This is a genomic window from Providencia sp. PROV205, assembly GCF_028479505.1.
In the GTDB taxonomy this organism is placed as follows: domain Bacteria; phylum Pseudomonadota; class Gammaproteobacteria; order Enterobacterales; family Enterobacteriaceae; genus Providencia; species Providencia huaxiensis.
Genome location: NZ_JAMPNU010000011.1, coordinates 1 through 57,671 on the forward strand (window position 1 = coordinate 1; position 57,671 = coordinate 57,671).

Below are 57,671 nucleotides of genomic sequence, written 5' to 3' on the forward strand. Positions count from 1 at the left end.
ACACCACGGTCATCTTTTGCTTCGGGGGCATGCTCTACTGGTTTAGAGCTACTACTTCCGCCACCTGAACTTGAAGCAATAACACCAGCAATAGGAATAAGCGCAGCTAACCACCATGGGTTAAATGCCCACACTGGTGCTAATGCATCACCGCCAATGGCTTGCCCTGTCGCTTGACCATCCGCTAATTGACTAATTGCATCACTTTTTTCGGCACTTTCTGGAATGTATGGGAAATACTGGCCATTTTCATGTTGACCAATAATTAGATTAGAGCTTCCCTCGTGATAGCCAATTTCACCATTATCTGCAAAATAATTTTCGATAATAATATCTGGTTGCTCGATATCACTACCTTCAAAAGCAATAAATAAATTTTTATCAACTCGTTTAACTGCGATATTTTCTGGTGCAAAATTAGTTTCTTCATCAATTAAGAGATAATTAACATTTTTTTTTGCATTAATATGTAATGGCTGATTTTGTTGGCCTATACCCTGTTGCCCGGCAATAATAGAATGTTGCTCAATTGTTTTTTCGCTATTATTAATCTTAATTGATATTTTTTTTATAGACATAGTTATCCATTGCCTCATTGAAGACAATTATTCATTGTTTTAAATTTATTGGAGTATTTTCAGTTATTGACAATCTTTGAGCATGTCAACACGCGATAAGGTATGAGACTGAACACTTATATTTCCTTTAATATCATTCAGTTCCTTCTCATCCATCGCTCTTAGTTTAGTTTTCCCATCAACTTCAACAATCAAAAATAGATGCTTTTTTCCAGCGTCTAATTGGAAAAAATCGGAAGAATTTAATTTAGTATTATAGCGTTCTTTTACGTCTGTCTTATGAGCTGTTAAATTGTTTCTTCCAGCACACAGCTCAATGCCCTTAACGGAATTACTTTCTAGCGAAGTTAAATATTCATTATTCACAAATATATTAATTGTTTTCCCTTTGACTTGATTGTCTAGGCGATAAAATAAAACCAATGCTTTATTATCATTGACCACATTATATTCTTTAAGAGTGTTCTTATTGTTCCATGACTCTTTATTATAACCATGCAGTCCATTATTCTTCATGCAGCCAGAGAGTGCAATTACACACAGTATTATTGCAACCCCATATACTTTTCTCATAACAACCCTTTTTGATACAGTCAATTTTTATTTAAAACGGAAGCTATTCCCTTATTTAAATAAGGAAATTAATATTGAATTGGTGACATCTAGAAATTGGATTTAATTAGAACCCAATAGCAAAAATATATGATTTGTACTCTATTGTTCTAACCTTATAATTTCCCCTCGCAAGGTAAAATATTTAGTTACATGTTGAAACTTTTGGCATTATATAGTTTGCAATTGATATACGTCAAATAAATAACCAATAGCTATATCAATCGAATGAATAGATATCAATATTGGCCGTTATTTTTTCGATTGACTTTAACTTGCTGTTTTATAACACAAAAAAATTGTTTAAAGTTTAAAATATTTTTTTATAACTCTTAAGGAGTAAAGAGCAAAAGATTAAAAAACAATTAAAATAAATATATTAATTTGAAAATATCACCTTTGTAAGTGTTTTAAATATTTTCAATCCTCTCTTTAATATGTTGCCAATTTGTTTTTTATTTGTTTAATTTGCGTATAATTTAGCCATGAGTAAGCAGAAAAACAGATATTTTCATAGCGTAATATTCCTATTATATATAGGGTTATTAAAGCATGATGTGAATATTCACATATAAAAATTAAATACGTTCTTTATCGAAACAATTATAAATTAGGAAATCTAGACTTTATTCAGGAATTATTATTCTCTTTTTTAGCATGATTATTCCTAGTTGAACGTTATCAAAGTATTCTTATTTAGATGAATAGAACTATCACATAATACCCATATAAATAATTGGGTTAATACCCTCTTTCACGTAAAACATAATATTAGAATAACTTTTAAAGATATTTAATTATTAAGTCATTAAATATTTCTAATGACTTAATAATTCCTGATAGCTTAATAGTTAAATATACTTACCCTATGATTATTTCTCTTTCTTAATGTTTTACTAAAAAAGATTAGTTAATTTCCCGTACACACATCACATAATACTGGCCATCAATAATTTCAGTGCCTTCGGTTTCATGCTCAAAACCCGGAAACTCGCTGTCCCATGCTTGAAGACTATGCAAGTAGCCGATATGCGGGCTGTTTTTATCGCCAAAGCTTTCACCCGATAACAACATAGGGATACCCGGTGGATAAGGAATAATCGAGTTAGCCGCAATACGTCCGGCAAGTTTCTCTAAAGGAACCGCTTCAACGCGGTTAGCGACAATTTCTTGATAGGCATCGCGTGGGCTCATCATCACGGCAGGAAGTTGCTCATAAGCCTGATTTAACTGCCCTCCAGGGTTATTTTTTTGCAGATACACAAACATTTTATTGCCTAGATCACGGAGCCCCATCTCACCATAGATCTCAGGAGCCGCTTCAACGACTTCAGGTAATACCTTTTTCAGTGCCGTATTGTTGTCATAATGGCGCTTAAACGACAGCAGCGCATTGACCAGCGTTCCCCATTTCCCTTTTGTAATTCCCATCGAAAACAAGAACATAATTTGGAAATCAGTCGTACGGGTCGGCACAATACCATAGTGATTTAACCATGCCGTGACTAACGCAGCTGGGACGCCGCTACCCAGTAATTTACCGTCATCTCCCATTCCCGGTGACAAGATACTCACTTTAATCGGGTCCAGCATTGCCCAATTTTCAGGGATATCTTTAAAACCATGCCATTTATCTTTGGGGTTCATCACCCAACAGCTTTGTTCTTTCATCAACAGCTCAACAGGGGCGTCTTCAAAAGCATAGCGTTTACCTGTTGCTGGGTCTTTTACCATTTCTTGATTCCATGGTTTGAAGAACCACTCATCGTCATTGATAAATTCTTTGTATAGATAGCCCAGTGATTGACGGAAGTCTATGGCTTCACGGATCACTTCATCAGTAAGTGAGCGCCCACTGTTACCGTCCATCATGTCTGCGGCAATATCATTTGAGGCACAGATTGCATATAGCGGCGAAGTGGTCGCATGCATATGATAGGCTTGGTTAAAACGATTGAAATCAATCGAATTGCGGCCATTTCGAACGTGGATAAATGAAGCTTGCGAAAGCGCATTCAATAATTTGTGCGTAGAGTGAGTCGCAAAAATAGTTGGCTCATCGTCTTTTCTAGGATCATCACGCATCGCAAAGTGGTCATTGTAGATAGGGTTAAAACGTGCGTAGCCGTACCATGCCTCGTCGAAATGGATTCTATCTAATGATTTATCCAGCAAATCCTGTACTTTACGTGCGTGATAACATACGCCATCGTAAGTACAGTTGGTTACGACGCTATATGCAGGTCGTTTGCCTATTTTATCCGAAGTTAATGGGTTTTTAGCGATTTTCTCAACAATTGCTTCCGGTGTCATTTCTTGAGGGTAAATCGGGCCAATGATGCCATAACGATTGCGGCTTGGTGTCATATAAACCGGTTTTGCTCCGGTTAAAATCAAACCTTGCTCAATAGATTTGTGGCAGTTGCGGTCAATTACAACAACATCGTCATCCGTCATGCAAGCTTGCATGATCGTTCGATTCGAACCTGATGTTCCTACGACCACGGAATAAGATTGATCAGCCCCAAAAATGCGTGCGGCATTCCTTTCACATTCACCAAATGCGCCAGTGTGGTCTAACAGTGAACCCACAGCAACCCGCTCTATACCAATATCCGTACGAAATAAGTTCTCCCCAAAGAAATCATGATAGATGCGACCTGCGGGGGTTTTGGTGAACCCAACACCACCTTGATGCCCCGGTGCTGCCCATGAATATTCATGTACATCACTGTATTTAATCAAGCTTTTCATCAACGGGGGTAATAAATTAGCACGGTAACGGATAATCGCGGCAAGGACACGGCCTGCAATAAAATCTGCGGAATCTTCTAAAATCCACGCAAATTCATCGACTTGTTCCATCATCTTACGGTCAAATGCTGTCAAGGCTTCTTCACGATCACTTAATAAAAAGACAGGGACATCTTCTTGCCTGCGGTGAAGTTGGGTAATTAACTGATGTGCTTGCGTTTGTTCCTGCGTGTCTGACATATCACGACCATATAACAAACAGTCAATACTGGTATTTGACCGAATGTATGCCATCCCATCTTCAAAATTACGAATGATCACGGTTTCTACGTGCTCATCTTTAAGTTCACTGGCGAGTCTTGCTACGGCATGGCTAATAACGGAGTCGTCATCGGTTAATTCCGTATAAACTATGAGTGCTCTCATCAATAACTCCCTTTTAACGTTTTAAAATCAAAATACTTATGATATTAGTCTTAACGCAAATAAGGCTTGATTGCAAAGTTATCGATGAGGATCTAAGCCATCAATCATTCATCTAATTTATTAATCACTACTCTTGCATTCATAACCAATGACTTCGCTTTCGCTTCCCTTCGTTGCAATAACGCCATAAAGATCAAATCAGTCAGTGTGTTTTGTGCAGTTCTTGATGAAATTGACGAACTACGCCATTCATCTTCCTCTGCGATACTTTCAAGAACATAATCAGCAATTTGCCCCAATGGTGAATCACCATCACGAGTAATCGCGATAACGCATGCCCCTTGCTTACGTGCAATATTCGCTGCTGTTAGCATGTCTTTACGCCTTCCTGTAAAAGAAATGACGATTTGTACGTCATGGGTATTAAGCGTGAGCGCAGCCGCTATTTGCACATGATGGTCTGACTCCACGAGTGTTGTAATACCAATTTTTTGTAATTTGTAACTTAAATCTTTCGCTGTTAATCCTGACCCACCAATACCGACAATTTGAACTCTCTGTGATTGGTCTATTCGTTCAACAATTCTTTCAAATTGCTTGAAATCAATTAGTTTTGTTGTTTCTGTGATTGAATGATTTTTTTCCATTGCCAGTTTCTGAGCAACAACCATCAAGTTGTCATCAGGCGCAATACGATTATGTAGAGCAGAATGAGGCGCTCCTTCCTTAAGTTGCTGGCGCCCAATAATCTCACTAAGTGCGAGTTTCAAAGCGGGATACCCCTTTACCCCAACTTTCTGACTAAACTTAACGATAGCAGACTGGCTGACATCTAAAATTTCCGCTAATTGCTGAGATGACAGATTCAGTACATTTTCGGGATTTTCAAGGATAAATTGTGCAATTTTGCGTTGGTTTTCCGCTAATCGCGGTAATGAGCAAGTAATGATATCTAATAGTGTCATGACACCCTCTCGAGATTAGCGTTCTTTTTTCGTTTTACAGAATAAATTAATAATAAATTATTCCTATTTTATTTGACCGATGACTTGAAAATAATTGTTTAAATTCAATCAATAATAGACATTCAATCTAAACTAGGTAATAAAATATTCTTTTATATTCGCAAATTAGAATAGGTAACACCGTGATTTTAATCACACCAAAGGAATAAATAATTCCTTAATATTAGTTCAATAACTGATTTAGGAGCAATTTTTATGACTATCGACTTAAGCAAAATGGTAACTGAAAGCCGTAATGAGGCCAGTACCAATATCGACCAACTCTCAACGGCTAAAATGCTGAAGGTCATTAATGATGAGGACAAGCTCGTTCCGTTAGCGGTTGAAAAAGTGCTCCCTGAAATTGCCCAACTGGTTGATAAAGTTGCAGAAGCCTTTTTAAAAGGGGGTCGTTTGATTTACTCGGGTGCAGGAACCTCTGGCCGTTTAGGGATCCTTGATGCCAGTGAGTGCCCACCAACTTATGGAACGCCCCATGAACAAGTTGTCGGTTTAATTGCCGGTGGTCACCAAGCTATCTTCCGTGCCGTAGAAAATGCAGAGGATAAGCCTGAGCTGGGTGAACAAGACCTCAAAGATATTCAATTCAATAAAAATGATGTACTCGTCGGCATCGCGGCCAGTGGGCGTACTCCCTATGTGTTAGGCGCGCTCGCTTACGCACGCCAAATTGGTGCCACCACCGCGGCTATCAGCTGTAACCCTAATAGCCCTGTGGCTAATAGTGCTGATATCGCCATCACGCCCGTTGTTGGCCCAGAGGTCGTTACGGGTTCTTCCCGTATGAAAGCGGGAACAGCCCAAAAATTGGTACTAAATATGATAACCACAGGGGCAATGATCCGTATCGGAAAAGTGTTTGGTAATTTAATGGTCGATGTCGAAGCAACAAATGCCAAACTTATTGAAAGACAAACAAAAATTGTGATGGAAGCGACACAATGCGATAGAAACACCGCAGAGTCTGCGCTTCAACAATGTGATAGGCACTGTAAAACCGCCATTTTAATGGTGTTATCTGGCTTGAATGCCGATGAAGCACGCCAGTTACTCTCTAATAATAATGGCTTTATTCGCACAGCACTCAATATCGCTACCTCCGCCTAACCTGCGGATTTTATGAGATAAATAGCATGGCTAAAATAACAATAGAAATGATGCAGCAAGTTCTGCAACACGTTGGTGGTCGTCGCAACATTAAGTTAGCAGGCAACTGTATGACACGCCTACGCTTGACGCTCAATGACGATCAGTTGGTCGACAAAGCCGCACTTAAACAAATCGCAGGAGTCCTTGGTGTTATTGAAAGTGATGAACAACTGCAAATCATCGTGGGCCCCGGCAAAGCACAAACTGCTGCGGATTTAATGAATCAATTGCTAGAAAGTGAAGATGACGACCATCAGGAGCCATCTTCCCCTCAAGACCTGAAAGATATTGCATCCGCAAACAAGCAGCAACTGAAAAAGAAACAAACCAGTGCCGTTCACCGATTTTTATCAAAATTTGCCACGATATTTACACCATTAATTCCGGGTTTTATTGCTGCTGGCTTATTATTAGGTTTTGCAACACTGGCAAAACAGAGCTATTTCCCTGCGGGTCTCCCGACAAAGTCTGAAGAGCAAACCCTACTCGTACATACTATTTTATATATGTCAGTATTTAGCAAAGGGCTGTTTAGCTTTCTAAGTATTCTTATTGGTTATAACACTCAAAAAGCCTTTGGCGGTAGCGCAGTAAATGGCGCCATCATCGCTTCACTGTTTGTTCTTGGATACAACCCAGAAATAGCCAAAGGGTTCTATTCTGACATGAATAGCTTCTTCGGGTTAGCTATCGACCCAAGAGGTAACATTATTGGGGTCTTGATTGCATGTATTTTTGGCGCATGGGTCGAAAAACAGGTACGTAAAATCATCCCAGCTAACCTTGATATGATTTTAACTTCAACAATTACCCTGTTAATTGTTGGTGCTGCGGTGTTTATCTTCATCATGCCAATTGGCAGTTGGTTATTCTCTGGCATGTCATGGCTTTTTGTGCATTTAAGCAGCAACCCATTCGGAACGGCAATACTAGCAGGGCTGTTCTTGATTGCAGTAATGTTTGGCGTGCACCAAGGTTTTGTTCCGGTATATATGGCATTGGTTGAAACTCAAGGCTTTAACTCACTTTTCCCTATCCTAGCGATGGCAGGTGGTGGGCAAGTTGGTGCCGCAATGGCGTTGTATGTTAAAGCCGCAAAAGATTCGATATTACGTAACCAAATTCGTGGGGCCATCATTCCAGGTTTCTTAGGTGTCGGTGAGCCGCTGATCTACGGTGTCACTCTTCCGCGGATGAAGCCGTTTATCACAGCATGTTTAGGTGGTGCTGCGGGAGGTTTCTTTGTTGGATTAGTGGCTTGGATGGGGTTACCGGTTGGTTTAAATACCGTCTTTGGCCCATCCGGCTTAGTCGCTATCCCAATGATGACCTCTGCTGATGGCGTGTTCCCAGGAATGTTAGTTTATGTAGGCGGGTTATTCACATCCTACTTATTCGGTTTTATTTTTACTTACTTCTTTGGGACAAAAAATGTCGATTTAGATTAATAACTCGATCAAACAAAAAAGCAGCTAGTTGGCTGCTTTTTTGTTCTTGACATTATAAGCCACAGCTTATACTTTCTGTATACGTCATAGCTTATGCAAGGATGCATCGTGTGGATAGTCATATTAACACCTCGTTTTGAAACCTGGCTAAACAAACAAAATGGGCGCACTCAAGAAAAAATTTTAGCTGCACTTAGAAATTTAGAAGTTTTTGGCCCAAGATTGCCTCGCCCCTATGCCGATACAATAAAAGGCTCTAAGTACAGCAGCATGAAAGAACTCAGGGTTCAACATGCAGGCAAAGCCCTCCGCGCATTTTTTGTATTTGATATTCAGCGGCAAGCGATTGTTTTATGTGGTGGTGATAAAAGTAATGACAAACTTTTTTATCAAACTATGGTACGAATCGCGGATGATGAGTTTACTGCATATCTAAAATTGATGGAGAAAAAAAATGAAGAGCCTACATGATGTAATTGCTGAACGCTGCCCAGAAAGCCAAGCAAGAATTAACGAGTTAGCGGATGAAATGATACTTGCAACGGGGCTTCAGTTAATGCGAGAGGAACTTAATATTTCGCAAAAGATGCTAGCCAGCCGCCTTGGTATTTCTCAACCAGCTATTACTCAAATTGAACAACGAGGCAATGATCTTAAACTGGCAACATTAAAACGCTATGTTGAAGCAATTGGAGGTAAACTCAGCCTTACGATTGAATTACCGACAGGTAATAGCCAAGTCTTTCATATCTAGATTCACCAAGAAGCTCAATTATACTCGCTTCTTGGTAAAGCTGATCATTCCAACCAAATTAACGGCACACACAGTGCAGTTAATAAGCCCATTACCCAGTTAAAAATAAACCAAGCACGGCGGCTGCGTAAAAATAAGCTAATTAAAGAACCAAACCCCATCCAAATCAGGCCAGCCAGCAAATTCACGATCACAAAGGCAACACTCATCATTAAAATTGATTGGGTAAATAACTCACCGGGGAGGTTAAATCCCCCTACAGCACCTAAACCCATCATCCACGCTTTTGGGTTTAAAAATTGCAATAAGCCCCCTTGATACCAAGTCACGCTTTTCGCGACTTCGCTATTGGTCTTAAGTGGTGCATAATTAGCGGTGGCGGTTTTCCATGCGAGCCAAAGTAAATACAAGCTCCCAGCAATTTTTAATGCGATATGAATGGCGGGATAAAGCAGTAAAAGTGCAGCAATACCGAATGCAGAAAGATAAAGTATGGATTGCATGCCTAACATAATACCAAAGCATAATGTTATCGTATGGCGAAAACCGTAGTTTGCTGCACTTGACGTTAGCAACATATTGTTAGGGCCGGGAGTGACTGCAGCAATGAATAAAAACGTAAAAAGAGAAAAAACCAGCCCCAATGTCATTTATAATTTAGCCTCAAACTCAAATTTGTTTACTTGCATCACAAAAAAATAACAGTATGTTATGTGACTCACAAGAGTCTCCATTAAATAAAAATAAGGCTATGTCAGAAAACTTTCGTCCAATAAGTTGGGCTAAAAATCCACACCTCCAAACATTACTGCCAAGGATTTTCCGTAGAACACCGAAAATCAAACCGATATGGCAGCGCCTTGAATTGCCAGATGGCGATTTTATCGATCTCGCTTGGAGCGAAAAACCTGAGCTAGCGGCGCACAAGCCACGTTTAGTGATATTCCATGGCCTAGAAGGGAATTTTAAGAGCCCTTATGCCCACGGGATGCTAGAAGCGGCCCAAAATAACGGTTGGTTGGGTGTGGTGATGCACTTTAGAGGTTGTAGCGGTGAGCCAAATCGCCAGCAGCGAATTTACCATTCAGGCGAAACAAATGACGCCCGCTATTTCCTCCGTTGGCTAAAAAAGACCTTTGGGGATGCACCAACCGCAGCTGTTGGTTATTCTCTTGGGGGCAATATGTTAGCCTGCTATCTCGCTGAAAGTGGGCAAAATGCAGATATCGATGCAGGTGTTGTTGTTTCTGCCCCTTTGATGTTGGAAGCCTGTTCTTTGCGAATGGAAAAAGGGATATCTCAATTCTATCAACGCTATTTACTAAATGGCTTAAAACGTAATGCAACGCGTAAATTAGTGCGCTACCCGGGATCACTCCCTTTAAACCTACTGCAATTGAAGCAGCTTAAGCGGATCCGTGAGTTTGATGATGTGATTACTGCGCGTATTCATGGGTTTGATGATGCTACCGATTATTATCAAAAATGCAGTGCATTGCCCAAATTAGCTTATATCACTAAACCAACGTTAATTATTCACGCCAAAGATGATCCATTTATGGCACCTGAAGTTGTGCCTGATTTATCATTTTTACCCCACAATGTGGAATACCAAATGACGGAACATGGCGGACACGTAGGCTTTGTGAGCGGTACCTTGAGAAAACCGCAAATGTGGTTAGAAACCCGCATTCCCCAATGGTTAATGCCTTATTTAAATAAGGAAATAATGTGATTGTTCCATGGCAAGAACTTGCCCCTGAAACATTGGAAAATCTGATTGAAAGCTATGTTTTACGAGAAGGGACAGACTATGGCTCCCATGAAAAAAGCTTGCAAGATAAGGTTAACGATGTGAAACGGCAGTTAGTTTCTGGTGAAATTGTGCTAGTCTGGTCTGAATTGCATGAATCGGTTAATTTCATGCCTAAGGGAAGTTTTTCTTTATGATATTTTTATTCCGTGGTTCATTTTGACGTCATCATCTACCATAAATTAAGTTGGGTGTTTTCTAACGCAACCATGTTGTAAAACTATCAAATAAGGCTCATAACCCTAACACCCGTTAATCCGCTTCATGCACTGTTGATTAAAATAGTGCTTATTAGCGCAACACAGGGAGTCTGCGATGTCCAAAAAGCACCCAATCATAGCCATCACCGGTTCAAGCGGTGCTGGCACAACCTCAACTAGCCAAGCATTTCGTAAAGTTTTTCACCAATTAAATATCCAACCGGCAACACTGGAAGGGGATAGCTTTCACCGCTATACACGTCCTGAAATGGATATGGCTATCCGTAAAGCCAGAGAACAAGGGCGGCACATCAGTTATTTTGGCCCCGAAGCGAATGATTTTGCTTTGCTTGAACAAACCTTAGTCGACTACGCAAAAACCGGCTGTGGGCAGTCCCGTAAATATCTACATACTTATGATGAAGCGGTACCTTATGGCTTACAACCTGGGACATTCACCCCTTGGGAACCGCTGCCAGACAAAACAGATATTTTATTTTATGAGGGGCTGCATGGGGGTGTTGTTACTCCAGAACATAATGTTGCACAACATGTTGATTTGCTTGTCGGTGTTGTCCCTATTGTCAACTTAGAATGGATCCAAAAATTGATCCGCGATACCACAGAGCGAGGGCACTCTCGCGAAGCAGTCATGGACTCGGTTGTGCGTTCTATGGGGGACTATATTAATTACATCACGCCACAATTTTCTCGCACTCACATCAATTTCCAACGTGTTCCAACGGTAGACACATCTAACCCATTCTCAGCAAAAGCGATTCCGTCACAAGACGAAAGCTTTATTGTAATCCGTTTTCGTGGGCTAGAACAAATTGATTTCCCCTATTTGCTATCAATGATATCTGGCTCATTTATTTCCGCAATGAATACAATTGTCGTTCCAGGAGGGAAATTGGGGTTAGCAATGGAATTAATTATGGCACCAATAGTCGAAAAATTAATTAATCAAAAGAACAACAATTAAATTATTTTTTGATTAATAAACAAGATGCTTATCATTAATTAAGATAAGCATCTTTCAATTCAAATATATTAGTAAAAATTAAATTTATTTTTAGTTTTTTATTTCAAAGCTGTGTGTGACTTCAACGGTTTTCTCTAACATCAATGCCACTGAGCAATATTTTTCAGCAGAAAGTTGAACAGCACGTTCGACCGCTTTTTCCGTTAATTCATTCCCAGTTACAATAAAATGCAAATGGATTTTCACAAAATAACGCGGGGCTTCTTCACGGCGCTGTGAGGTTAATTTAACTTCACAATCAGTAACATCGTAACGGCCCTTTTGTAAAATCGAAACGACATCAATCGCGCTACAGCCGCCGGCCGCCATTAGCACCATTTCCATTGGACTTGGCGCTTTATCGCCCGCATTGCCATCCATCATCACTTGGTGCCCAGACGCTGACTCCCCTAAAAAAGAAAGTCCTTCAACCCACTTTACTCTTGCTTCCATTGTATTTCCCCTTGAAATGAAATCGATTTAAAGGCTACATTGTTCCATAGATACAATGAATGTTATATCAACTTTATTTGGCTGAAGCGATACAGGGGAGACTTTCTGTATTGGATATGCTACAAACAATACTTAGTTGATAGGATTAAGATCAAAACTCAACGGTTTAATTGATCATATTATAGTGTTGATATCAATTTGCGTTACCAAAAGCAATCAAAAGCGCTGAAGTAATCAGCCTCTTGATTATTTAAAGGTATATAAGGCAAATTAATATGCTAAGCTAGTGACTTTAAAGCCAGCCTTTCTAGACGTTTTTCCGAATGGCTGCAATAACATACAGAGGATAACGCTAATGGTTCTCGGCAAGCCACAAACAGACCCTACTCTTGAATGGTTTTTGTCACACTGCCATATTCATAAATATCCATCCAAGAGCACTCTTATCCATCAGGGTGAGAAAGCAGAAACCCTTTACTATATCGTTAAAGGTTCGGTGGCTGTTTTAATTAAAGATGAAGAAGGCAAAGAAATGATCCTCTCTTACCTGAATCAAGGGGATTTCATTGGTGAGCTTGGGTTATTTGAAGAAGGGCAAGAACGCACTGCGTGGGTTAGAGCAAAAGTCGCCTGCGAAGTTGCTGAAATTTCATATAAAAAATTCCGTCAATTGATTCAGGTAAACCCTGATATTTTAATGCGCCTTTCTGCGCAAATGGCTAGCCGCCTACAAACAACATCTGAGAAAGTCGGTAACCTTGCATTCTTGGACGTTACTGGCCGAATTGCTCAAACGCTATTAAATTTAGCCAAACAACCCGATGCAATGACACATCCAGACGGTATGCAAATCAAAATCACTCGTCAGGAAATAGGCCAAATCGTGGGTTGTTCCCGTGAAACAGTTGGTCGTATTTTAAAAATGTTAGAAGACCAAAACCTGATCTCTGCACATGGTAAAACCATTGTTGTTTACGGCACTCGTTAATTAACCTTTCAGCCTCGCTCTCTTGGCGAGGCGCCCACTTTAGAATAGCGTTATACCTCCGGTATAACGCTATTTTTGCTTATCCATAGCCTATTTATATACTTTCATTAATGAGTATCGTTTCTTTATATTCTTCTAGCTAATTATCGAACTAATATAATGGGAGTTAACCATTATTAGGAGATTATTAGTCGTGACGTTAGATACTAAAGTAAATAATCAAGCCAGTATATTTATTAACATTAACAACAAAGTAATTCCATACAAAAAAACCTCAGTCATTGATAATCTAAATATTATTAAGCCATTGAGCTCAGAGAGTTATAATAAAATAAACTTTGCAATTCAGAATAGTGAATTTCACGAAAGTGCACAGCCCGTACTAAATCAACTACCCTATTCACCACCTGTTGAAAAGCTCTTATTACCTTATACCTATCATGAGGATGATTTAGTTTCCTCATTAGATATCTTCAAAAATAGCATTGAAATAAAAAATGATTCACTTATCAGTGAAAAAAAGGATACCGAGCTAATGCCACTTAATAAAATAAGCACTACAGAAACCAAAGTTTTTAAAGATTTCCGTTTAAATCGCTCAGCTGGTCGATTTTCAAATTTAATATTAGAAATAAAATCAACACATGAAAAAGGCATTCGTTATTTAAAAAATATACTTAAAAAAAATAACAATGAAGAACTATGCGTTAAGTTTGAAAATGGGAAGGCTAAAATTACTGATGAGGCTACTATAGCCAGAAAAAACTTAATGAAACAACATGAAAAAACTAATCATGCCAAGGCTACGAGTGATATCATTTATACAATACAGCAAGAAAAATCAGATTTATATAATAACTATAAAATCCTACTCGATGAAATGATCCGAGTTGAATCGAAAATTAATAAACTGATAAGCCGAGAGTCAAAACCTGAAGAGGAAATCCACCCCCTGTATCAAAATCATAAGCAGTTCGAAAAATTAAATATCATCGATATTATAGATTTCCCAATATCACCAAATGGTAAAGTTCGTGATATTAATGTTATCTTCAATAAAATGAGAGCAACCATCGAAATGCTGGAAGATGAATACAATAATTTTAAACAAGTAATTGAAAAAGAAGAAAAAAATAAAGATGATAAAATCAAAAATACAGATAAAATATCTTCTTTTGAACTCACCCACTCATCAAGTAATGTAAGTTTAAGCTCATCTGGCTATCATTCTGATGATATAAGTAATTATAAAGAAAAGCAAAAAAGCCTAATACCTAAACGAATCAAAACGTACGATTTTTCACAGGTTAAAAAAATAGAGCATCCAATTAAATCAAAAAAAAGCCATATTCCTCAGTTAATTAAAGCTAATAGACCATCAACGACGAATAAAACAGAAATACCTACTGAAATAATGGACAGCTATTTACTAAATACAAGCTTAAAAAAAACACTTTATCGAATTCCAGAACCAGGAAAAATTAGAAAGGCCGACAAAATTACCTATGGACACAGTGATTCTACCAATCGACTCCACAAAGGAGAGAAAGCAATCGTTAATTTACCTGAACACCTAAAAGCAAATAATGCTAGCTCCTTAATAATTAAACAAACGCAATCATCTAAACTAAGACAACATCTGCCTATTTATAAAACTTCCCAAATTCATAAAGCAACCTCAATGACCCCAATGAAATTGAGTAAAATAGAAAAAGGAATAGAAAAAACGTCTAATGAATTAAAGCAACTTAGTAGCAAGATGTGGAAAGAAATACAGTTTCAAAAAAATACTATTTCAAAATTAAATTCAATAAAAAAAATTAAATAACATTAAAAAATAGATTGCAGAAAATATTTTCTGCAATCTTATCTCATGGTTAACTCAGCAATTTCCCGATCGCCGCATCTAATTTCGCCATCCCACTATTAATTTCTTCCTCAGAAATAATCAGTGAGGGCGTAAAACGCAATACGTTAGTGCCTGCATTTAACATCATTAAGCCTTCTACAGCACTGGCTTGCAAAATATCTTTCGAACGTTTTAATAATTTGCCATCTAACTCCGCGCCGATTAATAACCCCATTCCTCTGATCTCAGAAAAGATGTGGTATTTATCGTTAAGTTTATTTAAATGAGCAACAAATAATTCACGACGCTTTTCGACACCACTTAACACTTCTTCAGTATTAATAATATCAAATGCCGCATTCCCCACCGCACAAGCTAATGGATTGCCACCATAAGTCGTACCGTGCGCCCCCACTTCCATGGTTTTTGCCACTTCTTCAGTGGTGATCATTGCACTGATAGGAAAACCGCCACCCAATGCTTTTGCCGTGGTTAAAATATCAGGCACAACGTTGAAATGCATATAAGAAAATAGTTTGCCTGTACGCCCCATACCGCTTTGTACTTCATCAAAAATCAACAATGCGTTATTGTCGTCACACAGCTTACGAACTCCTTGCAGAAATTCTGATGTTGCTGCGGTTACACCACCTTCCCCTTGTACGGGCTCTAACACCACTGCACAGGTATTTTCATCAATCACCGCTTTGACTGCATCAAGGTCATTAAAAGGCACATGAATAATATCCGCGGGTTTTGGCCCAAAGCCATCTGCATATTTCGCTTGCCCACCAACCGAAACGGTAAATAATGTGCGCCCATGAAAAGCTTGTTTAAAAGCAATAATCTTAGTTTTATATGGGTTATATTTGGTGATAGCGTAGCGACGCGCTAATTTAAACGCGGCTTCGTTAGCTTCTGAGCCGGAATTCACAAAAAATGCACGGTCAGCAAATGTCGCATTCGTGAGCTTTTGTGCTAACTTCAGCGCCTGCTCGTTGGTGAAAATATTACTGACATGCCATAGCTTTTCGCTTTGTTCACGCACAGCCGACACCAAACTAGGGTGGCAATGCCCCAAAGCAAGAACAGCGATCCCACCAGCAAAATCAATATATTCTTTACCTTGCTGATCCCAAACGCGGCTCCCTTCGCCTTTAACTGGAATAAATTCCGCCGGCGAAAAAATAGGCAACATAACTTGATCAAAAGTCTGCCGATTTACTACTGGTTGCTCTGACATACCCCTCACCTGCTCTTATTTAATGCGAAAATGAAAACATAAGCATTAAATATGAATAAAAAATCAAAAAAGAGCAATAGCAAAGGGCATAATATGCATAATTAATTTATTCTGAACGATATTTCTAAATTAATATTTCAGAAAATTATTGAGTAATTCATGACCTTGTTCACTCAGAATGCTTTCAGGATGGAACTGAACGCCCTCTATAGGCAAGGTTTTGTGCCGTATTCCCATGATTTCATCAACATCACCATTATTCAGTGACCACGCTGATACATCAAAAGAAACAGGAAGCGTCTCTGCCGCAATCACCAGAGAATGGTAGCGTGTCACTGTCAAGGGGCGGTTCAAGCCCTTGAATACACCTTGATGGTTATGGTGGATAGCAGAGGTTTTACCGTGCATAACTTCTCGTGCTTTAACGACTGATGCACCAAAAGCTTGCCCAATCGCTTGATGCCCTAAGCAAATGCCTAAAATAGGTAGTTTACCTGCAAAGTATTTGATCGCCTCAAGGGAGATGCCAGCCTCATCCGGTGTACATGGCCCAGGTGAAATCACAAGATGTGTAGGCGAAAGCTGTTCAATTTCTTCGATGGTAATTTCATCATTACGTTTTACAACAACTTCAGTCCCTAACTCACAAAAGTATTGGTATAAGTTGTAAGTAAATGAATCGTAATTATCAATAAGTAGAAGCATATTAGCCTATCCGACTGATTTTTATCATTATGTATTAATTCTTATGCATATTTTTATCGTGTTGGCAATCAGAACGATGATTAAAACACCATAAAAATAATAAGGGCGGCTATCATAGCACAGCCAAAGCAGGAAAATAGCCTATTTAAGTCAATGATTGTTTTTTATCGGAGATAAGTTTCCATATAAAAATCATGGAATTATATTTACATCCCTATAACAAACCCGTATTTTGATTAAGATTTACTTTAAATACAACGAAATAAAAGGTTATTAAAAATGAGTAGAAGCTGACACATTTTAGTTAAGGCAGTCAATGAAGGGAAACTCAAAGGGGGGGTGAAAACGTTGTTTTTTATAAAAGTGGGCACGTTAAAGCAACCTACCCACTGTATTCGACACGATAGTTTTTAATCACTACCGTTTTTGATCGCTACCATTTTGATCACTATGGCTTTTTAATCACTTCAGCAGAAATGATTGTAATAGGGTCAACTGGGACATTCTGATATGGCCCCACGTTTTCCGTTTTTACTTTAGAGATTTTATCTGCAACATCCATCCCTTTCACCACTTTACCAAATACAGCGTAACCAAAATCACGTTGGCCGTGATCTAAGAAAGCATTATCTGCGACATTGATGAAAAATTGGCTCGTCGCACTGTCTTTATTCGCTGTACGCGCCATTGAGATAGTACCGCGCAAGTTACGTAAGCCGTTATCCGCTTCGTTTTTAATCGGTGCACGGGTTTGTTTTTGTTGTAAATCTTTATCAAACGCACCGCCTTGGATCATAAACCCAGGAATAACACGGTGGAAAGTGGTTCCGTTGTAATAACCTTCATTAACATACTGAACGAAGTTTTCTGTCGTAACAGGGGCTTTTTTGCTATTCAGTTCTAATTCGATATCACCCGCTGACGTGACTAATTTGATATAAGTCTCACCCGCAGATAATGCAAGAGAAGATGCGCTCATTGCGCAGACGGCCAAAAGTGGCACAAAAATTCGTTTTAACATGTAAGATCCCTTTCGTTATAGCTCATTACAACTGCAATCTAGCAATTCTAGAGTGAAGCCAACAAGAATGCTGAAGATTTACCTATATTTACGCCAAAAAATAGAAACACACTAAATACGCTAAATTCTAGACCAATTTCAGTAAAAGACGTCATGAATAATGGCTATTTCTCTATTATTGCCATTTCATCGCACACAACACATAAAAATAAGACCGTCCTCAAAAGGAAAAGTGGCTGAGAGGATATTTCGAGTTGTCGTGAAGCGCTAAGCAAAGCTATAATCCCCGAGCCTTTTGAGGCTAACTCAGGGAGAACGACAAATGGCAATTAAAAATCATAACTACCAGATGGCAAAATTTGTCATCAGTGCACCCGATATCCGTCATCTACCTAAAGATACCGGAATTGAGGTGGCTTTTGCTGGCCGCTCTAATGCGGGGAAATCCAGTGCATTGAATGCATTAACACAGCAAAAAAGCTTAGCACGTACCAGTAAAACACCAGGAAGAACTCAGCTAATCAACCTATTTGAAGTTGAGGAAGGCGTTCGCCTTGTTGACCTTCCGGGATATGGTTATGCCGAAGTTCCTGAAGAAATGAAACGTAAATGGCAACAAGCACTCGGGGAATATCTCCAAAAGAGAGAATGTATTAAGGGGCTTGTTGTATTAATGGATATCCGCCATCCATTAAAAGACCTCGATATGCAAATGATTGAATGGTCTGTTGCAATGAATGTACCCGTTTTAGTTTTGCTCACTAAAGCAGACAAACTTGCCTCTGGTGCAAGAAAGAAACAGTTAACGGAAGTTCGCCAAGCACTTGCTCCACTTGAAGGGGATATTGAAGTGGAATACTTTTCAGCGCTGAAAAAGATTGGTGTTGATAAACTCCGCATTAAGCTAGATAGCTGGTATAACACACCTGCTTGATTTCTCTTATTGTGAGCCAGAAATGGCTCATTACAGCCTTATATCTTCTAATTCTCTGAATTTTAGATAAAAAAATGCTCCAGTCAAAAAACTTTGACTGGAGCAGCTAATATTCAGCTAAATCCGATTACGTGAAGTAAAAGGTCTGAAAGATAGAACATCTTACCTCTGTACCCTACGCCTATTAATGTACTTTATTTTTCGCTCGAAAAAAAGCCTTTTTGTAATTTTTTTTCAAAGCTTTCTACGATTCAGCACGGAAATATGAATAGAATGAGCCAAAAAACGGATTTTAATTACATATTTATGAGATGTATGTCGCATAAAAATGTTAATCATTTTTTTGACTGTCATCACAAAAATAATTGATTTATTGCAGAGTTAGATTAAATTTCTAGTAAATAATTTCAAATGCATAATTATCTGTTATGCCTTTGCTGAACATAAAAAAACCTCCAATGACGTCTTGGAGGTTTGTATATTCAATATGGTTAAAAATTAATGAGCTTCATCCCAGTTATCACCAATTCCCACATCCACTTTTAATGGTACATCGAGTTTCATACTTTGTTCCATTAATGACTGAACTTGAGCTTGGACACGCTCTAATTCTGACTCTTTGACCTCAAAGACTAATTCATCGTGAACTTGCATTAGCATGTCTGCATGTGGTTTTTCCGTTTGCAACCAATTATCAACGGCAATCATGGCTTTTTTAATGATGTCCGCTGCGGTTCCTTGCATTGGTGCGTTGATTGCTTCGCGTTCTGCTGCTTTACGGCGCATTCCATTACTGGATTTAATGTCCGCTAAATATAAACGACGCCCCTCAAGTGTTTCAACATAGCCTTGTTCGGAAGCCTGTAAGCGTGTGTTTTCCATATAACGCAATACACCTGGGTAGCGTTCAAAGTAGAGATCCATATAGCGCTGAGCTTCACCACGAGGGATCCCCAATTGGCGTGCTAAACCAAATGCGCTCATGCCATAGATAAGCCCAAAGTTAATCGCCTTGGCACTTCGACGTTGATCGCTAGTAACTTGTTCCAGTGGCACACCAAAGACTTCAGCGGCCGTCGCCTTATGGATATCTTTCCCTTCAGCAAACGCGGTTAATAGGCCCTTATCTTGGGATAAATGCGCCATAATACGTAATTCAATTTGTGAATAGTCCGCTGCCATCACTTTGTAGCCTTCACGCGCAATAAAGGCTTGGCGGATACGACGCCCTTCTTCAGTTCTCACTGGGATGTTTTGTAGGTTAGGATCCCGAGAAGACAAACGCCCTGTTGCTGTGACAGCTTGGTGATAAGAAGTATGAACACGCTGAGTCCGCGGGCTAATCATTAGAGGGAGTTTATCCGTATACGTGGATTTTAATTTGGCTAAACTACGGTGCTCGAGTAACAATTTTGGCAATGCATGGTTCAGCGCCAATTCTTCAAGCACTTCTTCATTGGTCGACGCAGCCCCACTTGGCGTTTTCTTTATCACTGGCAGTTGTAATTTTTCGAATAAAATCGTTTGCAATTGCTTTGGTGAAGCGAGGTTAAACTCTTCCCCTGCAAGTTCAAAAGCCTCTTTTTCCAATTCAGCTAAACGGGCAGTAATCACTTTCGACTGCGCAGCAAGCACGTTTGCGTCAATTAAAACGCCTTTACGCTCCATTCGGACTAATACAGGCACAAGTGGCATTTCAATATTTTGGAAAATGTGATTAAGCTTAGGTTCAGCCTCTAGTTGTGGATATAACGCTTGATGCAGTAATAACGTGACATCTGCATCTTCCGCCGCATAATTAGCGGCTTGCTCTAAAGCAATTTGGTTAAATGTCAGCTGTTTTTTGCCCTTACCCGCGATTTCTTCAAAGCTCACGGTTTTATGGTTCAGATGGCGGTCGGCCAAGCTGTCCATATCATGGCGTCCCATCCCCGCAACACTGTTTAACACATATGACTCCAGCATTGTGTCATAACCAATGCCTTTTAATTCAATGCCATAATTTTCAAGAACTTCTGCGTCATATTTCAAATTTTGGCCAATTTTGAGGATTTTTTCACTCTCAAGTAAAGGCTTCATAACTTCCAAAACTTCTTCCAGAGGAAGTTGTACTGGCGCATCCAAATAGTCGTGACCTAATGGCAAATAAGCGGCATGCCCTGGCTCAATTACAAATGACATCCCCACTAAACGGGCTTCCTGAGTATCTAAGCTGTCCGTCTCAGTATCAAAAGCAAATAATGGTGCTTTGCTCAACTTTTCAACCCACTGCTCTAAATCGGCTTTTTCCAAAATCGTTTGGTAATTTTCAGCACTCAATGTTGGGACTGCTGGGCTCGATGACTTCACCGGTGACGCTGCTGGTGTTGGGCTTGCTTTTGTACTTGCGCCTTTCCCCTCCATCCAAGTCCCATTCTCAACATCAGTTAACCAACGTTTAAATTCATAACGGCTGAATAATTGATGCAGTTTATCCACATCAGGCTGAGCAACTTGCAGCTCTTCACAAGCTTTATCAAGTTCCACATCGGTTTTGATCGTCGCGAGTTGATAGGATAAAAAAGCCAATTCACGGTTTTCCGCCATTTTAGGGGCTAACGTTTTAGAACCTCTAAAGCCTAATGGGGCAATCGCGTCAAGATCACGATAAATTGCTTCTAAGCTACCAATGCCTTGGAGCAAGGCGAGTGCTGTTTTTTCACCAACACCAGGCACGCCTGGAATGTTGTCTGATGAATCTCCCATTAATGCTAAAAAGTCGATGATAAGTTCAGGGGGAACTCCGTATTTTTCTTTAACTTCATCAGGCCCTAGAATAGTGTTATTCATGGTATTGATTAGCGTAATATTAGGCTCAACTAATTGCGCCATATCTTTATCGCCCGTACTGATTAACACAGGCATACCTTTTCGGCTTGCTTCACAGGCTAATGTCCCGATAACGTCATCAGCCTCTACGCCTGAAACTACAAGTAAAGGCAACCCCATCGCTTCAACCATCTCATGTAATGGGGCGATTTGAGCGCGTAAATCATCAGGCATGGGTGGGCGATGAGACTTATAGCTTTCAAACAATTCATCACGAAATGTTTTTCCCTTCGCATCAAAGACAACCGCTACATGGCTAGGTTTATACTGCATAACTAAACTGCGTAGCATATTAAGCACGCCATACATTGCCCCAGTAGGCTCACCAGCACTATTGGTCAGTGGAGGGAATGCATGATAAGCACGGTATAGGTAAGAAGAACCATCAACCAAAATAAGGGGGTTTTCTGCAATCTGAGCCATAATCTGTCATCATCTTTTTAGTCAGGAACGAATACTAATAGGATGCCATAATGTGGCCTCAGATACATCCCAAGTTTTATATTCTGCTTAGTTAGATAATTAAAAACACACCAAATCATCCACTGTTATAAGTACCCCATTGATTACAGTTAATTAAAATTAATCACGCCGATTAACTAAGTATCTGACTAACATCCTGTGGATAAGCTTGTGTGTAAATTTGTGTTACTCAGTAAATTCAATAAGTAATATGACTATTAACAATATAAACAGAAAAGTAAAATCAAAGGGTTAGCACAAAATTGAATGGGTTTAATACAGGTGAGAGAAAGTCTTTGAATTGTGGATATTAATAGAAAAAAGAGACGATGGCGAGTATACCACCGTCTATTTACGATTATTTTTTATTTACTAAGAAGTTCACAACATTAGAGAACTCTTTACCGTAGTCAGCTGCGTTATCAACTGAGATACCGTTATTGCGAATTTGGTATTTACCATCAACAAATAGTGCAGGAACACCACGCAGTTTTAAGTCTTGCGCTGCATTTTGCTGTTTCGCAACGATAGATTTCACAACGAAGCTATTTAACGCTGCATCATACTCTTCACCAGAAATACCTGCTTTGATAAAGGCATTACGGATATCGGCTTTACTGTTAATAGTTTGCGTTTTTTGGATACCTTCAAACAGGATAGGTGTGACTTTGTCTTCTGCTTTCAGGACAATCGCAACGGCCCAAGCTTGAGTTAAATCAGCGCCTAAAGGACCAAGAAAGTCAACGTGATAGCGCTCCATCTTCACGCCTTCTGGCAAGTTTTTCTCTACTGTTTGAGGCACTTTATACACACTCTCAAATTGATAACAGTGTGGGCAATAAAATGAGAAGAACTCCAGAACTTGAGGTAAATTTGGTACAGCTTTAACATCAGTATACTCTTTACCTTCCGTGTAGTTTGCCGCTGCAGCACTAAAAGACATGGCAATACCAAGCAAAGCCAACATAATTTTTTTCATAGACTACATTCTCCAAAAACAAAAACTTAAAAGTTAAAACTGAGGGGTTAACTGCAAAGGGGCGTCTTGCAACCGTTCAATTTGTTGATTAAATTCGAGCGATTGTTTTTGCCAAAAATCATCAGCTTGTAGCCATGAAAATGCTCGAGGGAACGCAGGGTCTTGCCAACGGCGGATAACCCACCCGAGGTAATGTACCATGCGCATTGCTCTAAGAGGTTCAATAAGCTTCAGCTGTTTTACATCAAAATCACAAAACTCATTATACGTTTCTAATAACGTATCCAATTGAATGACTTGATCTTGACGAGAACCATTAAGCAGCATCCAGAGGTCTTGGATTGCAGGCCCGTTTCGGGCATCATCAAAATCCACCATCCAAGCTTCATCACGCCATAGAATATTGCCTGGATGGCAATCACCTTGTAGGCGAATAGATGAATGTGAATCAGGCCATTGTAATTTTACTTGTGCAATCAATGCATCTAAAGACGCCATAAATTGGGCTTTATACCGTTCTGCAATCAAAGGGCTTGATGCCATCACTTGGCGGGGTTGCGCCAAATATTCATCGAGACCTATTGTCGGACGAAATGCAAAGTTTTTACGCTGACCAATTTGGTGTATACGCCCTAGTAAGTGGCCTACACTTTCTAATTGAAACAAATTGTCGGTTTCATATTGCCGGCCACCGATACTCGGAAAAATTGCAAATATAAACCCACCAAATTCCAATACCGTTTGCCCTGCAAACTCAAGAGGTGCGGCTACAGATAACCCTTCGTCTCGCAGTTCTAAAGTAAAATCGTGCTCTTCTTGAATTTGTGAGCGGTTCCAACGTTCAGGACGGTAAAATTTAACCACATAACGTTGCCGATTTTCGTCTTGGAACTGATAAACACGATTTTCGTAGCTATTTAATTCAAGTAGCCCTGATTCGGGGTAAACCCCAACTTCCATTAAGGCATCTAAAATTAAGTCAGGGGAAATTCCACTAAAATGGAAATTCGAATGTTCTATTTCATCCATCGCGCTTTAGTCTTTAATGATGCCACGGGCACGCAAAATAGCGGTTTTAAAGTCATCTTCATAATCTTTTTTTAAACCCGGGATCGCTTCATTGCTGTCCGAGCCACGCATTTTTAAATGATAAATCAGCACATCGTCTGTTAACTCAGATAAACTACCTTTAAAGCCAGCTTCATCAGCCAATTTTTGCAATAATTCTACCAAGTTTAAATCTGAATTATCTTTCCAGACAGGATGCAGAAGCTCAATAACTTCATTTAAGCGATGGCATTTCATGTTTATTCCTTTATCACGAATATTTGATACAAGTTACCAATAATCATACAAGAGAAAAAGCGAACTGTTGTCAATCTACGTAAAGTTTAACGGCAATACGCACGAATATTCATTGATTTTATAGCAAAATAGAATAAATTTTAGTAATTACTATACTCGAAAGTGTTTTATAGGAATGTTGAAACATTTTCTTGAAGATATTCAGGGATATTGAACATGTCATTTCGTCAGTCTATAACCGGTGTGATACTCGCTGGTGGCCGAGGCACTCGAATGGGGGGGCAAGATAAAGGGTTGGTACTTTTATCGGGAAAACCGCTCTATCAACATATTTTAGCACGCTTACAACCCCAAGTTGGCGAAGTACTCATCAATGCAAACCGTAATCAGGCACGTTACAGCGAAAGCCTATTGACCGTTATTTCTGACTTAAATAACCATTTTTCTGGCCCATTAGCAGGAATGCAATCTGCTTTGCACCACGCGACAACTGACTGGTTACTGTTTGTGCCTTGCGATGTTCCCGCTTTTCCTCTCAATTTAGTGGAGAAAATGTTTAATGAGAAAGAAAAACATTTAGCCTGCTACGCTTGTGATGCAGAACGAGAACACCCTACATTTGCTTTATTACACCGTTCACTAAAAACTCAACTCGATGATTACCTTGCAAGAGGTGACCGTAAATTAATGCTATTTATGCATGAAGTTAATGCAAAAAGCGTTATTTTCTCACCCGAGTCTGGTTCATTTGCGAATCTTAATACACTGGAAGATAGCCGTAACTGGGAGCTACAACAAAAAGAATCATGAAGCAAAATACTCTACCCCTACTTGGAATTACCGCTTATAGCGGTACAGGAAAAACGACCCTATTAAAAAAAGTTATTCCTTTGCTCAAGCAGCGTAACGTACGCGTTGGTTTAATTAAACACACTCACCATGACATGGAAGTGGATAAACCAGGCAAAGACAGCTTTGAATTACGCAAAGCTGGCGCTGACCAAACGCTTGTTGCCAGTGAAAAACGCTGGGCACTGATGACTGAAACCCCCGACGCGAATGATATGGATCTACGCTATTTAGCCAGCCGTTTCGATCCCGCTTCATTAGATCTGATCCTCGTTGAAGGATTCAAACATGAGACGATCGACAAAATTGCCTTGTTCCGTTCTGAGGTGGGTAAACCGTTAAACGGCTTAATAGATGACTATGTGGTTGCTGTTGCCAGTAATGAAATCATTGATACTCACGTGCCGCAGTTAGATATCAATAGCCCAGAACAAATTGCTGATTACATTGTGTCTTGGTGGCAAAAAAGTGTCTTGGCAGCAAAAAACAATTAAATAAGCACGATACCGTCATTAGCCATGCAAAAAAGAGATTGGCTGAATTGAGCGTGTGAGTTCACATTTTCATACTTTGCTGTTTGAATAACCCAAAAAGTTTAATTACAGTATTTAAAAATTAAGTTATTGGATTGTTACTGCACTTATCACGCAGGCAAAACCTGATTAGTCAATGAATTGTCATTGTGCTATCAGGTTTTTTTCGTTTCAGGGGAAACAAAATGCAGATCGCAAAAATTTTAAACAACAATGTGGTCGTTGCCCTAAATGAACAACAGCAAGAAATTGTCATCATGGGGCGTGGACTCGCCTTTCAAATGAAGGTTAATGACTTTATCGATCCTAAAAAAATAGAAAAAATCTTTGAGTTACGTAGCCATGAATTAACAAACCGACTAAGTGAATTGTTGAGCCAAATACCGATTTCTGTCATGAAAGTCTGTGACAAGATAATTGAAAATGCGAAAAGTAAACTTGGCAGCCTACATGAAAGCTTATATATCGTTTTAACTGATCACTGTAATTATGCAATTGAAAGGCAACAAAAAGGCCTCGCTATCACTAATACCATGTTATGGGAAATTCAGCGACTTTATCCCAAAGAGTACCAGTTGGGATTAGCGTCACTGGCCTTAATTAAGCAAGATTTAGAGATTGAATTACCCATCGATGAAGCTGGGTTTATCGCGTTACATTTCGTTAATGCACAATTGACGGGTGAAATGCCAATTGTCATGGAAACGATGGAAATCATGAATGAAATCATGAATATCGTAAAATATCACCTACAAATTGAATATCACGAGGACACGCTAAGTTACCAGCGGTTTGTGACTCATTTGAAATTTTTCACCCATCGAATGATGAGCAATGAACCTGTTCCTAATGACGATATTGCAATGCATCTTGTCATCAAAGAAAATTATTCAATTTCTTGGAAATGTGCCGAAAAAGTCAGTACTTTTTTAGCCAAGAAATATCAACGCGACTTAACAGATGAAGAACGAATGTATCTCACCATTCATATAGAGCGTATTAGGAAAGAAAAATCGTCACATAAATGACAGGAAGTAAGCCTAAAACTATTTATTAATACAAACTAATAAAAACCAGATGGATTGTTACTGCCTTCCGGCAGGCAAAACCTGATTTATACCACTAATCTTATTCGTATTGGTGGTAAGTCAGGTTTTTTTTTGCTTATTTATCAATAGTAATGTGGCTTTCATTATTGAGGTAATAAAGGAATTAATTATGAAATACCAAGCCTTAGCGGAACAAATTATCGAAAACGTTGGAGGAAAAGACAACGTTGTTGATTTAATACATTGTGCAACACGCCTACGCTTTAAACTAAAAGAAAGCCAAAAATCCAATGCAGAGCAATTAAAGCAAAGCCCTGAGATTATTACCGTGGTCGAAAGTGGTGGTCAGTTTCAAGTTGTAATAGGCAATCACGTTAACGAAGTTTTCCAAGCCGTTAACCAATTACTCGATACAACGCCAAATTCAATCAATCAGCGCCCAAAAACAGATGAAAACGCAGTAAAAAAAGATAAAGAAAACCTATTTAGTTACTTTATCGATATCGTTTCTAGCATCTTTACCCCTATTTTAGGCATTATGGCCGCTTCGGGTATTTTAAAAGGGTTGCTATCATTATCAGAAGCATTAGGTTGGTTATCCTCAAGCAGTGGTACTTATCAAATCTGGTTTGCGGCAAGTGACGCTTTATTCTATTTTTTCCCTCTCGTGCTCGGCTATACCGCAGGAAAAAAATTTGGTGGAAGCCCATTTGTAACGATGACGATTGGTGGGGCACTCATTCACCCAATGATGATGAGTGCTTTTCAACAAAGCCTCATTGCTGGCACTCCACCTGAATATTTTTTAGGTATCCCAGTCACTTTTATTAATTATGCGGCTTCTGTTATTCCGATCATTTTCGCTGCTTGGTTAAGCTGCCTGCTTGAGAAGCGGCTAAACCAAGTTTTACCTTCAACAATGAAGAATTTCATTACGCCTTTCCTGTGCTTACTCATTATTGTCCCGCTTACTTTCCTTGTTGTTGGGCCTTTAGCAACATGGGTAAGCATGTTAATTGCGGAAAGCTTCCAAGCTATTTATAACTTTGCCCCTGTTATCGCTGGTGCCTTCATGGGTGCAGTTTGGCAAATATGCGTTATTTTCGGCTTACATTGGGGAATTGTCCCAATTGGTATTAATAACTTAAGCGCCCTAGGCCACGATGCGCTGTTCCCTCTACTACTTCCCGCTGTAGCAGGGCAAATTGGCGCCACTTTAGGTGTTTTGTTAGCCACAAAAAATGCAAAAATGAAAATCATGGCGGGCTCTTCAGTCACGGCTGGCTTATTTGGTATCACGGAACCTGCCGTTTATGGTGTTACCCTTCCTCTTCGCCGACCTTTTATTTTTGGCTGTATTGGCGGTGGTGTTGGCGGTGCAATTGTCGGCTATAGCCAAACACTGACATTCTCATTTGGCTTGGTTAATATTTTCACTTTTGCACAGATCATCCCTGAACACGGTATTGATAATACCGTTTGGGGAGCCATTATTGGTACAGCACTCTCTTTCTTATTTGCTGCTACCGCAACCCGTTTTTTTGGTATAAAAAAAGAAGCAATATCTCCTGAAACACCCATTAAAGCGGATATTGCCTCTACACCTCATGAAGCACCTAATGAAGTTCTTGCCCCCCTGAGCGGTGCAGCTATCCCATTAAAAGATACCCCAGATGAAACTTTTGCAAGTGGTTTACTTGGGCAAGGTGCCGCCATTATTCCAAGTACAGGGGAAGTCTATGCGCCATTCGATGGTGAAGTGAGCTCATTATTTAAAACTGGCCATGCATTAGGGCTGTTAAGTCAAAGCGGCATTGAACTGCTCATTCATGTGGGGATCGATACCGTAAAACTAGATGGGCTTCATTTTTCACCTCAAATTAAACAAGGTGATGTATTCAAAGCAGGTGATTTATTGCTGACATTTGACCGAGAAAAAATTCTCGAGGCAGGATATGACTTAACAACCCCTGTCATTGTTAGCAACAGTGATGATTATGCGTCAATCGAGTTTGTTGAACTCAATAAATCAATTCAACGCGGTCAAAAATTTATCACCGTCAACCACAAATAAGGAGCTAGGCATGGTTAAATTTCCAAATTCATTTTTATGGGGTGGCGCAATTGCAGCCAATCAAGCTGAAGGTGCTTATTTAACTGCGGGTAAAGGACTCAGCACATCTGATGTTCTGCCTCATGGCATATTTGGCTCATTAATTGAAAGAACGCCAAATGAGAGTTTTATTAAAGATATTGCCATCGATTTTTATCATCAATATAAAACCGACATCGCACTTTTCGCTGAAATGGGTTTTACCTGCTTACGCACCTCTATTGCATGGAGCCGTATATTTCCACTTGGTGACGAATTAACAGCTAATGAAGAAGGCCTCGCTTTTTATGATAGTTTATTTGATGAAATGGCGAAATATAACATTCAACCTGTTATTACTTTATCCCACTATGAAATGCCCTACCACCTAGTGACACAATATGGCGGTTGGGGAAACCGTAAAACAATTGAATTTTTCGAACGTTATGCGCGTACAGTCTTTGAGCGCTATAAAGATAAAGTCAAACTGTGGCTGACATTCAATGAAATCAATATGTCTTTACATGCACCAATGACTGGCGTAGGCCTGCCTGAAAATAGTTCTCCTTCAGCAGTTTACCAAGCAATTCACCACCAGCTCGTTGCCAGTGCAAGAGTCACGAAAGCCTGCCATGACATTATTCCTGATGCCAAAATCGGTAATATGTTATTAGGGGGGCTTGTTTATCCATTAACCTGTAAACCTGATGATGTGTGGGAAACCCTGACGGAAAATCGTAAATGGCTGTTTTTTGGTGATGTACAGTGTAGAGGGCAATACCCAGGCTATATGCTGCGTTATTTTAAAGACCAGCAAATTAATATTACGATAACAGAAGAAGATAAGCGTGATTTACAGCATACCGTGGATTTTATCTCATTCAGTTATTATATGACGGGCTGTGTGACTGCAGATAAAGATGAATATGAGAAAAAACGCGGAAATATTCTCAGCATGGTTCCAAATCCTCATTTAGAAAGTTCAGAGTGGGGATGGCAAATAGATCCCAAAGGGATTAGAACACTTTTAAATTTATTATGGGATAGATACCAAAAACCATTATTTATTGTTGAAAATGGATTAGGCGCTATTGATGAAATAACGCCTGAGGGAGAAATTATTGATGATTATCGTATTCAATATATAAACAACCATTTAGTTCAGATACACGAAGCCATCCAAGATGGTGTAGACATTATGGGCTATACCAGCTGGGGGCCAATCGATATTGTTAGCGCATCCAAAGCTGAAATGTCAAAACGCTATGGTTTTATTTATGTTGACCGTGACAACCAAGGCAATGGCTCTCTCGAAAGAAAACGTAAAAAAAGCTTTTATTGGTATCAAAGTATTATTAAGAGCCAAGGAGAGTTATTACGCTAATAAAATAAACACCTCAATATAATAAAAACCATCTCGGGATAATTTATTTATCTCGAGAGCCCTTAGATTAAAAAAACAACTGCATAAACCCATTATTTACTATTGGGTTAAGGCAAACTATTGCTAATAGGTTATTTCCGACATGAATAAAAAACTATTATTCTCTTTGTTATTTTTAACGTTACCTGCTACCGCGAATGAGCAACAATGGAATGGAACTGTTTTAGGCTTTGAACCCGCCCCTAAAGGAATATTTGGCGATATGTTAGGAATACGTCCTATATTATCCGACCACGGTTTTTCATTTCACAGCAATTATTTGAGCCAAGTCGCCTATAATGCAGGGGGTGGCTACAATAATGATAAACATACTGCTTATATCGACCAATTTGCTTTTACATTCACACAAGACCTTGAACGTTGGACAGGTATTCCTGATGCCCGTATTGAAGGAAATATTGTCAATCGAAACCATGAAGACAACCTGACCGTTAAACGCCTGCAAGACCCTCGGGTACCGAATAACGACCTTGCACAAGAAAGCTATGGGGGCGGTTCCATAACACGATTAGGATGGCTTACTTTCGCTCGTAGCTTTGATGACCGACGATTAACCTGGCGTATTGGTATGATGAACAAAGTACAAGAGTTCGACCAAATTATTCCTTGTGATTTCCAATTACTCAGCCAATGTGGTGGAAAATCAGCTAACGCCCTGACATGGAGTAACTGGAATATTCATACTTGGGGAACAACTGTTAGCTATAAAATCACCCCCGGAATCACCATCAAAACAGGGGTTATGGAGCAAAATCCTCAAGCGACAGATAGAAGCCATGCATGGAGTTGGTCAACCAAAGGCAGTAAAGGCATTTTATTACCTTTAGAAATTGAAAACCGTACTTTCGTCAATGGGTTGCCTGGTGCTTATAACCTGGGATTATTATATACCAATGCCAAACAGCATGATCTATATAAAGATAAAAGCTACAACAACACATGGTTTGCCTATGGCGGAATGAACCAACAATTAACTCGCCACCAAGACGATGAAAATCGAGGTTTAAGTTTATCTATTAGTGGCAGCTACCATGATGAGCGCAGTAATTTCATGAATTATGTTGTCTCAAGCTCCCTTCGCTACCGCGGGGCTTTTGATGCCAGACCTGAAGATTGGATTGGCCTCGGTGTTTCCTATATTGAGCTCAGTGACCACTTTGCAAAAAACCAAAAAATACAAAATGAGCAGCTAGGGATCACCGATTATAATGACCCGCTATATCATCCTATTACTTCAAACGCATTAAATGCAGAACTCTATTATCGCTTTAAGCCTGTTCATTGGTTGGAACTCCAACCAAGTATGCAATATTGGCATCAACCGGGCGGTGTCAAAAAAACATCAGATGCATGGGTCTTGGGGCTGAAAACTGTTTTAACGTTTTAAATGATATTACCGTTTATTTTATCTCTATTGATAAAGGGAGCTCCCCACTCCCTTTATCGCCAATAAATTAGCATTCTGCTTATTATTTTTTTACTATAGATAGACAAATTATCTTTGCTGTTTTTCTCACTCTATAATATTAAGCAGACAACTTCATGACCCGCACGCAGCGCCTACTCACATTATTGCAGATACTCAAAGAGAATCGCTATCCTATTACGGCAGAAGCACTTTCATCACAACTGCAGGTCAGCGTGCGTTCGATCTATCGGGATATAGAGTCATTACGTGACCAAGGTGCGGAAATTATTGGTGAAGCCGGTATTGGCTACCAATTAAAAACAGGTCTGTTATTACCGCCTTTAACTTTTGATGAAAATGAGCTCGAAGCCTTAATATTAGGTTTGCGTTGGGTAAAAAGTAACACAGATACAGAACTTAAAAACTCGGCAATACGAGCGATAAGTAAGATTAATGCGGTGGTGGCAGGTCATTCACAGAAAATCTTAAATCAAAATACCTTATTTGCCCCAACCACTCATTTCTATGACATTAATAACACAATAGCTAAAGATTTGCGTTTAAGCTTGCGCGAAGAATGCAAAGCTCAAATGACTTACCTAGATGGCCAAAACCAACCTAGCAAACGTATTATTTGGCCAATTGCGATTGGTTATATGAAAGATTCACAAGTGTTGGCCGCTTGGTGTGAATTACGTGAAAGTTACCGCCATTTTCGTTTAGATCGCATTCAGTCTTATCATGCTCTTTCAGATAAACTACCTTATCCCAAAAATTACCTACTAGAGCGCTGGCAAAAAGAAGTATTGTGCGTCTCTCCTGACAATTTCTGACACTCCGCTCCCTTATAGTAAGCACTCAACTTCATATAAGGAAATCACCATGAGCGAACTGGTTCTGTTTACTAATTCAATGTCACGTGGCAATACTGTCGACCTACTTTTAAAAATTTTAGACGTTCCTTACAAACGTATTGAATTAGACTATGGTGCAGATATGCACACAGCTGAATATCTTGCAATTAATCCCATGGCAAAAGTCCCTGCGCTTGTTGATGGTGATGCCGTCGTCACTGAAACCGCTGCAATTTGTTTGTATTTAGCAGATAAGTTTATTGAAAAAGGTTTAGCACCAGCTTTGAATGACCCTAAACGTGCAGATTACTACCGTTGGTTCTTATTTACTGCTGGCCCAATTGAATCTGCCTTTACCATCAATAATTTAGGCATTCAATTAGACGAAGAGCAACAAAAGTCTTCTGGTTTTGGTTCTGTCGAACGCACAATGGCTTGTTTAGAAGTGGGTTTAAACAGCGCGAAACCGTTTATTTGTGGTGAACAATTTACTGCTGTCGATGTGTATGTTGGCGCATTTGTGATGTTTTTAGTCAAATACCAAGTCATGGAAACCACCCCTGCGATGCAAAAATACCTTGATAGCTTAGCGACCATCCCCGCAATTACAGAACTGTTGGCGAAATAATGCAAAAAAAAGCTAAGTTCGAATGAACTTAGCTTTTAATTTAAATAACCAAGACTTAACGCATGGTCACAAATTCTTCTGCCGCTGTTGGGTGAATAGCAACAGTATTATCAAAGTCTTTTTTGGTTGCGCCCATTTTTAATGCAACTGCGAAACCTTGTAACATTTCATCCATACCAAAACCAATACCATGGATACCGACGATTTTTTCATCGTCGCCAACACAAACTAGCTTCATGCGGCAAGGCTGACGGTGCGAAGTAACCGCGGTGTACATTGCTGTGAAAGATGACTTATAACATTTAACTTTATCCGCGCCATATTTTTCAATCGCTTCTGGTTCAGTTAAACCAACAGTGCCAATTGGTGGGTGTGAAAACACCACAGTTGGAATATTACTGTAATCTAAGTGCTCATCCGGTTTATTATTAAATAAACGCTCAGATAAACGACGGCCAGCCGCAACCGCAACTGGGGTTAATTCAACCGCTCCAGTGTTATCACCCACCGCGTAGACACCCGGTACATTGGTGTTCTGGTATTTATCAACCTTGATATAGCCTTTTTCATTCAGTGCGACACCTGTGGCTTCAATATTCAGGTTATCAGTCATTGGTTCACGGCCAATTGCCCAAATTAATGCATCTACTGTTTGTTCTTGGCCATTTTCCAATTTTAATGTCAGTGAACCATCTGAATTTTTCACGACTTCTTTTGGAATTGATTCTGTGTGCAGTTTTGGACCTTCCGTATTCATGACTTCCACTAATGTTTCAACAATAAGTGGGTCAAATGAACGTAACGGGGCATGTTTACGCACGAATAAATGCGCCTCTGCACCTAAACCATTTAATACACCTGCGAGTTCAACGGCAATATAACCGGCTCCCACAACCGCAACACGTTTTGGCAAGGCTTCAAGTTCAAAGAAACCGTCAGAAGTCATCCCGTATTGCGCCCCTGGGATAGCAGGGATCACCGGGCGGCCACCTGTCGCAATCAAAATATGGTCGGCCGTATAGGTTTCACCATTCACTTCAACAGTATGCGCATCAATAAAACGCGCAAACCCATTGATAACATCAACTTTATTATTACCTAAGACACGGTCATAAGATTGGTGAATGCGGTCAATGTAAGCAGTACGGCTATCAATCAATGTTTTCCAGTCAAAACGATTAATTGTCGCATCAAAACCATAATCAGGGCCATAATTGCGAATAGCTTCAGAAATTTGTGCCGCATGCCACATTACCTTTTTAGGTACGCAACCCACGTTAACACAAGTCCCACCTAATGCTTTCGCCTCAATTAAGGCACATTTTTGCCCATACATTGCTGCACGGTTCATCGACGCAATACCACCGCTTCCGCCACCAATTGCGATATAGTCGTAATGTTTGCTCATAATTTGGTTATTCCCATTGATTGAATGATTTATGAATGCATTTTCTCGCATCATGCTATTGATTGTCATGGCATAAATAGCGCTTTACGATAGATAACACCTGTTAATTTAATTGGCGTTATCTATCAAAAATATAGGTTACTCTGGCACAATCCAGTCAACTAACGTATGTCCAGTGCCTTCTGGGACGAGTGTTTTATGTAACCACGGCAGCACATTCTTCATTTGCTGCTCAAGTTTCCAAGGTGGGTTGATCACTATCATACCAGACGCTGTCATTCCACGTTGGTCGCTATCAGGGCGTACCGCCAATTCAATTTGCAGTATTCTACGAATACCCGTTGCTTCTAATTGATTGACCATACGCTTAATTTGTTGACGTAATACAACAGGATACCAAATTGCATAAGTTCCTGTTGCGAAGCGTTTATAGCCTTCTACCACCCCTTTCACGACCGCTTCATAATCCGTCTTCATTTCATAAGGAGGATCCATCAGTGCAAAGCCACGTCGGCTCTGTGGGGGTAATTTCGATTTCAGTTGTTGATATCCATCTTCCTTGAAAACTTGTGCGCGGTTATCCCGTGAAAATTCGGTGCGCAATAATGGATAATCGCTCGAATGTAATTCAGTTAATACCAGTTTATCGTGTTCACGTAATAGATATTTTGCTAATAATGGTGAACCTGGGTAATAGCGTAAACGCCCATTATCATTCAATTGGCGCACAATATTCATGTACGGCAATAATTCCTCAGGCAAATCAGGTTGCTCCCAAATACGCGCAATCCCTTCAAGATATTCACCTGTTTTTTCTGCATGCTCCCCCGTTAATTGATAACGGCCAGCACCTGAGTGCGTATCTATATACAGAAACGGTTTTTCTTTCTCTTTCAGAGATTCAATGATCAAGCTCTGTACTGTGTGTTTTAACACATCAGCATGGTTGCCTGCGTGAAAGCTGTGACGATAACTTAACATGTAACGTTTATTTCCTGAGGAAATTCAATATTAGCCACTAGGATGACTATTATTAAATAGATTCTTTAAAGATAGCCTTTTTGAACAAAAAATAGACCGGATTTATTCTTCCGCCCCATTATAGCTAAATTTGGCTACAAATGTCATAACCATAGTCACGCTAAAATTCACATGACTGAAAAGAAACAAAACGCTATCCTAAACACAAATACCAAAACAAACAGAGGTAAATAATGAATAAACTACTCCTTACAACTAGTATTTGTATTGCTTTTTTTACTAGTGCATCAGTAATGGCAGCAAAAACACAAAATGGCTGCGAAATAAAAAAACAACGCATTGAAGAGCAAATTAATTACGCTAAACAACATGGAAATCAACATCGAGTTAGAGGATTAGAAGAAGCACTAGATAATGTGAATCGTTATTGCACACCAGAATCTTTATACCGTGATAGCCAAAAAGCGGTGGATGAAAAGACAGAAAAAGTGCAAGAGCGAGAGGCTGAGCTACAGGAAGAAAAATTAAAAGGTGATGACAGCGACAAAATTAAAAAACGAGAAAGAAAACTCGCAGAAGCTCAAGCTGAATTAAAAGAAGCCCAAGCTGAACTGCAAGTTTATAAAGATGCGCTTTAATTTCTAACGTCCCTTTTTCTCTGATTAATTAACCAGTTGCTTTGACTTTAAACAAACGTTCCAATGACTATTCATCTCTTAAAATAGTCATTGGGATGAAGTTACTGGCCAATTTAAGCTATAGTATTATGCATATCATTCATTTATAGGCATTAAATAGGTCGAAAAGTCAGACAATTTTTAGTTGCGGGAAAAGGGGATTAAATGTCGAATACGCAGGAAGAAGAACAAAAAGATACCAATAAACTGAAAGCGACACTGAATAGAAGCATTGATGGCAGTAAAAAAGCAGTGACCTTCTCAATGCGAGTTGTGGACTTTATTTGTGCAATTCCTTTTATTGCTCATATCATTCGTACCGTGCAACGCTTTAACGACCGAATGGGGAACCAGTTTGGGGCTGCAATTACCTATTTCTCCTTTCTCTCTTTAATTCCTGTTTTAATGTTTTCATTCGCCGCTGCCGGTTTTGTATTAGCCAGTAATCCTGAATTACTTGAAAAATTAGTTCGTGGAATTTCTGCAAATATTACTGACCCTACGCTCGCAAATACATTAGAAAGAACAATTGATACCGCAATACGTCAACGTACAACAGTGGGGCTGACAGGGTTAGCTTTAGCGGTATACTCAGGGGTTAATTGGGTTAATAACTTACGTTTAGCTATTTTGGCGCAATCACGCCCTGTGTGGGAGCGCAATGAAGATGAACATGAAAATATTATCTTCCGCTATATTCGCGACTTCTTTGCTTTAATTGGCCTACTTATTGCCTTAATTGTGACAATTACGCTTACCTCTGTTGCTGGCTCTGCACAAGCGACGATTGTCAGTACACTTGGGTTAGATGGTATAGAATGGCTTAAACCTGCTTGGACACTGATTGGCTTAACAATATCAATTACAGCTAATTTCCTGTTATTTTTATGGATTTTTTGGATCCTACCGCGCATGCAACATCGCCGTAAGTCACTCTTTAAAGGAACATTACTGGCTGCCATTGGGTTTGAAATCATTAAATCCATCATGACCTGGATTTTGCCTAACCTTGCTTCATCGCCTTCTGGAGCCGCATTTGGTTCAGTGCTTGGGCTAATGGCATTCTTCTACTTCTTTGCGCGTTTAACCTTATTTTGTGCAGCTTGGATAGCGACTGATGAACCAAAAGGTTCATTGGATAACGAAATGATTAAATAACAACTTGTTGGGGCGGTAAGACAAACCGCCCTACCACCGTTTAAAGCGAGCGTTTCATTTCTTCGGCCAACGTTCTAACCAATAAAGACGCTGACATCTCGCGAGCTTTCACCACATTCTGTCCCGCCCAATACGCCGCAAACTCATCACTACCTGACTTTATTGCCGCTGCATTGAGCTGCTTACCAATATCATAAACCAATGGATAATCAGGTAATTGACTTGTCTCATAGCCGTTACCTGCTCGAATAAATTGATTAATAATCCCTCTCGCTGGGCGCCCTGAAATTGCAGACGTTAGTTGAGTGTGATCCGCTGTTTGCTGCTTGACCTTAGCCCGATAGCCTGTATTCGCGGCAGATTCAGGGCAAAGCAAAAATGCAGTGCCCAATTGAGCGGCAGCAGCACCGCAGTCTAAAGCCATATTAATACCTTGCCCATCCATCATGCCACCAGCTGCAATCACTGGTAAATCAATATGTTGAGATATTAACGTCACTAATTCATAAGTGGTCAGTTCTTCATCTAAAGCCTGCAAATCAAATATGCCTCGATGCCCTCCCGCTTCAATACCTTGCGCGACAACAGCATCAATTCCAGCCAATTCAACTTGTTGTGCTTCTTGTAAATTCGTTGCCGTCGCCATGGTATAAATACCATGTTGTTTCAATTGCTGGACTACCTTGATGGATGGAATATTAAAATGAAAACTCACTACTGCAGGTTTTGTTTCAAGTAACATAGATAACATTTCTGAGTTATCTAAAAAAGTGTCATAAATTTCATTGAGATAGGAAGGTGGAGTCTCATTAAATTGAGCAAAATAAGGCGCCAAATACTGGCTCCATGCCAGTTCATTATCAGGATGACGTTTCGCAGGTAAATGGCAGAATAAATTGACATTGAATGCTTTACTTGTCAGTGCTTGCGTTTGAGTAATCAATTGGCGAGCTTGTTCCACTGAATTTGCACCTAGGCCTAGTGAGCCAAGCCCGCCCGCCTCTGAAACTGCAGCGGCTAGCGCTGGGGTGGAAACTCCTGCCATCGGAGCTTGTATAATGGGATAACGCAAGCCTAACCGTTGTAGAAATGTATTCGAGTTGTTCATGCTATTTCCTTTACATCAATATCTGGGTACATTTTATGTTCTTATATTGAGAACAAACATAGCACCAAATTTATATAAAAAGAAAAAACACTTACCATAGTATGGCTGCCATATTACTACTTTCAGCGCATGTAAAGCGTACATTGGTTCGTATGAATATGATTAAGATGGCATGTATCCTCATCTTAATCATTTAATAATGAGATTATTATGACCAGCTCTATTCAACAACTCGAAAATTTAACTTGTGGTGTCGTCCTTTACTACCATAATCAATCCCAAAATAGCGTGGGAACCTTCTGCGCTAGAGGAGCAGATCTTGAAGGTATGCCCCTCTCTGTTGATACACCGCTGCGAATTGCCAGTAATACAAAGACATTTACTGCGGCTACAATTTTACGTCTTGCTGAAATGGGGAAACTTAGTATTTATGATGCAATATCTGAATATATTGACCCACAATATAATGCGCTACTCAGTACCCAATATAACACTCACACTATCACCATTCGCCATTTACTGGAGCACAGCAGTGGCCTACTAGACCATGCTGATGGTGACTACCTCAAAGCCGTTCTTAAGCAGCCTAATTATGTTTGGAGCCGAACAGAGCAAGTCGAAATGTACATGCGTAAACAATTTCCAACGTTTTCGCCTTCTAAATCCTTTATTTATTCAGATACGGGTTATATTTTGCTCGGTAATATTATTGAACGAATTACGGGACAATCTCTTGGCCTAGCTGTTAGGGAGCTTTTGCATTTCGACTCTATTGGTCTTGAAAGCGCATATTGGGAGTCATTAGAACAACTACCGGAAATCGCGACACCACGGGCTCGTCAATATTTAGGTAAATGGGATGGCACACATATTCATGCCTCCATGGATGCCTATGGCGGTGGTGGTTTAGTTATGTCCTCGAAACAAATGGCGATATTTCTAGAAGCGCTGTTTGAGGGAAATATTTTTTCATCACCAAATACGCTAGAGACTATGCTAAGTATGGGTTCTCACGATGGCGCAGAAAATTATAGATTGGGCATCATGGTAAGTGTTGTCAATGGCATCACCCTGTATTCCCATTTAGGTTTTTGGGGCTCTGTAGCCTATTACGCACCAAAAGCAAAAATCAGTGCGGCGGGGTTTGTTGATGACAGAGAGTCACGAGAGACGCTGATCCACGTTATTGAATCGCTATTAAGCCAACAACATGAAATGAAAAGATAACCACTGGATATTCAATGGCTATCTTTTCATATAACTATTTTTTCATATTTATTGTGCAGTAGATTTTTCTTCTACAGGTGAAGCAGGTGCGGCTTCTGTTGATACTGGCGCTGCAATCTGAGGCCATAGCACTTTGGTAAATTTCTGGCGAATTTGTTCCGCATCCATCAATTGCTTATCTTTTGGCTGCGCTAATACAAAAGCAGCTTCTTGAGATAATAACCTGCGGGCTTCCATATTAACGTGTTCAAGGCTCTGTGACGCCAAGAAGGCTTGCCTTAACCGCTGATACTGTTCAGGAGCGATATCAACGACCCCATTTTGTTGGGAAATCAAACGTTGGCTAATCAGAACGTCGGTACTCGTACGCGCATAAGCGGCAAACAACTGTGATAACTGCACCTGTTTCTCTTTGAGCATGTCGTCAAATAACTCAGCCGCAATACCATTTTGGTTAATTGATGCAAGCTCACTCGCGACAATGTCTGTCACCGCTGCCATTTTTTCAGGCGCTGCCGTGACCGTTAATGTACAACTGGCTTTTTGATATTGCACACGACAATCTAACCCCGGAACGACTTCCCCTTGATTAAATTTTTGATTGAACGCTTTTTGCAAGGAGCGATAAACTGCTTCACGCGCTAAGTCACTGGACCAATAACGCAGTAAGACATTTGAGTCTTTAATGGGTAGCCAATCAATATCCCAAATTAATGAAAGCGTGTCCTGTGCAGGTTGTTCCTGCAAGATATCAATAGATTGTGGTTTTACTGACGATAACACGGCAACAGAAACCGGTTCAGAGCGCCGACCTTCTAATGAAGAAAAATTTTGTGAAATTGAATCAGATAACATTCGAGCATCCACATGGCCCGCGACATACAATGTCATGACATCCGGTGTATACCATTTTTGATAAAAAGAATTCACACTTTCAAGCGCCACAGCACCATTCGGTTTTTGGCCTGGGTCGTACCCCATCATTGTTGATCCCTTTAAACGCGCTCGCCAAACAGGATCGTTGGCATTTAAAGGTAGTGTTGCAACTGGGACATTTTGTGCCGTCAAACCATTATGCAATGTCGTTTCTGTATACTCAGCACCTGCAACAGAAGTTGCTAACCAACTTAGCGCTTGCTTGATTAGGTCTGGGCGATTATTGGGTAAACTTAAGCTATAAATAGTGTAGTCATAGGAAACAACAGCGGGTGGAATTGGCATGTCAGGGTCTGCTGCCTGACGCCAGAATTCTTGTAATGTTGCAGTTGGAAACGCTTCTGTTTGATGAAACAACGCCATTTTAGGAATGAGGTAACTGTATCCTTTCTCGCTCGCTTTTTCTGTTAATGAGCCTGTTTTAATTGCTAACCTGAGCTGGATACGGTCATTTGGACGTTGTGGTGTTTGTAATAATTGCCAGCTAAAGCCATTTTCTAGCTTCCCTTGCTGCCATGCTGGATCGGGTTGTAAGGACTCAGCCCCCGCTAAATGCGCGACGGAGAATAATACAACACCAATGATATACCGAACTTTCAAGCCCTGCATGTAAACCCCTATGTGTTTTATATCTTTATATTTAACCGCGAATAACGACAGATAAATTAACGAAAAACGCGAACTTATCGGGTTAAACGATATAGTTTGGCTTTATTCCATTTTTCATTGTCACCACTATAACGATATTAGACCATAAAGCTGAGTTCATGTTCATGGCTTAGTCTGATTTTTGCTGTTTTCTTTGACGATTATACCCTTTTGCAAGTAAACCGAGCTCATCGTCACGATGATATTCAGACACAGTAATTTGATTAACTTCAGAATTTGTCTGTAATTCAATTGCGATTTTACGCAGTGGCCTTATTATCATTCGGCTGACACACCACGTCATTCCAATAGCAATAATGAGCACCAACAGCAAATAAGTGGTTGTCATCAATGCGAGTGTGTTTAGCGCGAACCGATAAACACGGTTAGGGTCAACCTGTAATGTTAAATACCCTTGAGGCTTCGCTTGCAACACAACATTGCCGTATGCATACAGCGGCACGGTCATTTCGACAGGTATCCCCACAAAATGCGTTACCCAATCAGGTATCGGCTTAGGCGTTGCAAAGCTTAGATTCATTACCGTTGTGCCATCAACCGTAATAATCGCATTTCCCATAATGCCTGATGTTTTTAAGCTTATCAGTAGCCGTTTGACTTCGTTAAGGTCAGAACTTAACAATGAATCTGTTAATGGTTCTTGAATTTGCACTACAGCGTTACTAAGTTGGTCTAAATAATCTTGCTTACGTTGGTCAACTAAATAGCTGAATTGAATAGCTAAAAAAAGCGCAAGTGATAGCAACGTAATCATAAAGAATACGACCATACTTTTTAATGTTAGTGAGCGTTGGACTCGGGTATTCATTTGGCCACAACCTTTCTAATCAAGCAGCTTTTTTAAAGAAAACGGAAACGTCAGCCAGTATACTTGATTTTATCTGCAAAAGAGTAGCTTAAAAAGAAAGATTGGGTATTTAGGACAAACAACACGTTAAAATAGCTTAAAGGCACACTTGAATAAAAAACGGTAGAAAATCAGCCTTTTCTACCGTTTCACACATTAACTCATAACAATCGTCTGTTTTTCATCTTCATCAACCGCAAAGCACGCAACCAACTGTTGGTTATATTCCTTCAGTGTTGGCTGGAATTGCGTACACTGACCGAATGCTCTACGACAACGCGCTGCAAATGCGCACCCCGGCGGCGGGTTCAAAGGGCTTGGCAACTCTCCCGTTAACTTAATACGTTCGCGCCGAGCATCTGGGTTCAATCTCGGTGTAGCGGATAATAACGCTTGGGTATAAGGGTGAAGAGGGTTATTAAAAATCTGCTCTTTTGTCCCTTTCTCCACACAGCGGCCTAAATACATCACCATGACTTCATCAGCGATATGCTCTACCACCGATAAATCGTGTGAAATAAAGACATAAGACAAACCTAAATCTTGCTGTAAATCCATCATCAGATTTAATACTTGAGCACGAACAGACACATCCAGTGCGGAAACGGGTTCATCTGCAACCACGATATCAGGGTCAAGCATTAAACCACGAGCTATCGCGATACGTTGACGTTGGCCACCAGAAAACATATGGGGGTATCGGCTATAGTGCTCTGTTTTCAAACCCACTTTAGCCATCATGGATAATACTTTTTCTTTGCGTTGCTCTTTCGATAACGAAGTATTAATCAATAGCGGCTCTTCCAAAATTTGCCCCACCTTTTTACGTGGGTTCAGCGAGCCATAAGGATTTTGAAATACAATTTGGATTTTTTGGCGACGCAATTTCTCTGCAGACTTATCTTTTACTAACAAGTCTTGGTCTTGATAATACAACTCACCTTCAGAAGGTTGCTCAATCATGGTTAATAAACGACCCAATGTCGATTTACCACAACCGGACTCCCCAACCACTGCCAGTGTTTTACCTCTTTCTAGTTCAAAAGAGACTCCATCCAATGCTTTTAAGGTTTTCTCAGCAGCAAAAACCCCTCTTTTGACAGAATAATATTTTTTCAAATCCACCGCTTTGAGCAATGGAGTGTGTTGTTTGTCACTCATAGTGTTGGCCTCCCCATATCATCCAGCGGCATATGGCATTTGACTTGGCGATCACCAACGGTTTGTAACATTGGCTCTTCTTGACGGCATATCTCCGTTGCATACGGACAACGTGGGTTCAATAAACAGCCCACTGGCCTATCGTATTTTCCCGGTACCACACCAGGAAGCGAGGCTAAACGGGATTTATTCGTCGCAAATTCCGGCAAGGCACGTAATAGCGCTTGTGTATAAGGATGGCGTGGATGTTTAAAAATATCACTTGCTTTGGCGGACTCAACCACCTGCCCCGCATACATCACAATAATATGATGTGCAGCTTCTGCCACTAAAGCGAGGTCATGAGTGATAAGCACTAATGCCATATTTTCTTGTTGCTGCAATTCCAACAACAATTCAATGATTTGGGCCTGAATAGTGACATCTAGCGCTGTTGTCGGCTCATCTGCAATCAATAATTTAGGTCGACATGCGATCGCCATAGCAATCATCACACGCTGGCTCATTCCTCCTGACAACTGGTGAGGATACACATCTAAACGTGATTGTGGGTCAGGGATCCCCACCATATCTAACAGGTCGATAGCCCGCTGTTTGCGTGTACTTTTGCTCCCGCCTTGATGCACTTTCAATGCTTCAATGATCTGATACCCCACGGTAAAACAAGGGTTTAAACTGGTCATCGGATCTTGGAAAATCATCGCAACATCGGCACCAACAATCTGCCTGCGTTCTTTTTCAGGGATCGACAGCAAATCACGTCCATCAAATTTTAATGAATCTGCCATTACTTTCCCGGGGTAATCGATCAACCCCATAATCGCGAGTGAACTCACCGATTTACCTGAACCCGACTCACCAACAATACCAACGACCTGGCCTTTATCAACGCTATAGCTGATGCGGTCAACGGCGCGAAACGGTGCTTTTTCGTCTCCGAAATGTACCGAAAGTTGTTCTACATTTAACAATGCCATTTGGTTACCTCATCACTGCTTGAGTTTTGGATCAAATGCATCACGTAACCCATCACCCATCAGGTTGAACGCAAGCACCGTCAATAAAATTGCTAATCCAGGAAAAGTCACTACCCACCATGCGCTTTGTGCAAATTGCAACACATCAGACAGCATCGTTCCCCATTCAGGAGTCGGTGGCTGTGCGCCCATTCCGAGGAAACCCAAAGCAGCCATATCTAAAATGGCATTCGAAAAACCTAAAGAGGCCTGTACAATCAAAGGTGCCAAACAGTTAGGCAAAATATTGACAAACATTTGACGAGCCGCTCCTGCACCCGCAACTCGGGAGGCAGTGACATAATCACGGTTGACTTCCACCAGTACTGCCGCACGCGTCAGCCTGATATAATGTGGCAAGGCAACAAACGTCAAAGCAATAGAAGCGTTAACAATGGACGGGCCGAAAATGGCCACCAGCACCAATGCTAATAATAGGCTTGGTAATGCCAGCATGATGTCAACAACTCGCATAATTAATGCGTCAACGACACCGCCAAAATAACCTGCGATTACTCCGATGGTAACACCCGCAATTAGTGATAATACGACCACCAAGCAGCCAACTAACAGCGATAAACGAGCGCCATACATTAAGCGAGAGAGTAAATCACGCCCAATATCATCAGTACCTAAAATAAATTGCCAACTTCCCCCGTCCTGCCAAACAGGTGGAACAAGTAAAAAATCACGAAATTGTTCATCTGGGGCATGCGGAGCTAATACTCCCGCAAAAATCGCAATCAGCACCATCAGGATAATGTAGAACATCCCGACAACGGCCCCTTTGTTACGTTTAAAATAGTGCCAAAACTCTTGTAATGGTGTCATCGGCTGCGGGGCGCTGACAACAGTTGGCTCAGTAGATTGAGACATTTAGCGCTCCTTATTTCTTATGACGAATACGTGGGTTTACAATGCCATACAGCACGTCGACCACTAAGTTTACGAGGATGATCAGTGTAGCAACCAGCAGGACGCCCCCTTGTACTACAGGGTAGTCACGGCGCTGTAGTCCTTCGATTAACCAGCGTCCTAACCCAGGCCATGAGAAAATAGTTTCTGTTAAAATAGCCCCTGCTAGCATCACCCCAACCTGTAAGCCAATTACCGTGACCACTGGTAATAATGCGTTGCGTAATGCGTGAATTAAAATGACGCGCGCGCGGCCAAGACCTTTGGCACGAGCAGTCCGAATATAGTCTTCTCCCAACACTTCCAACATTGACGAGCGAGTCATGCGCACAATAACGGCTAATGGGATCGTACCTAAAACAATAGAAGGCAATATTAAGTGCTCTACTGCATCAATAAAGTCACCATCCTCCCCCCAAATTAGGGTATCAATTAGCATAAAACCGGTCAGAGGCTGGGAGTCATCAAGAAAAACGGTGTCACTGACTCGGCCGGCTACTGGAGTGAGGTCTAACTGCACCGACACTAGCATGATGAGCATGATCCCCCACCAGAAGATAGGCATTGAGTAACCCGTTAAAGAAAGGCCGATTGCAGTATGGTCAAAAATTGACCCACGTTTTACTGCCGCTAAAACTCCAACAGGGATCCCAACAGAAACCGCAAAAATCATGGCGCAAGTGGCCAGTTCAACTGTCGCTAAAAAACGAGGTAAAAACTCTTCCCACACACCAATACGGCTTTTTAGGGAAATCCCTAAATCACCATGAAATATCCCATTGATGTAATGGAGATATTGCTTCCAAAGTGGCTGATCAAGCCCTAGTTCAGCCATTAAATAAGCATGCCTTTCAGGGGATAATCCCCTTTCACCTGCCATGATCATCACCGGGTCACCCGGGATCATGTGGACAAAAGCAAAGGTTAATAATGTAATACCGATAAACGTGGGGATCACAAGCCCCAATCGTCGGAGGATAAATTGCAACATATCCTGAATCTCTTTAATAATGCCGTTGACGGCTCTTAGTCCGTTTGGCTACTCAGAAAATCGCTTTTCCGGGTGCTCACAAACAACTTAACTTTTCCGCTTCTTCTAGAGAAGAAAACGCCCTCCGCTCTAAACCAGCAACGAAGGGCATAGACAGATTAGATACGATTACTTCTCAATATCGACGTTTTCGAAGTGGTGTTTGCCTAGTGGGTCAACCACATAGCCTTTGACTTCTTTACGTACCGGCTCAAACACCGTGGAGTGTGCAATGATGAGGGCTGGTGCCTGTTCATTCATCACAACTTGCGCTTGCTTGTACAGTTCAACTCGTTTGTCGTGATCTGCTGTTTGGCGTGCTGGTTGGATCAAGTTCTCAAAGCTTTCATTACACCATTTTGAGTAGTTAGAACCTTGCTCTTTTGCGGCACAGCTAAATAAGGTTGCAAAGAAGTTATCAGGGTCCCCATTGTCACCCGTCCAACCCATCATTACCGTTTGTGGCTCGCCATCTTTCGCACGTTTGAGGTATTCGCCCCACTCATAGCTGACAACTTTTGATTTAACGCCAACTTTTGCCCAGTCTGCTTGGATCATTTCCGCCATACGGCGTGCATTTGGGTTATATGGTCGTTGAACAGGCATCGCCCACAGGTCTATCTCAAAACCATTCGGGAAACCCGCTTCTGCTAATAAGGCTTTGGCTTTTTCAGGATTATATTCGTAATCATTCACAGCGTCGTTATAGCCCCACATTGTCGGCGGGATCAGGTTTTTCGCTTTTTGGCCTGCACCTTGATAAACCGCTTCAATAATTGCATCTTTGTTCACCGCCATAGACAGCGCTTGGCGAACTTTTTGATTATCTAACGGTTTTTTCTCGACATTATAAGAGAGGTAACCGACGTTTAGGCCTGGTTGCTCCATTAACGTAATGTCTTTATCTTGCTTCATACGCTCTAAATCAGCCGGATTTGGATATGGCATGACTTGGCATTCATTTTTCTGCAGTTTTGCATAACGAACGGAAGCATCTGGCGTGATAGAGAAGACTAAACGGTCAAGTTTAGGTTTTGTGCCCCAATATTGGTCGTTGGCTTTATAAAGAATACGGGAGTCTTTCTGATACTGTTGCAGAACAAATGGGCCTGTTCCAATTGGGTTTAAGTCTACTTTTTCTGGCGTACCCGCTTTCAACATCTGGTCTGCATATTCAGCAGAAAGAATGGATGCGAAATCCATTGCCATATCCGCTAAGAATGGAGATTCAGGACGAGTTAACGTAATTTTTACTGTGTTATCATCGACTTTTTCAACTTTATCGATAATTTTATCCATATCCATTCCCATAAAGTATTCATAGCTGCCACCTGAAACTTTATGGTATGGGTGATTTGCATCTTTTTGACGCATAAATGTATAGATTACATCGTCCGCATTCAAATCACGGCTTGGCTTAAATTCTTTATTCGAGTGCCATTTGACACCTTTACGTAGATGGAAAGTATATTCTTTACCATCATCACTCACTTCCCAGCTTTCCGCTAGGCCCGGTTCGATTTCCGTCGTTCCTAATTTGAATTCCACTAAGCGGTTATACAGTGGAATTGAACTTGCATCATAGGTTGTTCCTGACGTGAACAACTGTGGGTTAAAGCCCTCAGGGGAGCCTTCTGAACAATAAACTAACGTTTTTGCCTGTACTGATGCTGATACTGCTAATGCTGCCAATGTAAGCCCTACAGTCAGTAGACCTGTCTTTTTAATAGAGCGCATCTGTATGCTCCTATGGTGTTCATGTTGTTTTGCTTGATGCCTAAATCCGTCATAAAAGCGACAGATGTAGTATCTGTATTTTTTGTTATTCATTGTGCAATTAATCAACTGTTACTCACTTCGTCAATAGCCACATTTATGACTCACCCACAATCTATGTAACATATTAGAAACAATTAGCACTGCAATTTAGCTTAAAATTTCACAGTAGAGGACAAGATGCAGGCGTTATAACCATATAATCAATAGTGAATAGGGTTTTATGTTGAGGTTATTTATTTTTATATTTGTGATTAAGTGCTGAATTACTGAACGAATATAGTGCTTTTATTGGTGTAGTGCGAAATAAAACACTAAAGAGAATTGATATGGAAATTATTTTAGTATGTAATAATTTAGTTTGTTTTATAAGCAAATAAAAAACATTCAGCTGACTATGCTAAACAAAATTTTAACCAACTGATAACTTAAAGAATAAAATAACACTGATAAGGGTTTGTATTCTATTTGCCCAAATACAGAATATGCTTTAATACCAACGATAAAAGCTACAATTACCTAGTATTAATTCGGTCATTCCTCAATGATACAATTGTCTATCTTAACTCTATGATTTAACTAATAATGAACCCTTACCTGAAGACCTGTACTCATTGAATTCACCAACAGCTGATCAGTTTGCCAAATTGGAGTCTCCGTAAATAAATGATATGACAAACGCCCTATTTGGCCTTTAGCTCCGACTCTACCACCCAGCAATAGATTTTCTTTCCAAAAGGTCCCCCTATCATTTGATGTTGTTCCTAAACCTAACGAGGTATATAAAGCCATATATGGCCATGGGCTCTGCCAGAGGACCTCACTTTGTAGCTTTAAACTATTATCCCCCATATCAAAGGACTCGGCTCCTCCAATAAAACCGCTAACGCCTCCAAAACCAATAAATGACTCTTGCTCTAATAAAACATCTAACTTATCACGACTTAGTTGCACATCAAGTTGGCTTTCATATTGAAAAGGAGAGGCCACCCTCATTGCAGAAGCCGAAACTTGTAAAACCTGTGGCTTATTTAAACCTGTAACTTGCTGTGCATTTGCACCAAACCAGCTAGTTCCTTGTTTATACTTTAATGCAATTAAAGCGCTACCCTGTAAGAAGTTAACCTGATGAGTCAGCTCACCAATAATGTAATGAGCCAAACGTTGTTGTGTTTGTAAGTGTAGGTTGGACAAAAACGTGTCGCTCCTTTGGCTTTCAGACCCTAGGCTTAATGAAGTCATCGCGTTTTCTGTTCGCTTTAATAAATACTCGGCTTGTAATAATAAGAAACTGTTATGCTGCTTCAGTGGTAGAACAACATCATTGCTGGCAATGACCGTTTTATTTTTCTGGTATCCACTCAATATTGAAAACAACCAGTATTGATAAGGAAGAGAATAAAACAGCATGGCTGATTTGACTTCGGTTTCTTCGGTGTTGCTAAATTGACGGCTAATATTTGAATATAAAAAATCATTTAGTAACAAAGGATTAGCAACCATAAAAGTATGGCTAACTGTATTTGTATTGCCTACCTGATGGGCCTTTGAGTGTGACTCAAAGGAGAGAGTACCTTGAAATTCGCGCCGATGCTGGCCTAGCACTATAATTTGAGTGGCGTTTTCATGCTTATCATCTGCAATTAATTTGACTTGAAAAGGGATTAAAGATGCATTTTTTAAGTTATACAAACCTTGCTCAACTTGTCGCAGATTAAGCGTATCCCCTAGCTGAAAAGGAAATATATGTTGAAGTGATTTATCTTCTGCCTGCTCATGTTGATAAACCACTGAAGAAACTGTTCCTGCTATTATTTTTGCTTGCAAGATACCAAATAGAAAAGTTTGCTCTGGGTAATACAAGTAAGAGGTTAAATAGCCTGCATGAACTAGCTCTGCCGTAATGTCATCCGCATATTTAAGCAAGCCTTGTTCATCAATGCACTGGCCTTCTATTTTTTGCCGCCATCTATTCACTTGGCTACGAGCGATTTCCTTTACTTGCTCAAGCCCAATGAAATGTACTTGATTCATCATGATACAAGTAGAGGGGACTTGGATAATACCATTTGGAGGCGCTATAGGCGTGCTATAAGCTTTAAAGCCAATAATGGTACAAAAACTGAATAAGAAGCAGCAAAGATGTATCGATAAAACGTTATCAACTTTCATTAACGAGTCCTTGTAATGAAAAAGCGTTTTTACCTAAAACAACATGAGTGAGTCAGCTTATATATCAACAGAGATAGGTTATTGAGTGCAAGCCAAGTTAGTCTGAAATAGTTGAGGTGAAAAATAGGAAGGGGTAAAAACGAAAAAACCCACCTCAATGAGGTGGGTTTTAGAATTTGGTCGGCGAGAGAGGATTCGAACCTCCGACCCACTGGTCCCAAACCAGTTGCGCTACCAAGCTGCGCTACTCGCCGAAAACGGTGTGAATAATACTGCCAAGAACGGAGGTCGTCAACCCATTTTTCGCCAATTCTGTTCGTTTGCCGATAAAACCACCAAAATGGTAAGGTTTATATGCAAGTCGCCTTATTTAAAGCAAAAAATAAGCACTAAAATATTTTAGTGCTTATTTATCAAACAGGTTAGAGTTTATAAAAATAGCATTAACAACACGCTAATAACTCAATTTTAAGCCTATTGCAGTAAAGAAATATCCGCTACTCTTAAGAATAACTCACGTAACTGGCTTAATAGTGTCAAACGATTAATACGAACCGCTTGGTCTTCATCCATTACCATCACATTTGCAAAGAATTCATCCACGATATCGCGTAAAGAAGCTAATTCAACTAAAGCCTCTTGATAATTCCTTTCTGCAAACATTGGCGCAAGCTTATCTTGTAATACCACAACGTGAGTCGCCAGTTTGACTTCTTCAGGCATTTTTAGAACAGAGGCTAAAACGTTGTCCGCAAGTTTTTCTTCTGATTTGCTCAGAATATTGGAAACACGTTTATTTGCCGCTGCAAGTGCCTGTGCTTCGTCTAATGAACGGAAGTGAGTAACTGCTTTCACTCGCGCATCAAAGTCAGCAGGTTGTGTTGGGTGACGAGCTAATACCGCTTGAATGGTATCGATACTATAGCCTAATTCTTGATACCAAGAACGGAAACGACCAAGCATGAACTCAACAACGTCACTAACCACATTTTCATTGGTTAATTTATCACCGTATAAGCGAGCCGCTTCTTCTGTCATCTCAACGAGATCAAGCTGATAGCCTTTCTCAACAATAATGCGTAAGACACCTAACGCAGCACGGCGCAGAGCAAATGGGTCTTTATCGCCTTTAGGATGTTGGCCGATACCAAAAATCCCCGCAAGCGTATCCATTTTTTCAGCCAGTGCTAATGCAGCTGAAACGTCAGTCGATGGAAGTGCATCCCCTGAAAAACGCGGTTGGTACTGCTCTTTTAAAGCTAATGCAACATCTTCTGACTCACCATCATGGCGTGCGTAGTGCATTCCCATAACACCTTGAGTGTCTGTGAACTCAAACACCATGTTAGTCATTAAGTCACATTTTGCTAATAAACCAGCTCGTGTTGCATGATTTACATCCGCACCAATTTTGCTCGCAACCCAGCCAGCGAATGCTTCTAAACGGTCTGTTTTATCACGCAATGTACCTAATTGTTTCTGGAACAATACGGTTTCTAAGCGTGGTAAGTTATCTTCCAAACGTTGTTTACGGTCAGTCTTAAAGAAAAATTCGGCATCCGCTAAACGTGGACGTACGACTTTTTCGTTACCTGAAATGATTTGCTGAGGATCAGAAGACTCAATATTGGCCACAAAGATAAAGTTAGGCATTAGCTTGCCAGCCTTATCATAAACTGGGAAATATTTTTGGTCCCCTTTCATGGTGTAAACGAGCGCTTCTGAAGGAACCTCTAAGAATTTCTCTTCAAATTTAGCTGTTAAAACGACTGGCCATTCAACCAATGACGTCACTTCTTCAAGCAAGCTATCCGTTAAGTCAGCTTGGCCACCAAGAGCCTGAGCTGCTTTTTCTGCATCCGCTTTAATCACCGCTTTACGTTCTTCGTAATCCGCCATGACTTTACCGCGTTCACGTAAAATGGCTGGATATTGTTCAGCGTTATCAATAGTAAATTCAGCTTCACCCATAAAGCGGTGGCCACGAATTGTGCGCCCGCTCTTGATACCTAAGATTTCACCATCAATCACATCACTACCTAGCAGTAATGTGACTGTATGAACAGGGCGAACGAATTGGGTATCTTTATCAGCCCAGCGCATTAATTTAGGAATTGGTAGTTTTGCTAGCGCACGGCTAGTCATATCAACCAATAACTCACTAACGGCCTGCCCTTTCACTTGAGCACGATATAGTAGCCATTCGCCTTTATCTGTGGTCAAACGCTCAGCTTGATCAACAGTAATACCACAACCACGAGCCCAGCCTTCAGCGGCTTTAGTCGGTTGGCCATCTGGACCGAATGCCTGAGAGATAGCAGGGCCTCGTTTTTCAACTTCACGGTCTGGCTGTGAAGCCGCTAAATCAGCGACTTTAAATGCTAACCGACGGGGAGCAGCAAACCACGTTACTGCACCATGAGCGATATCAGCACCATCAAGTTCAGCCGTAAAATTTGCAGCAAATGATTCAGCTAATGAACGAAGAGCCTTCGGCGGTAACTCTTCGGTGCCGATTTCCACAAGGAAAGTCTGTTGAGTCATGACAGCCTCTTAGTTCTTATGACACATAGGGAATCCAAGCGCTTCACGAGAAGCATAGTACGCTTCTGCAACCCCTTTAGTTAGGGTACGAATACGTAAAATATAGCGTTGGCGTTCAGTAACAGAAATGGCTTTACGTGCATCTAGTAGGTTGAAAGTGTGAGCCGCTTTCAAGATACGTTCGTATGCAGGTAGTGGAAGTGGCGTTTCCAAAGCCAGCAAGTGTTGAGCTTCTTTTTCATACTCGTCAAAACATTTGAACAGAAAATCAACATTTGCGTATTCGAAGTTATAGGTTGATTGCTCAACTTCGTTTTGATGATAAATATCACCATAGGTGGTTTTACCCAATGGACCATCACACCAGACAAGGTCATACACGCTGTCCACGCCTTGAATATACATGGCTAAGCGTTCTAGGCCGTATGTAATTTCACCCGTTACCGGTTTACACTCAAGACCACCGACCTGCTGGAAGTAAGTAAACTGAGTTACTTCCATCCCGTTAAGCCATACTTCCCAACCTAGTCCCCAAGCACCAAGTGTTGGGTTTTCCCAGTTATCTTCAACAAAACGAATGTCGTGAACGGTTGGGTCAACACCTAATTCTTTTAAAGAACCAAGGTATAATTCTTGGATGTTATCGGGTGATGGTTTGATGATCACCTGAAACTGATAATAGTGTTGTAGACGGTTTGGGTTTTCACCATAGCGACCATCAGTAGGTCGACGGGATGGTTGGACATAAGCCGCAGCAATAGGCTCAGGGCCTAATGCACGCAAACACGTCATTGGGTGAGAAGTTCCTGCGCCGACTTCCATGTCCAATGGTTGAACAATGGTACAGCCTTGACGCGCCCAGTAGTCCTGTAATGTCAGGATTAGACCTTGGAAGGTTTTGGTATCAAACTTTTGCATGTTAGATCCGCACGCGATACGTAAAATTTAATGAAAGTACGCCAGTATACCCTTTGACCGCAAGATATACAGCATTGAATATGTCTGTATTTATTCTAAAAATAAAAAAAAATACTTTCACCCCTTTTAAACTGGTTATTTATACAGTATAAATAATTTGTTTTTTGAAACAAGGTTATTGAAACTGTAAAAAGGATGAAAAATGGATACTTCCCTGACACGCTGCCATTGGGTTAATCAAGATCCTGAATATATCGCTTATCACGACCATGAATGGGGTAAACCCACTTATGGCAACTTAGCATTATTTGAAATGCTTTGCCTTGAAGGCCAACAAGCCGGGCTCTCTTGGTACACTATTTTAAAAAAACGCCAAGGATATCGTGACTTATTTCATCATTTCGATCCTACAAAAATCGCATTAATGAGTGAGAATGATGTTGAACGACTTATGCAAGATACTCGAATTATCCGTAACCGACTAAAAATTAATGCGATTATCGCGAATGCAAAAGCCTATTTAGCGATGAAAGACAATGGTGAAGATTTTTCCACTTTTATTTGGCAATTTGTAAATGGTCAACCCATTGTCAATGGTTGGGAAAAACCATCACAAGTCCCTGCGGAAACTGAAATTTCTAAGCTTCTTTCCAAGGCGCTCAAAAAACGTGGGTTTAAATTTGTCGGTTCGATCACTTGTTATGCCTTTATGCAGGCAACTGGCATGATTAATGACCATTTAGTGAATTGTTGCCAATTTAAATAAATTAGTTTTTATCGGTGTAACTTACCAAGGAAAAAGAAAAATAAACCACCAAGGCATTAACATTGCAATATTTTAACTCGATAAATTAGAAACTTTCGATATTTTACATTAAAAAAAGATATGAATGGGTGGTTGAACTCTGAGAAGTAGCAGAGTATGTTTTAAATTCCATTAACAATCTAATAAATATATGTGAATAAATGCGATGATATTTTCTAAATTTGGTAATAAATTTGCTCAAAATTCAGGTATTTCATTATTAATGAAAGACTTGAATGAAGGCATAAGAACCCCTGGCTCCATTATGTTAGGGGGTGGAAATCCAGCTCATATCCCTGAAATGGATAAATATTTCCAAGATCTATTAGCTGAAATGTGTGCTAATGGCCAATTGACGGACACTTTATGTAATTATGATGGTCCTCAAGGTAAAGATGCCATGTTGAAAGCGCTTGCAGCAACGCTAAAAGCAAAACTAGGTTGGAACATTAGCGCGAAAAATATTGCCCTATCTAACGGCAGCCAGAGCGCTTTTTTCTATCTATTTAACTTGTTAGCCGGTCGCTTTGAAGATGGTATCACCCGTAAAGTCCTCTTCCCTCTTGCCCCTGAATATGTCGGTTACGCGGACTCAGGGCTTGACGATGACTTATTCGTCGCGAACAAACCACAAATTGAATTTTTACCTAATGGCCAATTTAAGTACCGGGTGGACTTCAACACATTAGAAGTTACTGATGACATTGGTGTTATTTGTGTGTCTCGTCCAACAAACCCAACCGGTAATGTCATTACAGATGAAGAAGTTGAGCATTTAGATCAATTAGCTAAACAACATAATATCCCATTATTAATAGATAATGCTTATGGTGTTCCTTTTCCTGGCATTATCTTCAGCGAAGCTACGCCATTTTGGAACGAAAATGTCATTCTTTGTATGAGTTTATCTAAACTTGGTTTACCTGGAACTCGATGCGGCATTATCATCGCTAATGAAGAAATCATTGAAGCCGTTAGTAATATGAATGGTATCATTAGCCTTGCGCCTGGTGGCATAGGCCCTGCACTTGCTTTAGAAATGCTCAAAAAAGATGATCTTATCTCATTATCTAAGAATGTAATTGGCCCTTTTTATAAGCAACGTGTGGAAGAAGCCATCGAAATTATTCGCCGCTATATTCCAGAAGATAAATGTTTGATTCATAAGCCTGAAGGTGCCATTTTCCTTTGGTTATGGTTTAAAGACTTACCAATTAATTGCTTAGAATTATACCAACGCTTAAAGAAACGCGGTGTATTGATGGTTCCTGGCCACTACTTCTTTCCCGGTATCGAACAAGATTGGCCACATGCACATCAATGTATGCGCATGAACTATGTCCCTGAACCAGAAAAAATTGAACAAGGGATCAAGATATTAGCTGAAGAACTAGAAAAAGCTTACCAAGAAGTAACCTGTTAGGCTGCAAAATAACAAAGGGCTTTTAGCCCTGTAATTGCAATTTTTAGGTAAAAAAAAGCCCTTTCATGCAGAAAGGGCTAAAAATTAGCGAGAACTCCGTAATTGAAATCAAATTAATTTTTCAATACGAATATCATTCAGAACCATTAGAACATCTTTTCTATTTGGTTATTGCTTGAACAAAAGCACTTTTTGCCCCTATATATCGTGATACTTTTTAATGGCCTTCTTCTATATCCATCATGAATACTCACCTATCCAATTGAAAAACAAGCCTTAAACAGTGTTAGTTCTTCATCAAATGGATTATCACATTTAACTAAACGGCCCAAAATAAAATGGCGAGTAATTGAGGAGAAATAATCCTTAAAAACATCGCTAATGGATAAACTGTTGCATAAGATAATGCGGGAGCACCGCTGGTCGCATGAATATTATTTGCAAATGCTAATGCAGGAGGGTCCGTCATGGAACCTGCTAGCACCCCGCAAAGGCTCAGATAGTTCATTTTGCCAAAAATTCGAGCTACAACACCTGTAATAAATAGCGGCACAAACGTGATCAATAACCCATAGCCAATCCACGTCAGCCCATCGCCTTTAATTAAAGTATCAATGAAGCCACCACCTGAATTGAGCCCAACCACAGCGAGGAACATGACAATCCCCAACTCTCTCAACGCCAAATTTGCACTCGGAGGCATGAACCAATATAAACGCCCGATAGTCCCTATACGACCTAGAATTAATGCAACAACTAGTGGGCCTCCCGCTAATCCAAGTTTTAGCGCTGCAGGAAAACCTGGAACAAAAACAGGTATTGACCCCAGTACAACCCCAAGCCCTATTCCAAGGAACACAGGTAACATTTGAACTTGCTGTAGTTTTTGTTTCGCATTGCCTAACAAAGCGGTGACAGCTTCAATTGACTCAGGACGCCCAACAATATTTAAAATATCGCCAAATTGTAAAACTGAATTGTTATTAGCCACTAAATCAATACCCGTACGGTTTAATCGTGTAACAACAACGTCATATTTTTGTTTTAAATTTAAGTCTTTAAGCCTTTTACTTAATACGGCATCATTCGTTACTACTACACGAACGGAATGCAAAATAGAGCTTGATGTCGAAAGGGATGCATCAACTTCCTCACCTAATATTAAGCGAACTTTATTTAAATCGTCTTTCAAACCAACAACGTGCAATAGATCCCCTAAATGGATCTCTGTTGTGGGCTGAGGGACAACAAGCATATCTCCACGTTTTAATCTTGAACAAACAATCGCTTCACTACCAAGTAGTGGGATGTCTTGCATCATTAAGCCATCAAGATTAGCGTTACGAATGGCAATATTCATGGTCTGCAGAGAATCGCGCTGTTGAAAATTAGAACTATTAAATGCGGAAGCTTCTTTATCTACTGAGATCCTAAAAATAATGCGTACTAACCA

50 protein-coding genes, 1 tRNA gene and 1 pseudogene (1 of these 52 running past the window's edge) are annotated in these 57,671 nt (G+C 40.3%); 23 read left to right on the forward strand and 29 right to left on the reverse strand.

Features of this window, described 5'->3' with window-relative positions; translation table 11 throughout:
• From PR800_RS08015 to PR800_RS08030, 4 genes and pseudogenes are all read right to left on the reverse strand, one after another.
• Positions 1-578: pseudogene (locus PR800_RS08015) on the reverse strand (Ig-like domain-containing protein); the annotation flags it as partial.
• A gap of 63 nt (positions 579-641) precedes the next feature.
• Positions 642-1,151, reverse strand: a complete 510-nt coding sequence (locus PR800_RS08020) for a cell envelope biogenesis protein OmpA (RefSeq protein ID WP_166265886.1) — start codon at positions 1,149-1,151, stop codon at positions 642-644.
• A 945-nt stretch (positions 1,152-2,096) separates the two neighbouring features.
• Positions 2,097-4,370, reverse strand: coding sequence for an arginine decarboxylase (gene adiA, locus PR800_RS08025; protein WP_272530528.1), 2,274 nt, complete (start codon positions 4,368-4,370; stop codon positions 2,097-2,099).
• Between the two features lie 104 nt (positions 4,371-4,474).
• On the reverse strand, positions 4,475-5,335 hold the full coding sequence (locus PR800_RS08030; protein ID WP_102138899.1) for a MurR/RpiR family transcriptional regulator: 861 nt from the start codon (positions 5,333-5,335) through the stop codon (positions 4,475-4,477).
• A gap of 255 nt (positions 5,336-5,590) precedes the next feature.
• Here PR800_RS08030 and murQ point away from each other — a divergent pair, with 255 nt between their 5' ends.
• The 4 genes from murQ (at position 5,591) to PR800_RS08050 (ending at position 8,746) form a co-directional block, all read left to right on the forward strand.
• The gene (gene murQ / locus PR800_RS08035; protein ID WP_272530529.1) at positions 5,591-6,502 is read left to right on the forward strand and encodes an N-acetylmuramic acid 6-phosphate etherase; all 912 of its coding nucleotides are present in this window, start codon (positions 5,591-5,593) and stop codon (positions 6,500-6,502) included.
• Positions 6,503-6,528: 26 nt separating this feature from the next.
• Positions 6,529-7,992 (forward strand): PTS N-acetylmuramic acid transporter subunit IIBC, encoded by a 1,464-nt coding sequence (murP, locus tag PR800_RS08040; RefSeq protein WP_272530530.1) that lies wholly within the window; start codon positions 6,529-6,531, stop codon positions 7,990-7,992.
• Positions 7,993-8,106: 114 nt separating this feature from the next.
• Complete coding sequence (locus PR800_RS08045; protein WP_229597588.1) at positions 8,107-8,463, forward strand: type II toxin-antitoxin system RelE/ParE family toxin; 357 nt, start codon at positions 8,107-8,109, stop codon at positions 8,461-8,463.
• Positions 8,447-8,746 carry a helix-turn-helix domain-containing protein gene (locus PR800_RS08050; protein ID WP_210844318.1) on the forward strand — a complete coding sequence of 100 codons (300 nt, stop codon included), beginning with the start codon at positions 8,447-8,449 and terminating at the stop codon, positions 8,744-8,746. Before PR800_RS08045 ends, PR800_RS08050 begins: the two co-directional genes overlap by 17 nt.
• Positions 8,747-8,790: 44 nt before the next feature.
• Here PR800_RS08050 and PR800_RS08055 read toward each other — a convergent pair whose 3' ends face one another.
• The gene (locus PR800_RS08055) at positions 8,791-9,396 is read right to left on the reverse strand and encodes a LysE family translocator (RefSeq protein WP_210844310.1); all 606 of its coding nucleotides are present in this window, start codon (positions 9,394-9,396) and stop codon (positions 8,791-8,793) included.
• A 101-nt stretch (positions 9,397-9,497) separates the two neighbouring features.
• Here PR800_RS08055 and PR800_RS08060 point away from each other — a divergent pair, with 101 nt between their 5' ends.
• The 3 genes from PR800_RS08060 (at position 9,498) to PR800_RS08070 (ending at position 11,744) form a co-directional block, all read left to right on the forward strand.
• The gene (locus PR800_RS08060; RefSeq protein WP_102138894.1) at positions 9,498-10,481 is read left to right on the forward strand and encodes a hydrolase; all 984 of its coding nucleotides are present in this window, start codon (positions 9,498-9,500) and stop codon (positions 10,479-10,481) included.
• Positions 10,478-10,696: a YheU family protein gene (locus PR800_RS08065; protein ID WP_102138893.1), complete on the forward strand. Its 219-nt coding sequence runs from the start codon at positions 10,478-10,480 to the stop codon at positions 10,694-10,696. Before PR800_RS08060 ends, PR800_RS08065 begins: the two co-directional genes overlap by 4 nt.
• 178 nt (positions 10,697-10,874) lie before the next feature.
• Positions 10,875-11,744: a phosphoribulokinase gene (locus tag PR800_RS08070; protein WP_004265947.1), complete on the forward strand. Its 870-nt coding sequence runs from the start codon at positions 10,875-10,877 to the stop codon at positions 11,742-11,744.
• A 90-nt stretch (positions 11,745-11,834) separates the two neighbouring features.
• Here PR800_RS08070 and PR800_RS08075 read toward each other — a convergent pair whose 3' ends face one another.
• Positions 11,835-12,236: an OsmC family protein gene (locus PR800_RS08075; protein ID WP_102138892.1), complete on the reverse strand. Its 402-nt coding sequence runs from the start codon at positions 12,234-12,236 to the stop codon at positions 11,835-11,837.
• A 355-nt stretch (positions 12,237-12,591) separates the two neighbouring features.
• Here PR800_RS08075 and crp point away from each other — a divergent pair, with 355 nt between their 5' ends.
• Positions 12,592-13,224: a cAMP-activated global transcriptional regulator CRP gene (gene crp, locus PR800_RS08080; RefSeq protein ID WP_006813718.1), complete on the forward strand. Its 633-nt coding sequence runs from the start codon at positions 12,592-12,594 to the stop codon at positions 13,222-13,224.
• A gap of 193 nt (positions 13,225-13,417) precedes the next feature.
• Positions 13,418-15,052 carry a hypothetical protein gene (locus PR800_RS08085; RefSeq protein WP_272530532.1) on the forward strand — a complete coding sequence of 545 codons (1,635 nt, stop codon included), beginning with the start codon at positions 13,418-13,420 and terminating at the stop codon, positions 15,050-15,052.
• A gap of 49 nt (positions 15,053-15,101) precedes the next feature.
• Here the strand turns inward: PR800_RS08085 and PR800_RS08090 are convergent, their stop codons facing one another.
• The 3 genes from PR800_RS08090 to ppiA form a co-directional block, all read right to left on the reverse strand.
• Positions 15,102-16,316 carry an aspartate aminotransferase family protein gene (locus tag PR800_RS08090; RefSeq protein ID WP_272530534.1) on the reverse strand — a complete coding sequence of 405 codons (1,215 nt, stop codon included), beginning with the start codon at positions 16,314-16,316 and terminating at the stop codon, positions 15,102-15,104.
• A 129-nt stretch (positions 16,317-16,445) separates the two neighbouring features.
• Positions 16,446-17,021, reverse strand: coding sequence for an aminodeoxychorismate synthase component II (locus PR800_RS08095; protein WP_102138889.1), 576 nt, complete (start codon positions 17,019-17,021; stop codon positions 16,446-16,448).
• A gap of 448 nt (positions 17,022-17,469) precedes the next feature.
• Positions 17,470-18,042 carry a peptidylprolyl isomerase A gene (gene ppiA, locus PR800_RS08100; protein ID WP_102138888.1) on the reverse strand — a complete coding sequence of 191 codons (573 nt, stop codon included), beginning with the start codon at positions 18,040-18,042 and terminating at the stop codon, positions 17,470-17,472.
• A gap of 322 nt (positions 18,043-18,364) precedes the next feature.
• Between ppiA and yihA the strand changes: the two genes are divergently transcribed.
• Positions 18,365-18,976 (forward strand): ribosome biogenesis GTP-binding protein YihA/YsxC, encoded by a 612-nt coding sequence (gene yihA / locus PR800_RS08105; RefSeq protein ID WP_102138887.1) that lies wholly within the window; start codon positions 18,365-18,367, stop codon positions 18,974-18,976.
• A gap of 113 nt (positions 18,977-19,089) precedes the next feature.
• On the opposite strand, the gene PR800_RS19655 is transcribed toward yihA, so the two are convergent.
• From PR800_RS19655 to PR800_RS08125, 5 genes are all read right to left on the reverse strand, one after another.
• A complete protein-coding gene (locus tag PR800_RS19655; RefSeq protein ID WP_438361642.1) occupies positions 19,090-19,137 on the reverse strand; it encodes a hypothetical protein in 48 nt (15 codons plus the stop codon).
• A 337-nt stretch (positions 19,138-19,474) separates the two neighbouring features.
• The gene (gene polA / locus PR800_RS08110; protein WP_272530536.1) at positions 19,475-22,267 is read right to left on the reverse strand and encodes a DNA polymerase I; all 2,793 of its coding nucleotides are present in this window, start codon (positions 22,265-22,267) and stop codon (positions 19,475-19,477) included.
• Positions 22,268-22,664: 397 nt separating this feature from the next.
• Positions 22,665-23,285, reverse strand: coding sequence for a thiol:disulfide interchange protein DsbA (gene dsbA, locus PR800_RS08115; RefSeq protein WP_102138885.1), 621 nt, complete (start codon positions 23,283-23,285; stop codon positions 22,665-22,667).
• 33 nt (positions 23,286-23,318) lie between these two features.
• Positions 23,319-24,314 carry a serine/threonine protein kinase gene (locus PR800_RS08120; protein WP_102138884.1) on the reverse strand — a complete coding sequence of 332 codons (996 nt, stop codon included), beginning with the start codon at positions 24,312-24,314 and terminating at the stop codon, positions 23,319-23,321.
• A gap of 6 nt (positions 24,315-24,320) precedes the next feature.
• A complete protein-coding gene (locus PR800_RS08125) occupies positions 24,321-24,590 on the reverse strand; it encodes a YihD family protein (protein WP_004262581.1) in 270 nt (89 codons plus the stop codon).
• A gap of 216 nt (positions 24,591-24,806) precedes the next feature.
• Between PR800_RS08125 and mobA the strand changes: the two genes are divergently transcribed.
• The 8 genes from mobA (at position 24,807) to PR800_RS08165 (ending at position 33,447) form a co-directional block, all read left to right on the forward strand.
• Positions 24,807-25,400 carry a molybdenum cofactor guanylyltransferase MobA gene (gene mobA / locus PR800_RS08130; protein ID WP_272530538.1) on the forward strand — a complete coding sequence of 198 codons (594 nt, stop codon included), beginning with the start codon at positions 24,807-24,809 and terminating at the stop codon, positions 25,398-25,400.
• Positions 25,397-25,933, forward strand: coding sequence for a molybdopterin-guanine dinucleotide biosynthesis protein MobB (mobB, locus tag PR800_RS08135; protein ID WP_102138882.1), 537 nt, complete (start codon positions 25,397-25,399; stop codon positions 25,931-25,933). The genes mobA and mobB overlap by 4 nt, the downstream gene beginning before the upstream one ends.
• A 224-nt stretch (positions 25,934-26,157) precedes the next feature.
• A complete protein-coding gene (licT, locus tag PR800_RS08140) occupies positions 26,158-27,000 on the forward strand; it encodes a BglG family transcription antiterminator LicT (RefSeq protein WP_102138881.1) in 843 nt (280 codons plus the stop codon).
• 190 nt (positions 27,001-27,190) lie between these two features.
• Complete coding sequence (gene bglF / locus PR800_RS08145) at positions 27,191-29,095, forward strand: PTS beta-glucoside transporter subunit IIABC (RefSeq protein WP_166265919.1); 1,905 nt, start codon at positions 27,191-27,193, stop codon at positions 29,093-29,095.
• Between the two features lie 10 nt (positions 29,096-29,105).
• A complete protein-coding gene (ascB, locus tag PR800_RS08150) occupies positions 29,106-30,497 on the forward strand; it encodes a 6-phospho-beta-glucosidase (RefSeq protein ID WP_210844297.1) in 1,392 nt (463 codons plus the stop codon).
• A gap of 142 nt (positions 30,498-30,639) precedes the next feature.
• Positions 30,640-31,944: a carbohydrate porin gene (locus tag PR800_RS08155; protein WP_102138878.1), complete on the forward strand. Its 1,305-nt coding sequence runs from the start codon at positions 30,640-30,642 to the stop codon at positions 31,942-31,944.
• 155 nt (positions 31,945-32,099) lie between these two features.
• Complete coding sequence (locus PR800_RS08160; RefSeq protein ID WP_272530540.1) at positions 32,100-32,798, forward strand: helix-turn-helix transcriptional regulator; 699 nt, start codon at positions 32,100-32,102, stop codon at positions 32,796-32,798.
• Between the two features lie 49 nt (positions 32,799-32,847).
• A complete protein-coding gene (locus PR800_RS08165) occupies positions 32,848-33,447 on the forward strand; it encodes a glutathione S-transferase family protein (protein WP_102138876.1) in 600 nt (199 codons plus the stop codon).
• A 55-nt stretch (positions 33,448-33,502) separates the two neighbouring features.
• Here the strand turns inward: PR800_RS08165 and gorA are convergent, their stop codons facing one another.
• Together gorA and PR800_RS08175 are read right to left on the reverse strand one after the other, a co-directional pair.
• Positions 33,503-34,855, reverse strand: a complete 1,353-nt coding sequence (gene gorA / locus PR800_RS08170; RefSeq protein ID WP_272530542.1) for a glutathione-disulfide reductase — start codon at positions 34,853-34,855, stop codon at positions 33,503-33,505.
• 138 nt (positions 34,856-34,993) lie between these two features.
• Positions 34,994-35,836 (reverse strand): 23S rRNA (adenine(2030)-N(6))-methyltransferase RlmJ, encoded by an 843-nt coding sequence (locus PR800_RS08175; protein ID WP_102138875.1) that lies wholly within the window; start codon positions 35,834-35,836, stop codon positions 34,994-34,996.
• A gap of 233 nt (positions 35,837-36,069) precedes the next feature.
• On the opposite strand from PR800_RS08175, the gene PR800_RS08180 reads away from it, so the two are divergent.
• Positions 36,070-36,474: a DUF1090 domain-containing protein gene (locus PR800_RS08180; protein ID WP_166266209.1), complete on the forward strand. Its 405-nt coding sequence runs from the start codon at positions 36,070-36,072 to the stop codon at positions 36,472-36,474.
• A gap of 204 nt (positions 36,475-36,678) precedes the next feature.
• A complete protein-coding gene (gene yhjD / locus PR800_RS08185) occupies positions 36,679-37,671 on the forward strand; it encodes an inner membrane protein YhjD (RefSeq protein ID WP_102138873.1) in 993 nt (330 codons plus the stop codon).
• Positions 37,672-37,711: 40 nt separating this feature from the next.
• On the opposite strand, the gene PR800_RS08190 is transcribed toward yhjD, so the two are convergent.
• Entirely contained in the window at positions 37,712-38,779 is a 1,068-nt protein-coding gene (locus PR800_RS08190; RefSeq protein WP_272530544.1) for an NAD(P)H-dependent flavin oxidoreductase, read from the reverse strand.
• A 210-nt stretch (positions 38,780-38,989) separates the two neighbouring features.
• Here PR800_RS08190 and PR800_RS08195 point away from each other — a divergent pair, with 210 nt between their 5' ends.
• The gene (locus PR800_RS08195; protein ID WP_210848644.1) at positions 38,990-40,006 is read left to right on the forward strand and encodes a serine hydrolase domain-containing protein; all 1,017 of its coding nucleotides are present in this window, start codon (positions 38,990-38,992) and stop codon (positions 40,004-40,006) included.
• Positions 40,007-40,054: 48 nt separating this feature from the next.
• Here PR800_RS08195 and PR800_RS08200 read toward each other — a convergent pair whose 3' ends face one another.
• From PR800_RS08200 to glyQ, 11 genes are all read right to left on the reverse strand, one after another.
• Positions 40,055-41,551, reverse strand: a complete 1,497-nt coding sequence (locus PR800_RS08200) for an insulinase family protein (RefSeq protein ID WP_102138870.1) — start codon at positions 41,549-41,551, stop codon at positions 40,055-40,057.
• A 169-nt stretch (positions 41,552-41,720) separates the two neighbouring features.
• Positions 41,721-42,419, reverse strand: a complete 699-nt coding sequence (locus PR800_RS08205; protein WP_102138869.1) for a HAMP domain-containing protein — start codon at positions 42,417-42,419, stop codon at positions 41,721-41,723.
• A gap of 195 nt (positions 42,420-42,614) precedes the next feature.
• Positions 42,615-43,619, reverse strand: a complete 1,005-nt coding sequence (dppF, locus tag PR800_RS08210) for a dipeptide ABC transporter ATP-binding subunit DppF (protein ID WP_195698069.1) — start codon at positions 43,617-43,619, stop codon at positions 42,615-42,617.
• Positions 43,616-44,596 (reverse strand): dipeptide ABC transporter ATP-binding protein, encoded by a 981-nt coding sequence (gene dppD, locus PR800_RS08215; protein WP_102138867.1) that lies wholly within the window; start codon positions 44,594-44,596, stop codon positions 43,616-43,618. The genes dppF and dppD overlap by 4 nt, the downstream gene beginning before the upstream one ends.
• Positions 44,597-44,608: 12 nt before the next feature.
• Positions 44,609-45,511, reverse strand: a complete 903-nt coding sequence (dppC, locus tag PR800_RS08220; RefSeq protein ID WP_102138866.1) for a dipeptide ABC transporter permease DppC — start codon at positions 45,509-45,511, stop codon at positions 44,609-44,611.
• A gap of 10 nt (positions 45,512-45,521) precedes the next feature.
• Positions 45,522-46,541, reverse strand: coding sequence for a dipeptide ABC transporter permease DppB (gene dppB, locus PR800_RS08225; protein ID WP_102138865.1), 1,020 nt, complete (start codon positions 46,539-46,541; stop codon positions 45,522-45,524).
• Positions 46,542-46,709: 168 nt separating this feature from the next.
• Positions 46,710-48,317, reverse strand: a complete 1,608-nt coding sequence (dppA, locus tag PR800_RS08230; protein WP_102138864.1) for a dipeptide ABC transporter periplasmic-binding protein DppA — start codon at positions 48,315-48,317, stop codon at positions 46,710-46,712.
• Positions 48,318-48,935: 618 nt separating this feature from the next.
• On the reverse strand, positions 48,936-50,528 hold the full coding sequence (locus tag PR800_RS08235) for a ShlB/FhaC/HecB family hemolysin secretion/activation protein (protein WP_272530546.1): 1,593 nt from the start codon (positions 50,526-50,528) through the stop codon (positions 48,936-48,938).
• 177 nt (positions 50,529-50,705) lie between these two features.
• Positions 50,706-50,782 (reverse strand) — tRNA-Pro (locus PR800_RS08240).
• A gap of 220 nt (positions 50,783-51,002) precedes the next feature.
• Positions 51,003-53,072, reverse strand: a complete 2,070-nt coding sequence (gene glyS / locus PR800_RS08245; protein WP_272530547.1) for a glycine--tRNA ligase subunit beta — start codon at positions 53,070-53,072, stop codon at positions 51,003-51,005.
• A gap of 9 nt (positions 53,073-53,081) precedes the next feature.
• Positions 53,082-53,990, reverse strand: coding sequence for a glycine--tRNA ligase subunit alpha (glyQ, locus tag PR800_RS08250; RefSeq protein WP_102138861.1), 909 nt, complete (start codon positions 53,988-53,990; stop codon positions 53,082-53,084).
• A 202-nt stretch (positions 53,991-54,192) separates the two neighbouring features.
• Here glyQ and PR800_RS08255 point away from each other — a divergent pair, with 202 nt between their 5' ends.
• Together PR800_RS08255 and PR800_RS08260 are read left to right on the forward strand one after the other, a co-directional pair.
• The gene (locus PR800_RS08255; RefSeq protein WP_102138860.1) at positions 54,193-54,756 is read left to right on the forward strand and encodes a DNA-3-methyladenine glycosylase I; all 564 of its coding nucleotides are present in this window, start codon (positions 54,193-54,195) and stop codon (positions 54,754-54,756) included.
• 205 nt (positions 54,757-54,961) lie between these two features.
• The gene (locus tag PR800_RS08260) at positions 54,962-56,218 is read left to right on the forward strand and encodes a valine--pyruvate transaminase (RefSeq protein WP_195698067.1); all 1,257 of its coding nucleotides are present in this window, start codon (positions 54,962-54,964) and stop codon (positions 56,216-56,218) included.
• Positions 56,219-56,537: 319 nt separating this feature from the next.
• Here the strand turns inward: PR800_RS08260 and PR800_RS08265 are convergent, their stop codons facing one another.
• Positions 56,538-57,671, reverse strand: partial view of a putative transporter gene (locus PR800_RS08265; protein ID WP_102138858.1) — the 3' portion only. It continues 525 nt past the right edge of the window; the window shows 1,134 of its 1,659 coding nt (coding positions 526-1,659); its start codon lies off the right edge, out of view; it ends in the stop codon at positions 56,538-56,540.

Bases quoted from the DNA above. Each gene is read 5' to 3' on its own strand.
- PR800_RS08235 (WP_272530546.1), bottom strand. From the start codon at position 50,528: ATGAAAGTTGATAACGTTTTATCGATACATCTTTGCTGCTTCTTATTC.
- PR800_RS08160 (WP_272530540.1), top strand. From the start codon at position 32,100: ATGACCCGCACGCAGCGCCTACTCACATTATTGCAGATACTCAAAGAG.
- murQ (WP_272530529.1), top strand. From the start codon at position 5,591: ATGACTATCGACTTAAGCAAAATGGTAACTGAAAGCCGTAATGAGGCC.
- PR800_RS08195 (WP_210848644.1), top strand. From the start codon at position 38,990: ATGACCAGCTCTATTCAACAACTCGAAAATTTAACTTGTGGTGTCGTC.
- adiA (WP_272530528.1), bottom strand. From the start codon at position 4,370: ATGAGAGCACTCATAGTTTATACGGAATTAACCGATGACGACTCCGTT.
- PR800_RS08095 (WP_102138889.1), bottom strand. From the start codon at position 17,021: ATGCTTCTACTTATTGATAATTACGATTCATTTACTTACAACTTATAC.
- PR800_RS08200 (WP_102138870.1), bottom strand. From the start codon at position 41,551: ATGCAGGGCTTGAAAGTTCGGTATATCATTGGTGTTGTATTATTCTCC.
- PR800_RS08260 (WP_195698067.1), top strand. From the start codon at position 54,962: ATGATATTTTCTAAATTTGGTAATAAATTTGCTCAAAATTCAGGTATT.
- dppA (WP_102138864.1), bottom strand. From the start codon at position 48,317: ATGCGCTCTATTAAAAAGACAGGTCTACTGACTGTAGGGCTTACATTG.
- yhjD (WP_102138873.1), top strand. From the start codon at position 36,679: ATGTCGAATACGCAGGAAGAAGAACAAAAAGATACCAATAAACTGAAA.
- yihA (WP_102138887.1), top strand. From the start codon at position 18,365: ATGGCAATTAAAAATCATAACTACCAGATGGCAAAATTTGTCATCAGT.
- dppD (WP_102138867.1), bottom strand. From the start codon at position 44,596: ATGGCATTGTTAAATGTAGAACAACTTTCGGTACATTTCGGAGACGAA.
- PR800_RS08120 (WP_102138884.1), bottom strand. From the start codon at position 24,314: ATGGATGAAATAGAACATTCGAATTTCCATTTTAGTGGAATTTCCCCT.
- PR800_RS08075 (WP_102138892.1), bottom strand. From the start codon at position 12,236: ATGGAAGCAAGAGTAAAGTGGGTTGAAGGACTTTCTTTTTTAGGGGAG.
- gorA (WP_272530542.1), bottom strand. From the start codon at position 34,855: ATGAGCAAACATTACGACTATATCGCAATTGGTGGCGGAAGCGGTGGT.
- PR800_RS08155 (WP_102138878.1), top strand. From the start codon at position 30,640: ATGAATAAAAAACTATTATTCTCTTTGTTATTTTTAACGTTACCTGCT.
- ppiA (WP_102138888.1), bottom strand. From the start codon at position 18,042: ATGTTAAAACGAATTTTTGTGCCACTTTTGGCCGTCTGCGCAATGAGC.
- PR800_RS08090 (WP_272530534.1), bottom strand. From the start codon at position 16,316: ATGTCAGAGCAACCAGTAGTAAATCGGCAGACTTTTGATCAAGTTATG.
- PR800_RS08060 (WP_102138894.1), top strand. From the start codon at position 9,498: ATGTCAGAAAACTTTCGTCCAATAAGTTGGGCTAAAAATCCACACCTC.
- PR800_RS08050 (WP_210844318.1), top strand. From the start codon at position 8,447: ATGAAGAGCCTACATGATGTAATTGCTGAACGCTGCCCAGAAAGCCAA.
- dsbA (WP_102138885.1), bottom strand. From the start codon at position 23,285: ATGAAAAAAATTATGTTGGCTTTGCTTGGTATTGCCATGTCTTTTAGT.
- polA (WP_272530536.1), bottom strand. From the start codon at position 22,267: ATGGCTCAGATTGCAGAAAACCCCCTTATTTTGGTTGATGGTTCTTCT.
- mobA (WP_272530538.1), top strand. From the start codon at position 24,807: ATGTCATTTCGTCAGTCTATAACCGGTGTGATACTCGCTGGTGGCCGA.
- PR800_RS08165 (WP_102138876.1), top strand. From the start codon at position 32,848: ATGAGCGAACTGGTTCTGTTTACTAATTCAATGTCACGTGGCAATACT.
- PR800_RS08030 (WP_102138899.1), bottom strand. From the start codon at position 5,335: ATGACACTATTAGATATCATTACTTGCTCATTACCGCGATTAGCGGAA.
- PR800_RS08180 (WP_166266209.1), top strand. From the start codon at position 36,070: ATGAATAAACTACTCCTTACAACTAGTATTTGTATTGCTTTTTTTACT.
- dppC (WP_102138866.1), bottom strand. From the start codon at position 45,511: ATGTCTCAATCTACTGAGCCAACTGTTGTCAGCGCCCCGCAGCCGATG.
- dppF (WP_195698069.1), bottom strand. From the start codon at position 43,619: ATGAGTGACAAACAACACACTCCATTGCTCAAAGCGGTGGATTTGAAA.
- glyS (WP_272530547.1), bottom strand. From the start codon at position 53,072: ATGACTCAACAGACTTTCCTTGTGGAAATCGGCACCGAAGAGTTACCG.
- PR800_RS08020 (WP_166265886.1), bottom strand. From the start codon at position 1,151: ATGAGAAAAGTATATGGGGTTGCAATAATACTGTGTGTAATTGCACTC.
- PR800_RS08205 (WP_102138869.1), bottom strand. From the start codon at position 42,419: ATGAATACCCGAGTCCAACGCTCACTAACATTAAAAAGTATGGTCGTA.
- glyQ (WP_102138861.1), bottom strand. From the start codon at position 53,990: ATGCAAAAGTTTGATACCAAAACCTTCCAAGGTCTAATCCTGACATTA.
- PR800_RS08190 (WP_272530544.1), bottom strand. From the start codon at position 38,779: ATGAACAACTCGAATACATTTCTACAACGGTTAGGCTTGCGTTATCCC.
- murP (WP_272530530.1), top strand. From the start codon at position 6,529: ATGGCTAAAATAACAATAGAAATGATGCAGCAAGTTCTGCAACACGTT.
- mobB (WP_102138882.1), top strand. From the start codon at position 25,397: ATGAAGCAAAATACTCTACCCCTACTTGGAATTACCGCTTATAGCGGT.
- PR800_RS08125 (WP_004262581.1), bottom strand. From the start codon at position 24,590: ATGAAATGCCATCGCTTAAATGAAGTTATTGAGCTTCTGCATCCTGTC.
- PR800_RS08255 (WP_102138860.1), top strand. From the start codon at position 54,193: ATGGATACTTCCCTGACACGCTGCCATTGGGTTAATCAAGATCCTGAA.
- licT (WP_102138881.1), top strand. From the start codon at position 26,158: ATGCAGATCGCAAAAATTTTAAACAACAATGTGGTCGTTGCCCTAAAT.
- bglF (WP_166265919.1), top strand. From the start codon at position 27,191: ATGAAATACCAAGCCTTAGCGGAACAAATTATCGAAAACGTTGGAGGA.
- crp (WP_006813718.1), top strand. From the start codon at position 12,592: ATGGTTCTCGGCAAGCCACAAACAGACCCTACTCTTGAATGGTTTTTG.
- dppB (WP_102138865.1), bottom strand. From the start codon at position 46,541: ATGTTGCAATTTATCCTCCGACGATTGGGGCTTGTGATCCCCACGTTT.
- PR800_RS08070 (WP_004265947.1), top strand. From the start codon at position 10,875: ATGTCCAAAAAGCACCCAATCATAGCCATCACCGGTTCAAGCGGTGCT.
- PR800_RS08175 (WP_102138875.1), bottom strand. From the start codon at position 35,836: ATGTTAAGTTATCGTCACAGCTTTCACGCAGGCAACCATGCTGATGTG.
- PR800_RS08055 (WP_210844310.1), bottom strand. From the start codon at position 9,396: ATGACATTGGGGCTGGTTTTTTCTCTTTTTACGTTTTTATTCATTGCT.
- ascB (WP_210844297.1), top strand. From the start codon at position 29,106: ATGGTTAAATTTCCAAATTCATTTTTATGGGGTGGCGCAATTGCAGCC.